Genomic DNA, 53,910 nt, shown 5'->3' on the forward strand with positions numbered 1-53,910 from the left:
TGCAAATTTCAATTACACGTTTAAATTGTATTATTGTAAATACTGAAGTTTATTGGTTGTATTTTTGACAAGTGTACGACAGGGAGGCTGTGCGCGGTCTAGCAACAAACTGTGTGTTCTTATTCTCTGTTTTCAGATCGAATGATTAAGGTGAGGATGAGCTTAGTGATTGAATTTCAATCAATTATTATAGATTAGAGAGCGGGGAAGGAGGCTGGTACAAAAGTGCAGACGAAAGTGAGCAAGAGCGGTTTAACGTGCGCGACTACCCAAATCGGGGTGGCGAGTTACCACAGAGATATTACAACCATCATTATCCTGCGAGAGCACGCCCGCAATTTAAAATGGTATTCTTCTGTGGAGACGGATGAGAAATCTAGTTTCCCAGCCGGAACTGTTTTCATTGTTCCGGCTTTTACAACTTTATCAATTAACTGGTCTGATCCCGTCGAAATCATAATCATGCAGCCTGATCAGCAATTTTTTCAGGATAGTTTTTTTCAGAATTCTCTATTCAAGGAAAACAACGGCCCCAAGAACGTTACGAGTTTCTCATGCAAAGATTGCATGCCGCTATCTCATTTGATCTGGGATGAAATTTGCCAGCGAGGCGGACAGGATGAAGCTTACCTGAATGCTCTAGGGTTGGTTCTAATGCGTACGATCGCACGCGTCTTGTTGAATGAGCGCGCTTCAACTGACAGTAAGATCGGACTCAGCAAAGCAGCGCGTCATCAGATAGAAGCCTATCTCAACCAAAACTTTCACAAGCCTCTTTCGGTTCCGGACATGGCAGCATTGTTGGGAATTTCAGCAGGGCATTTTTCGACATGCTTTCGAAAGAGTTTTGGGCAGACGCCTCACCAGTACCTGATGGAACTGAGACTTGACGAAGCTGAGCGGTGCCTCAGAAAAACATCGATGCCAATAAATGAGATCGCACGCCATTTGAATTTTTCCAGCCAGAGCCACCTTACAACGGCTTTGCGAAAACATCGACAGACCACGCCAGGCGAATTACGCAAGTAGAGCTATCGGGGCGCTCTTGGCAATAATGGCCCATTCTTGTGTCGTCCTCATAGAGCAATGGGTCTGGGCGATGGTAACATCAGGCACGAAATAGTTGATCAACTTTACGCGTCGGTCGGCCTTCGTTTCAGCCATTTGCGCCAGATGTGGATTTCACTTCTGCGGCGCAAGCGGCGGACACGATGAGAATCGTGAGAAAGCACGATAAGCCCAAGTGGAAGCATCCAGAAACCGAGAATCGGGAGAAACCCCAACGAGCCGCCGACAACGAGTGTGCCGCCAAGCATGCGCCGCATCATGACTGATTGCGGCATTGGGATTCGCCGACCAAGAATCACGATGGCTTTTTTCCGGGGTGTTTCGGCGTATTCGTCACTCACAGGCGCATCTCTTAGGCTGATATGTTACAATTCACAGGAGGAAAACGTCCCAGAGAATATAGGGTTTTTGTCCCATAATGCAAAAAGATGAAAAAAAATGGATTTAGCCCTTTGCAAACGCGAAATCCTTTTGCTATACGCCACCTCGCTGACACGACGAGCACCTGTTCCCCGGTAGCTCAGCGGTAGAGCAACCGGCTGTTAACCGGTTGGTCGCTGGTTCGAATCCGGCCCGGGGAGCCACTTCATTTCATGAGGTTGCTCAATTTTCCACTGCATTCAAAACGAAGTTTCTGGCGTAGTGCACTTTGGTGCGTGACCGAACTACTTGGACACTCTATTGATTGCGGTGTAAGGGCACGCTAACGATTTAGCGAGTTTGTCGGGACGACGTAGCTAAGCGCTTGAGAGCGCAGGCATTGTACGGTTGGCCATTACCTTCGCGAACGATCAGAATCCCTCCATGTGAGCTCGCCGGTATCATCTCAATTCAAAGCGGATAGATAGCGATGAATCTATAATGCGCCCTTTAACGGGTGACGATATTCATTCTTGCTGAAGCATTTTGAACCAAATCGTTCTTCGCGCGTTGATTAGCTGTCTGTTAACCATGATTGGAGAGTGGCAATGCCTTGGTATTTTCGTCTCGAATCCGGCTTCGCCGCAGTCTTTGTAATCGCGGTCTGCGCCCACATGTTTGTTCAGTTGATCCGATAACAATTCGGCCTGTTACAAACATTAGGTAACATCGATGGTCAGTAATGGCAGGTCAATTGAATGGCCAGTCACTCGTGTAGGGGAGCGTTGGTTCACGATCTCTTCGAGAGGTCACTGAAGGTTGGGTGATCTGTCGAGAAGACCAACTTGATATGATCAAGTTTGGTGAGTATGCCGTATGAAATCATCGTAACTCTTAGTTTCAGCTGTCGTTGATTCCAGGAAAAGTTCTTGTAACGCCTCACTATTGTGGGAGGCGCCGTAAAGGCGCGGGACGGATAACTTCTCCGATTCAATTGAGCTCTTCCGCACTAAAACGAACGAAATTTACACTACACTGGACTTGCCGTACGAGATAAAAGTCGAATTTTGAGGGGTAATCTAAGCACCTGCTGGCAACCTCGTACTTGTGACCTACCTTTGGTTCCATATCGTCCGCTTTTGCTGAATCTAGGAGAGATGCTCTGGCGTTAGTGTCAACGATGGCTTCCGCAGTGGCATTCATGCTGCACTGATAGACGTTGGTCCGCACACCAAGGTGGTCAAGTCCGATGCCGTGGCGGATAAGATTGTTGCTGTTGACTTGAACAGGATATCTCGTTTGCTGAGTTGCGGTTCTGTGTACCCAGGCGGAAGACGGTCGGACGCTGAATAATATGGCCTCGGTCAAGCGAAGCAAACTGTGGCCACGATTATCCCGCAGAGCCAATCTTTGTACCGACAGTTCTGACCGGACGCTTCTTTGGGCGCTTCGTACGAGTTGATCCGGGTTTCGATGCCGACGGAAGCAACGGGTTGAAGTCGCCTTGAGCCTTATTGTGCCGGCGTATCGTTTTCTTGCGGCTGAGAAGCTTCAGCAGGCGCGGGAGCAGGCTGTTGAGGTACTGGTGCAGGTTCTTCTGCAAGGACCTCATTTGTCTTGGTTTTTATGTCTTCTGCTGTCTGTTGGCTGATCAGTCCTTGCGACGCGGCAAAGCCGACAACAACTGCGATGACTGCACCCACAAGGGCAGCTTTAAGCTTCGGTGACATAGCTGGCTCTCCTGCCAAGTATAGTTTATGTCCCGCCCGATGCATCAAATCAGTCATACAATACATGCGTCATTTTTTTCAATGGTTTCTCAATTTTTTCTCGCGGTGCTTGGTGCTCTTACACATCGGTAAATAGCTGATCTCGTTCTAAACTAAAGTGACGGGTGACAAATTTTTACCGTATGATAAAAATATACAAAAATAGTGGGAGGGGATAATGTTTGATAAGAAAGGCATAGAAGCGCCTCGTATACGAGCGATTGAATGGATCGAGCAACTTTCGATACCGAGGTTCTTGGTGCTTGTTGCGCTCTGTAGTGCCGGTACGGGCGTGATTCTTAGTCAGCTGATATGAATAGTGGCCGCAAAGTCTTGTTTTTGCGCCGTTGGAGTTCAGAAGTGTTTGAAATATTTCTCATCTGGCAATAGCGGGATTGCGCTTGCCAATTCTGTCGAAATTACAAAGCGTCCAAATTACGTATTTATTGCGCGTTACACGAACACAAATACCACCAAACATGTCTGCAATTTCTTTAGACTTCACCTGCCGAAGCTTTTGTTTTGTTCACGACAACAAACAGAGCCAAGTATGTTCCGCTCGATGTCACACGGGTTCGCCCAATTTTTGCGTAACCATTTGTAATTTATAGGCATTAACTTCCAACATGATGCAACAAGGCTTGCCATGTCGAATTCGACGCTGATCTCAATAGTCTATTGATTTTATATATGGAAATATTGGAGGCCTCGCCCGGAATCGAACCGGGGTGCAAGGATTTGCAGTCCTCTGCGTAACCACTCCGCCACGAGGCCTTCCGTAAGGCAGTTGCCAAATCAGTTGGTAGCGCCTTGGCCCGTTCCAATATTGATACAGATCGGTCTCGTCAAGCCGTTAGAGCCAAATGTAGAAGATTTCTACAAAGGTTTCTTCGCGCTTTGTAATTTCAATGCTGGTCGTCTCGATCTGGCGGCATTTGCGGGCGCGCCAGATTGCCCTTGGAGAAGGTATAGCCGGTTTCGACAACACTCAATCCAAATTTGTTTCGCAACTTGTCGATGGCATTTTCGGCGACGGCGCGTTTGGTGGCCTGAGTGTCTACTAGATCGGGCGGATCGGCGCGATCACTTGAAGAAAGCTCGCTAACCCCAATCCCTAGCAATCTAAATCGTGTACCATCGAGTTCTTTTTCGAGAAGCTGCAATCCGTGGCGGAAGATTCTATCCGCGAGCTGGGTCGGATCGGAAAGCTGCCGATTGCGCGTACGCGATTTGAAGTCGTGTGTTTTCAGCTTCAAAACGACAGTACGCCCGGCTATTTCACTTGCTTTCAGTCGCCGCGAGACCTTTTCGGCGAGCGCCCGAAGAACAGGAACGAGATCGTTGGCATCCGACAAGTCATTGTTGAAGGTTGTCTCTGCCGAAACGCTTTTCATATCATGGTCCGGCTCGACCTTGCGGCTGTCCTGTCCTCGTGACAAACGGTAAAGACGCTGCCCCATAGTGCCATACGCCTTCATAAGTGCACCTTCTTCCATCGTCTGGAGTTGGCCGATCGACCTGATTCCATCACTTTCCAGTTTGGCTGCGAAAGCCTTGCCTACTCCCCAGATCGTGCTGACGGATCGGTCTCGCAGAAACGTCAGGGCTTCTGCTTCACCGATAACGGAAAAACCGCGCGGCTTTTCGATATCTGATGCAACCTTGGCCAGAAACTTGCAATAGGATAGTCCGATCGAGGCGGAAATGCCTATCTCATCCTCTACGCGTTTGGCGAAACTTGCGAGAACGATTGCGGGTGGAGCCTTATGCAAGCGTTCCGTGCCGCTCAGATCCAGAAAAGCCTCATCGATGGAAAGAGGTTCAACGAGGGGCGTCAGGTCACGCATCATTTGCCGCACTTCACGACCGACGCGAACATACTTTTCCATGTTTGGCTTAACGACGACGGCGTCGGGACAGGCTTCCAGTGCCTTGAACATGGGCATGGCAGACCGCACGCCATGAATGCGGGCGAGATAGCAGGCCGTCGATACCACGCCGCGTTTTCCGCCGCCGATAATGAGCGGTTTGTCCCGAAGTTCCGGATTGTCCCGCTTTTCAACTGATGCGTAAAAAGCGTCGCAATCAATGTGTGCCAGAGAGAGCTTATAAAGCTCGCTATGACGGAGAAGGCGAGGGCTGCCGCATGCATGGCATCGTCTGCCTGTGTTCGATTTTTGCGGCGTAAGGCAGTCGCGGCATACACCTTTTTCCGAACTGTTAGGTGCAATGGTGTCAGCCATGAGGACGAACCGTCTGATGAACATAAAAGGAACATCCTTTTATAGCATCGAAAGGCTGAAGTGCCATGGGGATATATCATCCCGGTTGGTCTTACACTTGACATTGCCGGGAATATCACCAAGTTTAGCAATATGAACAACCGTTTTGCATCCATACTTCATCGGGTTTATCCGATCACGGGATAGCTACCCTCGAGTTCTGCCTAGCGCAGGGGAACTCCGGGGGACGGTACGCCGCTTGTCCAAAAGCGGATTTCAAATAAGCGCTTTCATTAAAATCAATCTGAACGGCTTCGTGCAGAAACAGCACGGAGACTTATTACCTTTCAACAGCAGTGAGCACTCGCCATGAGCGGAAAGAATCGCAAGAAGCCCAATATCGTTGTTAGCGAAATCGACTATGAACGTCTGATGGGGCTGGCCACAAACGTTTCGGAACGTCTCGAGGAGATCGCCGAGGAGTTGATGGTTGAACTTGACCGCGCGAAAGTCGTTCCTGCGAAGCGTTTGCCGCAGAATGTGATTCACATGGGCTCTACTGTGGAGTTTCGCTCCAATGACGGGCAGGAGCGTCGGGTGACTCTGGTATATCCGGGCGAAGCGGATATCGCGCAGGGCAAAATTTCGATTCTCACGCCTATCGGCACTGCGCTGATTGGTCTTGCGCCCGGCCAGTCGATTTCCTGGACGGCACGCGATGGCAAGCAGCACGAGTTGAACGTATTGTCGGTTTCGAATGAAGCCCAGGTTTCAGCAGCAAATCCCGCTGCTGAATAGTTACCAAAAAGCCCGGCAGTGTCGGGCTTTTAATTTGCGGATCGAAGTCTTTGCTAAAGGTGCTGGTTCAGCCCGCCGGGCAGATATGACAAGGCTTTATCAATTGTTGCCGGATCACGGCCAGCCTCTTCGCAGTAGCGCAGCAGTGTCGGCTCATGTGTCAGAAAAAATTGTAATACCCCCGCCAGAAAGCCAGGTTCACGTGCTGCCTGCCGGATCGACGCAGCTTCAATGCCTGTCAGGGCGAGGAAGCGAGGCAGCAGGTCCTTGTCCTGAGCCAACCACGCCAACGCTTCAATGGCGATCGCTTCCGCATCCGCCTGGCTCATCAGCGTTTTCATGTGGTTTCTCCGCTTTTTCTGTTGCTCTGCCGAATGTGTAACGGTCGCTCAGTCGAGGAACAATGGAATTATTTGCCTTTCATCAATGAAATGAGGTTAAACTACCCGCAGTCTAAGAAGTGGGGACTCTCTGGCGGATAAGAAAATCGAGCAAATGCCGGGTTGCTGCAGGGAATAAGACCAAGGAATTTTCGATGCCGAAAAGCGTGATGATTGTCGAAGACAACGAACTCAATATGAAGTTGTTTCGCGATCTTATCGAAGCCAGCGGATATGAGACCATCCGGACGAGAAACGGGCTTGAGGCGCTCGATCTTGCGCGTGAACATCGACCTGATCTGATTCTCATGGACATACAGCTTCCCGAGGTGTCGGGACTGGAAGTCACAAAATGGCTGAAAGACGATGACGAGTTGCGGCACATTCCGGTTATTGCCGTGACAGCTTTTGCAATGAAGGGCGACGAGGAGCGTATTCGGCAGGGCGGCTGTGAAGCCTATATATCCAAGCCGATATCGGTGCCGCGCTTCATAGAGACAATCAAATCCTATTTGGGCGACGCTTAGCGGAAATCAGGGCGAGGGGCATCATGACTGCACGAATTCTCGTCGTTGACGATGTGGATTCCAATGTAAAGCTCCTCGAGGCAAGGCTCCTCTCCGAATATTATGAGGTTATTACGGCTTATAGCGGTCCTGAAGCCATTGAGCTTTGTCTGGGCGGCCAGATTGATGTCGTTCTTCTAGATATATTGATGCCGGAGATGGACGGTTTTGAAGTATGTCGTCGATTGAAAGATGATCCACGTACGTCCAATATTCCTGTTGTGATGGTGACGTCGCTCGATGGTGTCGATGACAAGATTCGCGGCCTTGAAGCTGGCGCCGACGACTTTCTGTCAAAGCCCGTCAGCGATCTTCAGTTATTGTCGCGTGTGAAGAGCCTGGCGCGGCTGAAACTGGTCTCTGATGAGCTTTTCCAGCGAACGGGCACGGTTGCGGACGCGGAAGTGGAAACGCTGCTGGCAAGCAAGATGGGCGGGAATTATGCCGATAAGGATGAGGTCGCCCGCATTCTCATAGTTGATGAGGACGAACTGGCGGCTGCACGCCTTCGTCTCATTCTTGGAGAGGCCTATCGTGTCGATGTGGCCAGCGATGCCAACACGGCTTTGATCCGGGCGATAGATACGGATTACGACAGTATCGTTGTTTCAGCCAACTTCACTTATTACGATCCGCTGCGCCTTTGTTCGCAGTTGCGAACCATTGAACGCACAAGGCTGGTGCCGATCATTCTCGTTGTTCGGGAAGATGAGGGCGCGCTCGTGGTGCGTGCGCTGGAGCTTGGCGTAAATGACTATCTGATGCGTCCGCTTGAGAAGCTGGAACTGTTTGCGCGCTTGCGAACCCAGATCAAACGGAAGTGCTATAACGATTTACTGCGGCAGAGCCTGAACCGTACGATCACCATGGCGGTGACGGATAGTCTCACAGGGCTGCACAACCGCCGCTATCTCGATACACATATGCCTGTCCTGCTGACCCGCGCCATGGGGCGCGAGCGGCCATTGTCAGTCATCATGCTCGACTTCGATCACTTCAAACGGATCAACGACCAGTACGGGCATGATGCTGGTGACGATGTTCTTCGCGAATTTGCGACGCGCCTGCGCAAGAATATTCGTGGGATGGATCTCATGTGTCGCTACGGCGGGGAGGAGTTTGTCGTCGTTCTGCCGGATAGCGATGTGGAGGCTGCGAAGGCTGTTGCCGAGCGAATCCGGATTGCTGTGTCAGACACGCCCTTTGCGGTTGCCAACGGCAAACACAAGGTCAACTTGACCATCAGTATGGGTGTTGCAGGGCTGAGGCTGATGGGGGATAGCGCTGACGCTCTTTTCTCGAGGACAGATGCTGCGCTCTATCAGGCAAAGAAAGGTGGTCGCAACCGCATTGTCTCTTCGGCAGCCTGAAGAATCCACGAAGCTGGAAACAAAAAAGCCGTCTCGAAAGAGACGGCTTTTTATTTCAATCATCTTGTCGATGACGACCGAAAACGAATTACTTGATCTTCGTTTCCTTGAACTCGACGTGCTTGCGCGCAATCGGGTCGTACTTGGTCTTTGTCATCTTTTCCGTCATCGTGCGGCTGTTCTTCTTCGTTACGTAGAAGAAGCCGGTGTCAGCGGTCGACAAAAGCTTGATCTTGATCGTCGTAGCCTTGGCCATATCGAATTACCTGCTCTGTATCTTTGCCGGAGCATGATCTTGCCGAAAATCGGTTCCCAATTCTCGGGATCATGCTCAATGGATGGAAACCTCCAGCGATTCCGGTAATCTCATCCGGCAGCGGAAATTTGGCGCGACACTACGTATTGGCGGCGAAAAGTCAAGCCCGCTTCTTCCTCAAAAGCAGCCTTCCTGCTGCAAAGAGTGCATATGCGGCAAAAAACACACCGAGAGTCATGGGGAATCCTTTTGGTCCCAGCATATCCATACCGACACCAACGGCTTGCGGTCCTGCAAGCATGCCGATGGCATAACAGAACACGAAAGCGGCATTGGCGGATGCCAGCTCACGTCCCGTCAGCTCGGAGCCGAGATGCGCGAGGCCGATCGTATAGAGACCAGCCACTACACCACCCCACAGGAACAGAATGGCTGCCATGAGATACCAGTGCTGCATGAGATAGGGCAGGGCGATCATACCGATCAGGCCCGTCGTGGCGCAGAAGAGCAGAAGTTTGCGGCGATCCGAAATGCGATCGCTGACAAGGCCTAATGGAATCTGCATCAACACATTGCCGAGGCCGATCATCGTAAGCAGAAGTGCTGCGTCTGCTTCCGGATAACCGATACGCGCTCCGAAGACTGGAAAGAGGGCAAAGCCGCCCGTTTCCACAGCGCCGAAAACAAAGACAGCCATGGTTGCAGTCGGAACGGCAAAGATGAAGGGCAGGAACGGTACGTGTTCGCCTTCTTCGAAATCGGGACTGTCGCGCCATGCGAACGCAACCGGTATGAGGGCGATCAGAATGATGACGAAGCCGACATAGAAAGGCAGTCCGCCCGTGCTCCCGATTTTCGAGAACAACCACGGTCCGAGCGCAAAGCCCAGCGAAAGTGATGTTGAATAGATTCCAAGCACGAGCCCGCGCTTTTCAGGTGGTGCGGAGGCGTTGATCCAGTACTCGGACAAAACGAAAAGCACGGTCAACGCGAAATGCAGGACGATGCGCAGCGCAAACCACGCCCAGAGCGGTTGAAAGAAGTGGAAGCCGAGAAAGGCTCCGCTTCCGATGATGAGCATAAGGAAGATCGCCTTGACCACACCCAGTCGTGCGGCGATGGGGGCGGCAAGGGGAGCCGCAACGATGGATGCCAGTCCTGCCACGGCAGTGTTAGCGCCTATCAGACTGGCGGAATGACCGCGGCTTTCCAGAAGAACGCTCAACAGCGGAATGCCCAGCCCAATTGCTGCACCAACTGCACTGATCGTGGCAATGGCTGCTGCAAGCGAACGCCAGTGCATCTGGCCCTCAGCCGGCCTGCCGCCAGGTTCTTGCGGGACAAGATCGGCGGGTTGGATTTCTTTATTCATCGGGTTCAGATCACTTCGCGAATGAAGCGGCCATGCCGCTTCCAATATTGTACCACCGGCAAGGTGGCTGGCAGTTCAAATTCGGTATCCGTTAGAAGCACGCGCGCTTCTTTCAAGATCGCCTGAGTAATATGAGCGACGTCGAGTGTATCGATTTGATCAATGGAAACCCAATCGAGGTCTTCCAGTTCGCCACTGGGAACGAGTGGCTGCTGATCGAGCTCCGGTATATGATCGCGAAATGCGATAAAAAAACGGGTGTCGAAACGGCGAACATAGTCCGGGGGCGTTACCGCGCGAGCAAAATAGCGCAGGCTGTCCAAAGCCGGCATCATGCCTTTATCGAGGAAGGCCGACCAGTCGTGATGTGTGGGCAAAGCAACCGGTGCTGAGATCGCTTGCCCGATGCGAAGGCCAGTCTCTTCAAAGGTTTCGCGAATGGCACATAGGCCGAGTGCACGGGCGCGACGCATCGATGCACGAGCCCCCATGCCTGCGAGCAGCTTGGCAACATCATTACTATTCAGTTCAGCCGCGACAGCGATAGCGCCGTCTACAGGATCGGCACGACCACCCGGAAAAACAAACTTTCCGGGCATAAAGGCGAGGCTGGCGTGGCGTCTGCCCATGAGAATTCGCGGCTTGCTGCCCGACCGGTCGACAAGCAAAAGGGATGCGGCATCACGCGGTCGCAAAGCTTTCACGGCTTTAGTTAAAGTGGACGGGGGCTGAACCATGGCAGTCATGGTGACCTTCAGGTCACGTCGCCATATTCACCTTCGCCCTTACCTCCGAAACCATGCATGTAGAGCGCCCATTGCAGGCCGATGGTCGCTCCCTTCATAGGTTGAAGCAGCAGCAGCGACATGATCACAGTCAACGGTCCCCAGATCGCCATATGAGCCCAGAGTGGCAGATTGGTGGTTGCTTCCACACCCATGAAAGCGCCTACAACCACGTGCCCCACGATCAGAATGGTGAGGTATGCAGGAAGGTCGTCGGCACGTTGTTCCGTGTAGTCTTCGCCACACACGGAACACTGCGCCACTGGCTTCACAAACGACCGGAAAAGCTTTCCTTCACCACAATGCGGGCAACGTCCGCGAAAGCCGCGCCACATAGCTTCACCCAAAGGGCGTTTCGGGTGAGCGGCCTTGGGGCTTTCGCCACCGAAAACCTGAACATTTTGCGCGGAATTGGCCTCTAGCGTGCTCATCAGCGACCTCTTCTCTTCTGACGCGGAATACCCGCGGGTTTACCCCTTCGCCCACGCATCGTCCGGCTTGCCTTATGATGCGAGCGGGTCGCCATCGGCAGGGGATGCGGTTCCGAAACCATCTCAAAGCGAAGCGCGCCCGCAACGGGGAGCGCTTCTACAAGCCGAACCGTCACTGTATCACCAAGCCGGAAGCCTTTACCGCTCCGTTCACCGGCAATCGCATGGTTCGCTTCGTCATATAAATAGTATTCATGACCTAAAGTTGAAATGGGTACCAGCCCATCCGCGCCATATGTCGCAAGGTTCACGAAAAGACCGGCCCGCGTTACGCCCGTCACGCGCCCTTCATATTCGTCTCCAAGATGTGCGGCGAGAAAATGTGCAATGAGACGGTCAACAGTTTCACGCTCGGCCAGCATGGCGCGACGTTCGGTCGAGGAGATGAGCGCGGAGATTTCTTCGAGATGCGCTTCCTCCTCTGTCGTTAGTCCGTCACTTCCAAGGTTCAGGGCCTTGATCAGAGCGCGGTGAACGATGAGATCGGCATAACGGCGGATCGGCGAGGTGAAATGCGCATAGCGGCTCAAATGCAGGCCGAAATGTCCGATATTATCAGGGTTATATTCCGCTTGGCTTTGTGTGCGCAGCACGACCTGATTGACCAGTTCTTGATGATCCGAGCCTTCAACGGCTTCAAGAATCCGGTTGAACTGCGCGGGTTGCAGCTCCGCGCCTTTGGCAAGACTCAGATCAAGCGTACGCAGGAATTCACGTAGGGTTTCCTGTTTGGCAAGAGCCGGAGCATCATGAATGCGGAAAATCAACGGCTGACGGTGCGCTTCCAATGTTTCTGCAGCAGCGACATTCGCCTGAATCATGAACTCTTCGATAAGCTTGTGTGCATCGAGCCGTTCAGGAACGATAACCTTATCTACCTTGCCATCGGGCGTGAGCAGGATTTTCTTTTCCGGTAAATCGAGTTCCAGCGGTTCGCGAGCATCGCGCCCACGCTTCAGCACAGCATAGGCGCCCCACAGCGGTTTTAGTATGCTGTCGAGAATAGGCGCGGTCTTGTCATCCGGCGCGCCGTCAATGGCAGCCTGGGCTTGTGAATAGGCAAGCTTAGCCGCCGATTTCATCATGATGCGATGGAATTTGTGCGACTTCTTGCGCCCGTCAGAAGCAAAAATCATACGGACGGCAAGAGCGGGGCGATCTTCAAGCTCACGAAGCGAACAGAGGTTGTTTGAAATCCGTTCGGGAAGCATCGGCACGACCCTGTCCGGGAAATAGACCGAGTTACCGCGCTTCTGTGCTTCACGATCAAGCGCGGAATCTGGACGGACATAGGCGGCGACGTCAGCAATCGCTACTATAACAATCTGGCCACCCGGATTTTCCGGGTCTTTATCCGGCTCGGCGTAAACGGCGTCGTCATGATCTTTGGCGTCAGCCGGATCAATGGTGAGAAGCGGAATGTTGCGCCAGTCTTCCCGACCGTCCATCGTCGCAGGCTGGGCGGCTTCTGCTTCGCTCAGCGCTTCAGCCGGGAAAACATGCGGAATTTCATGCTCATGGATGGCAATCATCGACAGGGCTTTTTCGCTATCGATAGACCCAACCACCTGTCGAACTTTGCCGCGCGGCAATCCCTGACGACGCGAGGAAATCAGGTCCACTTCAACAAGATCACCGGCTTCAGCATTTTCCAGCTGTGCCGGATCGAGCTGCACCTCAGGCTGTTTTCTGTTTACCGGGTCCAACCGCCATTCACCGTTGCCGAGCTCGCGAACAATACCCAGCACCGCGTTCGTGCGGTGCTCGAGACGCTTCATGACGCGGGCGGTATAATCCGGTCCGTCGCGATCTTCACTGCGGAATATTTTCGCCAGAACGCGATCCCCGACGCCCACTGCGGGACCGCCTTCCGAAGCTTTATTCAATCGGGTGCGGCGGATCAGGACAATAGGTGGTTTGCCGTAACTGGCTTCGTCCCATTCCGACGGCCGTGCGAGCAAACCGCCATCTTCGTCGCGCCCGGTAATATCCAGCACGGTGACGGCAGGCAATGCGCCGGGGCGAGACAGTTTGCGGGCGCGTTTTTCAACCAACCCCTCATCAGAAAGTTCGCGTAGAAGATCTTTCAGATAAACCCGCGCATCGCCCTTGATGTTGAATGCTTTTGCCAGTTCGCGCTTGCCTGCCCGGTCAGGATTCTCTTCAATATATTTGAGAACCTCTTCGCGGGTTGGCAGAAACGCATTGGGATCGCTGTTCCCATCGGCAGATTTTGCTGTGGCTGCACGCCGTTCGGTCCGTGCGGATCGACCGGTATCGGATTTGGAAAAACGGCGTGCCAATTGCTACTCCTCTACCGTCTCGGCCTTGGATTTGGCTTTCGGCTTGGCTGTCGACTTGGCTTTTGCTGGTGCCTTCTTGGCCGCGGGCTTTTTTGCAGCAGCTTTCTTTTCAGTGCTGGCTGAAGCCTTGCGGGCAGGGGTTTTTTTACTCTTGGAAGACCCGGCCTTTTCCGTAATCAGAGCCAACGCTTCTTCCAGCGTGACACTTGCCGGGTCCTTGCCCTTCGGCAAAGTGGCGTTGACTTTGCCCCAGTTGACATAAGGCCCATAGCGACCGTCGCGAACAGTGATCGAACCACCGTCAGGATGGTCGCCAAGTGTCGCCAATGCAGCCGGCGTGGAGCGGCCACGACCGCCACCCTTCGACTGTTTGTCGGCCAGAACCGACACGGCGCGATTGAGGCCGACGGAGAAGACCTCTTCGGCATTCTCCAGGTTGGCGAACGTGCCGTCATGGCTGACGTAAGGCCCGTAGCGACCGATGCCAGCGGAGATCATCTTGCCGGTTTCTGGATGCTGCCCGATGTCGCGCGGCAGTGACAGAAGCGCAACGGCTTTCTCATGGTCGAGCGTATCTACGGTCCAGCCTTTCGGAAGGCTGGCGCGCTTTGCTTCCTTGCCCTCGCCACGTTGGACATAGGGGCCGAAACGACCGGTCCGTGCAGTAATTTCCTCACCGGTGAATGGGTCCTTGCCAAGTGACTTCGGTTCGTCTGCAGCAGCAGATTCGCCGTTGGCGTCGCCGCCGAGCTGGCGAGTATACTTGCATTCCGGATAGTTGGAACAGCCGACGAATGCACCGTATTTTCCAAGCTTCAACGACAGCATTCCTGTGCCGCAGGTCGGGCACGAACGCGGATCGCTACCGTCTTCTCGTGCCGGGAACACCAGCGGCGCCAGTTCTTCGTTCAGTGCGTCGAGAACATTGGTGACGCGCAATTCCTTGATGTCATCGACATTACCCGAGAAGTCGCGCCAGAAATCGCGCAAAACGTCTTTCCAGGAAAGCTTGCCGTCCGAAATAAGATCGAGCTTTTCCTCAAGGTCTGCCGTGAAATCATATTCCACATAGCGCTCGAAAAAACTTTCGAGGAAGGCGGTGACCAGACGACCCTTGGGTTCCGGAATGAGCTTGCGCTTGTCGATGGTGATGTATTCGCGATCACGCAGCGTGGCTAAAGTCGCGGCATAGGTCGAAGGACGACCGATACCGAGTTCTTCCATCTTCTTGATGAGCGAAGCTTCCGAATAGCGCGGCGGCGGTTCGGTCGAATGCTGGGTCGCATCGATCTTCTCGCGCGCCAGAGCTTCACCGGAACGAATTTCCGGCAGCTTTGCGCTATCCTCGTCGTCGTCCTCTTCTTCGCGATGATCCATATAGGCTGCGAGGAAGCCATCGAACTTAGTGACAGACCCATTGGCGCGCAGCATGGCCGAGCGCGAACTGTTGACCGCCTCAATGTCGACGGTTGTACGCTCAATGTCGGCAGCCTGCATCTGGCTGGCGATGGCGCGCTTCCAGATGAGCTCATAGAGCCGCGCCTGATCGTCATCGAGATAGCGACGCACATCCTTCGGGTGACGCGAGAAATCCGTTGGCCGGATGGCTTCGTGCGCTTCCTGTGCGTTCTTTGCCTTGCTGGAATAATAGCGCGGCTTTTCCGGCACATATTTTGCGCCGAAGCTTTTGCCGATGGCGTCACGGGCCGCATTGATGGCTTCTGGAGCTATCTGCACGCCATCGGTACGCATATAGGTGATCAGGCCGGCAGTCTCGCCGCCAATATCGACACCTTCGTAAAGTCGCTGCGCCACCTGCATGGTGCGCGAGGCAGAAAATCCGAGCTGGCCGGATGCGGCCTGCTGCAAGGTTGACGTGGTGAATGGCGGCCCCGGATTGCGCTTGGTTGGCTTTGCCTCGACAGAAAGAGCCTTGAAGCTTGCGCCTTCCAGCATGGTGCGAATGGCCGTTGCCTGTTCACCATTCTTGATATCGAGTTTGCCGAGCTTCTTGCCGTCAACGGCAGTGAGACGGGCGGTGAAACCGTCATTGCGCGGCGTTTTCAACAACGCCGCGATATTCCAGTATTCCTCACGGATGAAGCGTTCGATCTCGGATTCGCGATCTGCAACGAGACGCAGCGCCACTGACTGAACGCGGCCAGCCGAGCGCGCGCCCGGCAGTTTGCGCCACAGAACTGGCGAAAGCGTGAAGCCGACAAGATAATCCAGTGCACGGCGTGCAAGATATGCATCGACCAGAGGTTCATCGATGTCGCGCGGATTGGCGATGGCATCCAGAACAGCCTTCTTGGTGATGGCATTGAAAGCCACACGTTTGACTGTCTTGCCCTTGAGCGCCTTTTTCTGGTTGAGCACTTCAAGCACATGCCAGGAAATGGCTTCACCTTCGCGATCCGGATCGGTTGCGAGAATGATGCCATCGCTGTCTTTCAGCGCTTTGACAATATCGGCAAGGCGTTTGGAGGAATTGCTATCCACCTCCCACGACATTGCAAAGTCTTCGTCGGGACGAACCGAGCCATCCTTGGCTGGCAAGTCCCGCACATGACCGAACGAGGCCAGAACCTTATAGTTCGAGCCCAGATATTTATTGATGGTTTTAGCCTTGGCAGGCGATTCGACAACGACGACGTTCATTTAAAGCAGCCCAGATTCGCGCCCCATGGAGATAAAATACCTCCTCTCCGCGTGAAATTCGTTGCCTTCACATGAACAGCGGGCAGCGTTTGGTCAAGAGCAGGACAACAAAAATCACGAAATACAACTTAAGATTGCTGTTAAGTTGAATGAAACCAATAGTAGCATAGGGTATGAAGAAATCGAGTTTATCTCTCGAGGAGATAGGTATGGATGATACGGCGAGTTTTCCAGAGATGGAAGACGGTGAGGATATGGAAACCGCGACTCGCTCCGAGACGGTAGCATATATAGAGCAGATGCTTGAACAGCTCAGTTTGATGGCGAAAAGTACGAATTATGTGTTGCTGGCTTATATGATCGAAATAGCTCTCATTGAGGCTCGGGAAGCGCTTCACAATGAGGCCGGGTCGTAACAGTCGTCACTCCATCGGAACCAATGCCACCTGATTGCCGGCATATCGATGGAGCCGCCCTGCCAAGTCCAGTTCCAGCAGAATGAGCTGAACAGCTCCAGTATCCATACCCGTGTGACGAACGAGGGTGTCAATGTCGGTCGGTACAGGACCGAGCGCATCGATAACGATGTCTCTTTGCTCTTCCGTTGCGAACGGTTGGAGCGATTCCGGTTCTTCCAACGCTGGAGATAAAAGATCGGGCTGTGCTGGTATATTCGCCTGATAGGCGTTTGGACCGGCCAGCGGCCGGAGTGCTTCAATGACATCGTTTGCTTCGGTAACCAGTGTCGCACCTTGTTTCAGAAGCAGATTTGTGCCGCGCGCACGAGGATCAAGCGGAGAGCCAGGAACAGCGAACACGGTGCGTCCCATGTCCCCGGCCATACGCGCGCTGATAAGCGAGCCGGAACGCTCTGCTGCTTCGACGACGATCAAACCCAGCGACAAGCCTGCAATAATCCGATTGCGGCGTGGAAAATCACGCGAGCGTGGCTCTGCGCCCATTGGCATTTCGCTTATGAGCGCGCCACCTTGTTCTGGTATGGCGTGATAGAGTGGAAGGTTTTCCGGCGGATAGGGGCAGTCAAGTCCACCTGCAAGTACTGCTACGGTACCGGTTTTCATGCTTGCGCGGTGCGCAGCGGCATCAATGCCGCGGGCAAGTCCGGAAATCACAGCAAATCCTGCCTCGCCAAGATCATGTGCCAGACGCTCGGTAAAACGTGCGCCAATCACCGAAGCATTACGTGAACCGACAATAGCGATGGGTGGCTTGCTGAAAATGGCTGCATTCCCCTTGATCGTAACCAAAGGGGGCGGAGCCTCACAATTCTTGAGTTGCTGTGGATAATCCGGTTCGCCCATGCCGACAAGACGGGCACCGGCGCGTTCAATAGCTTCAAGCTCGCGCTTAGCGTCGTCCATGGACGCAACGCGGATCGGACGGGCACTGCCGCCTCTGATATTGAGATCAGGTAGCATTTCTATCGCGCTTGATGCTGAGCCACAAAACAGAATCAGATCGCGAAAGGTGACAGGGCCGATATTGTCGGTTCGGATGAGGCGTAGCCAGTTAAGCCGCTGGCGATCAGAGAGGCGAATTCCAGTTTTCGAATTCGCGCTTTCCTTCATCCCTTGGCTCCGATCTTGCTCTCGGTGCCGTTTAAGAGGCGCGTAATGTTGGCCTTATGCTTGAAGATAACGATGACCGTCATGATCGCAAAGAGCACTGCGATTGCTGGATACCCCCGCGAATAGAGCGCAATGGGAACAACGATGCTGGCGATAAGTGCCGCAAGGGAGGAATAGCGCGTCAAAAGCGCCGTCACGATCCAGACGGCAGCGAAGACCAATGCTCCGGGCCATGCAAGCCCGATGAGGACGCCCAGATAGGTGGCGACGCCTTTGCCACCCTTGAAGCCGATCCATACTGGAAAGAGATGCCCGATAAAGGCACCGAAGCCTGCGCCAATAGCGGCGTCCGGGCCGTAGCGTGAAGCGACGAGAACGGCGACCGTACCTTTCAGCATGTCAAAAATCAGCGTCGCAGCGGCAAGCTTCTTGTTACCGGTACGCAGCACGTTCGTCGCGCCGATATTGCCCGAGCCGATGGACCGGACGTCGCCCAATCCCGCAAGCCGGGTCAGGATCAAACCAAATGGAATGGAGCCAAGAAAATAGCCGAAGACGAGCGCCCCTATGAGCGTCAAGCTAAGGAATCCCGGTTCGGCCATGAACGTCCCCTTGTTTCTTGATTCCGCCTACCCGGAATTTTCGAATGATTGTTCCGGGTTATGCGGTGTTTTTCAAGCCGAGTAAACGGTCTTGCCAGCCACTAAGGTGTGGACGACGCGACCTTGAAAGCGAGCACTTTCAAAGCAACTGTTCTTGGATAGCGAGTGCAGATCTTCTTCACGTACGATCCAAGGCTCATCCAGATCGACAATGGCAAGATCTGCCTTGGCGCCTGGCTTTAGCGTACCAGCATCAAGGCCGAAAATACGTGCTGGAGCTGTTGATAGCACTTCAACCAGCCGCAGCAGCGGAATGCTGTCATTGTGATAGAGACGAAGTGCGGCCCCCAGCAATGTTTCAAGGCCGATGGCACCGGCTTCGGCATCAGCAAAGGGCAGGCGTTTGGTATCGACATCCTGCGGATCATGAGCCGAAACGACAATATCGATGGTGCCGTTCTTCACGGCTTCGACCATAGCAAGGCGATCCTGTTCTCCGCGCAAAGGTGGCGAAAGTCGGAAAAACGTGCGGAATTCACCAATGTCGTTTTCATTGAGCGACAAATGGTTGATCGATACGCCTGCCGTTACTTTCGCGCCGAGATCCTTGGCGCGGCGCACGGCTTCCGCCGACATTGCGCAGGAAAGCTGTGCGGCATGATAGTTGCTGTTGGTTAGCGCTGCTAGACGCAGGTCGCGTTCCAGCGGAATCACCTCCGCTTCACGCGGACTCCCGGAAAGACCGAGCCAGCTTGCAAATAGGCCTTCGTTCATCACGCCATTCGCACCAAGGAACGGATCGCGCGTTTCGCAGGCAATCACGGCATTGAAATCGCGGGCGTAGGTCAGAGCGCGCCGCATGAGCTGGGTATTGGCGATTGTCTGCCTGCCTTCCGTGAAGGCAACAGCACCGGCATCGCGCAGCAGACCGATTTCGGTCATTTCCTCGCCGCGCAGACCTTTGGTGATCGCCGCAGCCGGGTGCACATTGACAACAGCCGTGTCACGCGCCGTGCGTTTGACAAATTCCACCAGAGCCACGTCATCGATCACCGGATCGGTGTCGGGCATCATGATGATTGAGGTTACACCACCAGCGGCTGCCGCGCGGCTTGCCGAGGCGATGGTTTCGCGATGTTCAGCGCCGGGCTCACCGACGAAGACGCGGGCATCCACGAGGCCAGGCAATACTGCCTTGCCATTCAGGTCGATGATTTCTGCACCTTCCGGTGCGCCCTGATTGCGGGCATCCGCTCCGGCGGCAACAATCTTGCCATCGCGGATCAGAACGCTGCCGGTTTCATCGAGACCGCGCGACGGATCGATGATGCGCGCGTTTTCAAACAGGATCGCGCTCATGCTGCTTCTCCGTTACTGGGATTACGGCGCGGATCGAGCAGGGCTTCCATCACGGCCATACGCACGGCGACGCCCATTTCTACCTGTTGCTGGATCACGCTCTGCGGTCCGTCGGCAACGTCGGATGCGATCTCGACGCCGCGATTCATCGGACCGGGATGCATGACGAGCGCGTCAGGTTTGGCAACTTTGAGCTTCTCTTTATCCAGACCGTAGAAGCGGAAATATTCGCGTACCGAAGGCACGAAGGAGCCGGCCATGCGCTCACGCTGAAGGCGCAGCATCATGACCACATCGGCATCTTTCAAGCCTTCTTCCATCGAATTGAAGACTTCGACGCTCATATCGGCCATGCCGGAAGGCAGAAGCGTGGACGGCGCGACGACACGCACCCTTGCGCCAAGCGCGTTGAGAAGGAGAATGTTGGAGCGTGCGACGCGGGAATGCAGCACATCGCCGCAAATGGCGACAATCAGGTTTTCGATTCCGCCCTTGGCGCGACGAATGGTCAGCGCATCGAGAAGTGCTTGGGTGGGGTGTTCGTGCGCGCCGTCACCGGCGTTGACCACCGAACAGCCGACTTTCTGCGCGAGCAGGGCAGCCGCGCCCGCCGAAGCGTGACGGATAACCAATATGTCCGGCTGCATGGCGTTCAGCGTCATCGCTGTATCGATGAGCGTTTCGCCTTTCTTGACCGACGAGTTGCCGACAGACATATTCATGACGTCGGCACCGAGCCGTTTTCCGGCCAGCTCAAACGACGATTGCGTTCGTGTCGATGCTTCGAAGAAGAGATTGATTTGCGTGCGACCGCGAAGCACGGACTTTTTCTTCTCTGGCTGTCTGGAGACAGCGATTTCCTGATCGGCGAGATCAAGAAGGCAGAGAATGTCCAGGGGCGAAAGCCCCTTGATGCCCAGCAGGTGGCGGTGAGGGAAAAGCGGAGGGACCGTTTGATTTGTCATGGCAAGTCACCCGTATAGGACCATGAGGCAGGTCCCGCAACCGTCCTTATAATGGCTTCAGGCGATTCACCAAGAAAAACCTGTGCTGTTCTGACGACAAATTGTGTTCGGGATGGCAAAATTTTAGCAAATGCAATGCAAGAAACCTAAATTAAATTGAATCGCACAATACGGAACGAGCTTTTGAAAACGCACGACGTTACCAACCAGACGCCACCCATGACGGGCAACAATGCCTATCTGGGCGATCCGCTCTTGATGCAGATTGCGGCGGGATTCCCGAAGGAACTGCATGCCGATCTGGAACAGACGGGCCGTTTTGTGTCGTCGGCTGAAGCGCAGGACCTTGCGCGTCTCGCCAATACCGAACTGCCAAAATTGCGCACGCATGACAGGCAGGGCAACCGTATCGACCTTGTTGAGTATCATCCTGCCTATCATGCGCTGATGCGCCGTTCCATCGCGGCAGGCCTGCATTGCTCGATCTGGGAAGGCAATCCGCTCGAAAGCGGCCGCCGTCATCAGGCGCGTGCATCGCGCTTTTTCCTGACCGCACAGCTCGAGGCGGGACATCTCTGCCCGCTTACCATGACCAGCGCGTCGCTCGCAGCACTTATGGCATCGCCGGAAATCTATAAGGAATGGTCGCCGGTCATCCTGTCGCGCAGATACGATTTTTCGCAGAAACCTGCTTTTGCCAAGCAGGGCATTACGCTTGGCATGGGCATGACCGAAAAGCAGGGCGGAACCGATGTGCGCGCCAATACGACGCGCGCGACACGCGATGACGATGGCACCTATGCCATAACCGGCCACAAGTGGTTCATGTCCGCACCAATGTCGGATGCTTTTCTGACGCTCGCGCAGGCGGAAGAAGGCCTTTCCTGTTTTCTGCTCCCGCGCCTGACTTCAGAGGGAAGCGGAAATGGGTTCTTTTTCCAGCGACTGAAAGACAAGCTCGGCAATAAGTCCAACGCTTCGTCGGAGGTTGAATTCGATGGTGCCATCGGTCATCTGATCGGTAATCCCGGTGAAGGCGTCAAAACGATCATGGATATGGTCACGCTGACACGGCTCGATTGCGCTATCGCGTCGGCCGGACTGATGCGTTCAGGCCTCGCCGAAGCCGTGCACCATAGCCGTTATCGTCAGGTATTCGGCAAGGCTCTTGTCGAGCAGCCATTGATGCAGCGCGTTCTTGCCGACATGGCGCTCGATGTTGCCGGTGCGACTGCACTTTCCATGCGGCTGGCACGCGCTTTCGATATGGCTGCCAGTGATCGTGCCGAGGCGGCTTTTGCCCGTTGCATGACGCCAGTGGTGAAATACTGGGTTTGCAAGATCGCACCTGCATTACTCTATGAAGCAATGGAGTGTCTTGGCGGCAACGGTTACATCGAAGAAGGCAATCTCGCACGCGCCTATCGCGAAGCGCCGGTCAATGCGATCTGGGAGGGTTCCGGCAATGTCATGGCACTGGACGTGGCACGTGTGCTGTCGCGCGCACCGGGGCTTTTCGATGAAGTGCTGGAGTGGATCGGCGGGCAGCTTGGTCCGCGTGGACAGGGGACACTTGATGTGCTGCGTGCTGCATTGCAGCTGACCGAAACCGATCCGGGTGTCGCACGCCTTCTAACCGAGCAACTGGCCTATGCTGCTGCAGCAGCAGAATTGCGTCAGATTGGGGCCGACAATGTGGCTGATGCGTTCATCGAGACCCGTCTTGGCGGCCAGTGGCGTTCGACCTATGGCATGCTGGATGCGCGCCACAATGCGGAACGGATTCTGGATCAGCTTTATCCGGCGTCGTAATCGTCGGATGCCGACCGCCTGATACTGTGCAGGCGGTCGAGTGCGCCTTGAAGAATGAAGGATGCCGCAGCCGAATCGATCCGATCGGCCCGCTTGCCGCGTGAGACGTCCATACCGATCAGTGCCCGTTCGGCAGCGACCGTCGACAGGCGCTCGTCCCAGAATACGAAGGGCAGGTCGGTCAACGGCTGCATGGTGCGCACAAATGCCCGTGTGGCCTGAACGCGGGGACCGGATGTTCCGTCCATATTCATAGGCAAACCGATGACGATAACGCCGACCTTGTCGGCGTCGAGTGCCTTCAAAAGCACCTGTGCGTCGATGGAAAATTTCACCCGTTTGATGACGGGACGTGGATGCGCGAAGGAAAGACCGAGATCAGACACCGCAAGGCCGATGGTCTTGGTTCCCAGATCCAGTCCGGCAATGGTCTGCCCGGACTGAAGCAGCGCCGGAATTTCCTCGATTTCAACGACAGCCATTGGTCCTCATCGGATTTTGAAGTGGTTTCATATTGCCTTCAACTTTATCGGCGTCATATCTGTTCGCAAACCGGAAATCGAGCCGGAAACAGAGATTGAGGAGAGACTTTATGAAACTAACATGGCTTGGCCACGCCGCTTTCCGCATTGAAACGGCAAAGGCTGTTATTCTCATCGATCCGTTTCTGAACGGAAATCCCGGTGCAAAGGGCATCGACTTCAAGGAGGCGACCAAGGGCGTAACCCATATAGCGCTGACCCATGGTCATGGCGACCATGTGGGCGATACGGTTGCCATCGCCAGGGAGCATGGCGCGATTGTGATTGCCAATGCCGATCTTGCAAGCTGGCTTGGCAGTCAGGGTGTGGAAAAGCTCGATCCTGGCAATACGGGTGGCACGGTGACGCATGACGGTTTCACCATTACCTTCGTCAATGCACTTCATTCCTCGGCAATGCTGACGGAAAACGGTGTCTCGCAGGCGCTGGGCAATCCGAATGGTCTGGTATTCCATTTCGAAGATGCACCGACGCTCTATCATATGGGTGACACGGATATCTTCTCGGATATGGGGCTTATCAATGAGCTTCATCAGCCTGAGATCGGCATCGTTCCCATTGGTGACCGCTTCACGATGGGTGGCGCGGTCGCAGCTCTCGCCTGCCAGCGCTATTTCAACTTCAAAACCGTGCTGCCATGCCATTACGCCTCATTTCCGATCATCGACCAGACGGCGGACAAGTTCTTGGCCGGAATGGCAGATCATCGGGAAACGAAGGTTATTGCTGATCCAGCTGGCACCGTTCATTCGTTCTGACTTTGGATTTGAAGCGCAAGAAATGTTGCGCTTCAACAATCGCGCCGTTATAGCCGGTAGGAAAACTTTTCAGGGTGGCGGTTCGCCGCCCAATCTAGCATTTGCGGAGAACAGGATGTCCGTCGATATTTCTACCGTCAAGCGCGTCGCGCATCTGGCGCGCATTGCCGTCAATGACGACGATGCCGAACGCATGACTGGCGAACTCAATGCTATTCTGGGCTTTGTCGAGCAACTGAACGAAGTCAATGTCGATGGTATCGAGCCTATGACTTCTGTTACGCCGATGGACATGCGCATGCGCCAGGACAAGGTAACGGATGGCGGTATTGCTGCTGCAGTGGTGGCCAACGCACCGGTTACGGAAGACAATTTCTTCGTCGTACCAAAGGTCGTGGAGTAGGTTATGGCCATACGGGTTTCAGTCGAGACCCCTTTGCAGGATGATGTGTGCGCACTGGTCGAGGGCCTGAATGCGCATCTTCTGCCGCTGTCACCGCTGGAATTCCAGTTCAAGATGACAGTTGAGCAGATGGCGGGGCCAGATACGACGGTTTTTGTGGCGCGCGATGAAGACGGCAAGGCAGTCGGCTGCGGTGCCTTGAAGATGCACGAAGATGGCGTCGGTGAGGTGAAGCGTATGTTCACACTTCCGGAAGTGCGCGGAAAGCGCGTTGGTTCGGTTCTGGTGGATGCGATTGTCGATCAGGCGAGGGCCAAGGGCATTTCCCGCCTTGTACTCGAAACGGGCACGGGCCCCGGTTTTGCCGGTGCATGGCGGCTTTATGAGAATTCAGGTTTTACGCGCTGCGGTGTGGTTCTGGACTATCCGGATTCCGAATACAGCGCCTTTTTTGAAAAGCGTCTCGTTGAGGCGCACTGACAGGATTTGACGATGAGCGAACTGACCGCACTGACCATTGCTGAGGCGCGCGACAAGCTGAAGGCCAAAGCCATCACCGCGACCGAACTCACCGACGCCTATCTTTCCGCTATCGATTCCGCGAATGAAACCATCAACGCCTACGTGAAAGTGACTCACGATCAGGCGCGCTCGATGGCCAAGGCTTCGGATGAGCGTATTGCCAAGGGTGAAGCGGGTGCATTGGAAGGCATTCCGCTCGGCGTGAAGGACCTGTTTGCCACCAAGGGCGTACATACGCAGGCCTGCTCCCACATTCTTGACGGTTTTAAGCCGGAATATGAATCGACCGTCACAGCCAATCTGTGGGCTGATGGTGCGGTTATGCTCGGCAAACTCAACATGGATGAGTTCGCCATGGGCTCGTCCAACGAAACCTCCTATTACGGTTCGGTCAAAAATCCGTGGCGCGCCAATGGCTCCAATGCCGACTTGGTGCCGGGCGGTTCGTCGGGCGGTTCGGCTGCCGCTGTCGCCGCACAGCTTTGTGCTGGCGCGACCGCAACCGATACGGGCGGCTCGATCCGTCAGCCCGCAGCTTTCACGGGCACGGTTGGAATCAAGCCGACCTATGGCCGCGTTTCGCGCTGGGGCACGGTTGCCTTCGCTTCGTCACTCGATCAGGCAGGACCGATTGCTCGTGACGTGCGTGATGCCGCTATCCTGTTGAAATCCATGGCTTCGCTTGATCTCAAGGATACAACATCGGTCGATCTGCCTATTCCGGATTATGAGGCTGCTATCGGCAAGTCACTCAAGGGCATGAAGATTGGTATTCCGAAGGAATATCGCGTTGACGGCATGCCGGACGAGATTGAGGAACTTTGGCAGAAGGGTATCCAGTATCTGAAGGACGCCGGTGCTGAGATCATCGATATTTCGCTGCCACACACGAAATATGCGCTGCCCGCTTATTACATCGTGGCACCGGCGGAAGCCTCTTCGAACCTCGCCCGTTATGACGGCGTGCGTTACGGTTTGCGTGTACCCGGCAAGGACATTGCCGATATGTACGAACAGACCCGCGCGGCTGGCTTCGGCAAGGAAGTAAAGCGCCGTATCATGATCGGCACTTATGTTCTGTCGGCTGGCTACTACGATGCATATTATCTGCGTGCGCAGAAGGTGCGTACGTTGATCAAGAAGGATTTTGAAGACGTATTCGCCAAGGGCGTACATGCGATCCTGACGCCAGCGACGCCATCGGCTGCCTTTGGTCTTGCCGATGAGGATCTCGCCAATGATCCGGTCAAGATGTATCTCAATGACATCTTCACGGTAACAGTCAACATGGCCGGTCTGCCGGGCATTGCCGTGCCGGCCGGTATCAATGACAAAGGCTTGCCGCTTGGCCTTCAGCTGATCGGGCGTCCGTTCGAGGAAGAGACTTTGTTCCAGGCAGCGCATGCCATTGAGCAGGCTGCCGGACGGTTTACTCCGGCAAAGTGGTGGTAAAAACCGAACTTCTTATTCGCCGGGGTTTCCCCGGCGAATTTGTTTCTATGGCTGCATTAGCGGTCAGGGCCTGGCGGATAGCAGCGCGCGATATTGAACTGACCACTGAGCGGCAGGAAGTGCTGGAAGCCAGGTTCCAGCGCGATCTCCAAGAAATTGCGGACGGTGTTCTGACTGCCGAAAAGGCAGGAATACTAGCAGGCTGGGGTGCCAGGGTGCCCCAAAGCAATTACATTTCCGATTTATGGGTCGATCCGCCGCATCACGGGCAGGGGATTGGCAGACAGATTCTTGATGCCCTGATGGCGCAAATTCTGCTTGATGGTTTTGACGAAGCACTGATCGGCACCCATGCGGATAATCTTCCCGCGATCAATCTTTACAAAAAGGCTGGTTTCCGGATCGACAGGCAAGGAGATGAGTGGTCGGAAAGTTTCGGAAAAACCGTCGAGAAAGTCAGGATGCGCGCTGATCTTTGAAGGCCTGCTTACCGCAACCGTTGCCGAATGCTCTATCGCGCCTATCCTTCCTTGGAGTGGACAACATCAGGAGGAGGGCAAGCGATGTGGATCATGTTGACGGAAGTGAACGGCGAAAAGCTCGCGGTGAATTTCAATCATGTTCTTTCTTATAACGCTTATGGAACCGGCACGCGCATTGTGACACTGAGTACGGATCAGACCTTCTTTGTCAAAGAATCGATTGAGGAGATTGAAGCCAAGCTCGGCATTGATGTGAAAGCCTGAAGCTTTCTTTTATCAGTAGCTTAACCAGCTTTATTGAAAAAGAAAATGAACGGCGTCGCGCTTGCGAACTGCCGTTCATCTGGTCTGCATTTTCAGACACATTTCGTGGTTCGCTGAAAATGCTCCATCTTCGTGTGTTAACGCGCATCTCGTGCCGAAAACTGGTCCTACTTTTCAGGATGCGCTTTAGATATCCAGTTCTTCGACAAAAGCCGCACGATCCTGAATGAAGCGGAAACGGGCTTCCGGTTTGGTGCCCATCAGTTCATCGACAGTGTTGCGGGTTTCATCGATATATTCTTCATCCACCTGCACGCGCAGCAGAGTACGCTTCTTGGGGTCCATGGTGGTTTCCTTGAGCTGTTCGGCGCGCATTTCGCCGAGGCCTTTGAAGCGACCGATTTCCACTTTACCACGCCCGGTAAACACGGTGCGTAGAAGCTCGTCCTTATGTGCTTCATCACGCGCATAAGCGACCTTTCCGCCCTGGCTCAGGCGGAAAAGCGGAGGAACTGCCAGATAGAGATGGCCGTTGCGGATCAGGTCGGGCATTTCCTGATAGAAGAATGTGATGAGCAGCGATGCGATATGTGCGCCATCGACGTCGGCATCGGTCATGACGATGACGCGATCATAGCGCAGATCGTCTTCTCGATAATTCTTGCGCGTACCACTGCCGAGTGCCTGCACAAGATCACTTATCTGCTGGTTTGCCGTTAGTTTTTCGCGTCCCGCGCTGGCAACGTTCAAAATCTTGCCGCGCAATGGCAGGATAGCCTGATTGGCGCGATTGCGCGCCTGCTTGGCTGAACCACCTGCCGAGTCACCTTCGACGATGAACAGTTCCGCTCCGGCTGCGGCATTCTGCGTGCAATCGGCAAGCTTGCCGGGCAAGCGCAGCTTGCGCGTTGCGCTTTTGCGAACTGTTTCTTTTTCCTGACGGCGACGCAAGCGCTCGTCGGCGCGGTCGATCACCCATTCCAGCAGGCGAGATGCTTCCTGCGGGGAGGCGGCAAGCCAATGGTCAAACGGATCACGGATCGCATTCTCCACGATGCGCTGTGCCTCGACCGTGGCAAGCTTGTCTTTGGTCTGTCCGACGAATTCCGGCTCGCGAATGAAAACCGACAGCATCCCTGCAGCCGACACCATCACGTCATCGGTGGTTATGATCGAAGCGCGCTTGTTGTTGGTCAGTTCCGCATAGGCTTTCAGCCCTCGCGTCAAGGCAATACGCAAACCTGCTTCATGTGTGCCACCATCGCCGGTCGGGATAGTGTTACAATAGGAGTGGACGAAACCATCCCCACCAAACCACGAAACGGCCCATTCGACGGCGCCGTGGCCACCTTGTTTCTCGGTCTTGCCCGCGAAAATCTCGCGCGTGACCTGATGTTCCTTACCAAGCGATGCCTCAAGATAGTCCTTCAGGCCACCAGGGAAGTGGAACACGGCCTTTTCAGGTGTTTCCTTCTTTGGGTCGAGCAGGGAAGGATCGCAGTTCCAGCGGATTTCAACCCCGCCAAACAGATAAGCTTTCGACCGCGCCATGCGATAAAGACGATGCGGATCGAACTGGGCTGTCTTGCCGAAAATATCAGGGTCTGGATGGAAACGGACGCGAGTACCGCGACGATTATGCACTTCGCCGAGCTCTTCCAGCCCGCCTTGCGGAATACCCCGCGAGAAACGCTGGCGATAAAGACGGCGATTGCGCGCGACTTCCACTTCCAGCATGTCAGAAAGGGCATTCACCACAGAAACACCGACGCCGTGCAGACCGCCTGACGTCTCATAGGCCTTGCCGTCGAACTTGCCGCCCGCGTGCAGTTTGGTCATGATGACTTCGAGCGTGGACCTCCCGGGAACCTGGGGATGTTCATCCACAGGAATGCCGCGTCCGTTGTCCGACACCGTAACAAACCCGTCGGCATCGAAGCTCACTTCGATGAAATTGGCATGTCCCGCGACAGCTTCGTCCATCGAGTTGTCGATGACTTCGGCAAAGAGATGATGGAGCGCCTTTTCGTCCGTGCCGCCAATATACATGCCGGGACGCAGGCGCACCGGCTCCAGACCTTCCAGAACGCGGATGGATGATGCGTTATAGTCGTCGCCTGCCGATGAAGCAGGCGGCGCCTTGGCCGTTACCGGCTTTGGAACAGAGAGCGAGGGCGCTGCCACTGGCTGCGCCACAGGTTTTTCGCTGGGTTTCTCCCCTTGGCGCCCCTGTTCTTGTTCCCGTTCTCGGGCCCGGGCATTGTTGACCACTCTCGAGAAGAGATCGTTGCTATCGTCCATCTGTTCCGAAAAGCTCTCTATCTGAATTTCAGGAGGTCTTTGCCGAGCCTGCTCGCCATCGACCGGAAAATACTGTTCGCGAATCAACTGAATGATGCCATGCGCGCTCACGAAAGGCGACTAAAGTTCGCCTTACGTTCCGTTTTCGCACGGCTTTTTCAAAGGGTTTTGTTCAGAACGGAACTGATTTGCACCAGAAAGAAGGCGAAAGTCAAACAAGCAGGACATTTCCGATCAAATTGGATGGAAACGCTGCAGTAGTTGGCATAGAGCGATAGCGGGGAATATTCAGAATACCGAGAGTTTGAAATGCAAAACAGCGCGACAAGCGGCATGGAAGCGCACGTAAAGGGCATGGCGATCATGGTGCTCTCGGTGCTTTTGCTGCCGCTGATGGATGCCATCGGCAAATGGCTCGCCATGGTGGATAATATGCCTCCTGCCACTGTCACCTTCATGCGTTTTTTCATTCAATGCTGGCTGATGTTCTTTATCCTGCTCATCGTTGGTGGTTTCGCCGCGCTGCGAACACAATATCTGGCAGGCAACCTCATTCGCGGCGCGTTGATGGGGTTTGGTGGGCTCTGCTTCTTCACGGCGGTCAAATATATGCCGCTGGCTGATGCTATGGCCGTCTTCTTCGCCGAGCCGCTTATTCTGACGCTCTTTTCGGCAATTTTCCTGAAAGAAAAAGTGGGCTGGAGAAGGTTCAGCGCGGTCGGCATCGGTCTCATCGGCACGATGATCGTGATCCAGCCGAGTTTCGAGATATTCGGTGCTGTCTCACTTCTGCCGTTGGCGACAGCTGTAACCTTTGCCATCTACCTGATCCTGAACCGAAAATACGGTGCGAAGGAAAGCCCGCTGGTCATGCAGTTCTATGCGGGTGTAGGCGGGTGGGTGCTCGCTGGCGTTGCCATGATTTTCGGAACTGCGGCAGGGCTTGGTGATCTGAGTTTCGGTCTGCCGCAAGGCATTCAGCCTTGGCTGCTTTTACTGCTTTTGGGGACGATCGGAACCGTCAGCCATTTGATGGTCGTGCAGGCGTTCAAGCTGGCACCGGCATCCATGCTGGCACCGTTCCAATATCTGGAAATAGTCAATGCGGTTCTGGTCGGCCTGATCGTGTTCGGCGATTTCCCGACACCGTCGAAATGGTGCGGCATCGCGATCATCGTCGGATCGGGCTTCTATGTTTTCATGCGCGAGCGCCGTGTGAAAGTCGACGCCGTGGCCTGAGGCAGAGCTAGAGCGGTTCCAGTTAAAACGGAATCGTGGGACCGCTCTATCTCTTTATTTTATGCTTTATCCAACGCAAAACCGCTTCGCACTTTTGCGGGAAATGCTCTATTTCAGCTGACGGGCTCCGAAGACCGTCTCAAACGCTCTTCCCAAAGCGACGTCCATGTCGCCCATTGTTACCGGCAATCCAAGGTCTACAAGGCTGGTAACGCCATGTTCCGAGATTCCGCAAGGAACGATGCCGGAATAATGGCTGAGATCGGGTTCGACATTGATGGCTATGCCGTGAAAGCTCACCCAGCGACGGAGGCGGATGCCGATAGCAGCAATCTTGTCTTCACACATGCCGCCATTGGCAAGGCGCGGCTTTTCAGGCCGTGTAACCCATACGCCGACACGATCCTCACGACGCTCGCCTTTGACGTTGAACTCGGCAAGGCTCTCGATGATCCACTGCTCAAGAGCTGTCACGAAGGCGCGCACGTCCTCGCGGCGGCGTTTCAGGTCGAGCATCACATAGGCAACGCGCTGGCCAGGTCCGTGATAGGTATATTCTCCGCCGCGTCCCGTGTTGAAGACAGGTAGACTGTTCGGGGTCAGGAGATCGTCTGCATTGGCGCTCGTCCCCGCCGTATAAAGCGAGGGATGCTCGACCAGCCACACGAGTTCATTGGCAGTGCCGTCCCGGATGGCCTGGACACGTGTTTCCATGAAAGCGAGTGCTTTTTCATAATCCGTCAGCCCTTCGGCAACGATCCAATCGACTGGCGGCGCATCCGCCGGAACCGGCAGGAAATGTGCCTCCAGCGCATCGCGTTCACGCGGCTTTTGTGAAGCTGTCTCGAAAATGGGGAAGGCGGAATTATTCGTCATGATGGCAGCATATGGCGGTTTTGCAGCGCAACCGCCAGATGGCAAAATGCCTCCCCGATCAATGAATCGCGAGCGGCACTTCCTTTTCACAGCGATTGCGTCCTGCCTGCTTGGCCCGATAAAGCGCGCGGTCAGCGGCATTGACGAGATGGCTATAATCGGGATGACCGTTGAATGCTGCAACCCCGATGGACAGCGTTACAGACTGGCGTGCGCCATCGGGAAGGTTCAACGGTTGTTGTGCTATCTGTTTGCGAAGCTCTTCGGCGATTGTAAAAGCTTTGTTCTCGTCGGCTTCTACGAGAGCGACGAGAAACTCTTCGCCACCATAGCGGAACACGAAGTCGCTCGGGCGGCAAAGCGACAGGATCGCTTCGGCCACCTGCTGAAGGACTGCATCGCCACTGCTGTGTCCGTATGTGTCGTTAATGTTCTTGAAGTGATCGATATCGATCATCAAAACGCTCAGATCCATGGCCTTTTGCGAGGCCATGCGCACTTCACGAGTGAGGATCGAAGGCATGAAACGCCGGTTTAGAGCACGTGTCAGTGGGTCACGACCTGTTTCCATCGCGGCGGCCGCCTGAAACAATTCGGACAGCAGGAATTTCACTTCACCGATCTTGGTTTGAAACAGTGCCAACGAAGCCGCAAGGCCGGCGGGGTTGTCTTTGCGTGCGCTGTTGATGGCTGGCAGGAGAACATTGTCGATATGTTCTACATTCCGGCGGATGTTTTCCAACGTGCCGGAGTTGGAGAACATCAGATCAGCCTTGTGTTGCAACCACAATCCGAAATCCGAGCTTGCAAGGGAGTGAAGCGGACTATCGGAATTGCCGTAGAGGTTGAAGAGGAGCGACTGGCTCCACTCCATAAGCGCTGCACGTTGCGATTCGCGTTCAAGCGGAAAATCGTGACTTAGCGTGAAAGCCCGGTAGGCTTCGTCGGTCTGGGCACTTTCGCGCGCGTCCTTGACGAAGGCTTGGCTCATGATTTCGATAGCGATGTCGATGGCATTGCTGACATGCACGATCAGGCGCGCCAGAACCTCTCTTGAGGCAGTTTCCAGTTTCAGTTGACGGACGATTTCGTTTTTCAGCAGGCGCGCGCCTTGCATGACGACGTGGATAGGCACATCGATGCGGGCGTGAACCTCGCCAACCTTGCGCTGTTCACGAATGAATGCCTCAACATCGTCGGCTGTTCTCTGGAACATTTTCAACAGCCAGTCGCTCAGTGAATTGTGCAAACGTTCCTGCACCATTTTCTGGGACAGGAATGTCGCTGCATCACGATTGTTCATAAGGCGATTATAGAAAACACCGACAAACTGCTCGCGGTGACGGTCAATCAGATCACGGAGAAAGAGAGCATGTTCTTCGGGCAGGCCGCTGACCAGCTCGACCCATTCGGTCTGGGTTGCGCCCAGTCCAGTTTTCGATCCCCATGTCGTGTCGATTTCAGAGGTCGAATAGTCCATGTTCCTGCTCCTTGCGATGGCCGCAAAGCTTCGCCCGCTACCGGTTTTGGACCGGTGCCGGATCGGCCTCGCGGATTGGAGATTCTGCGGCTTTCCCTTTGCTTGGAAAGGGCTGTGTGCGAATTCAACAGGCACCTAATATCCCGACTTTCTTAAAAAGTCTCTCCGCAAAATGGCGGGTTAGTAATTGGTTTAATTGGCAGCGCTTTTTGTAGAGTGCGGTCGAGATTGATAGAGCGTCGTAAGATTAAGTGACTTTACCAAATGGTTGTTTGGCCTACCTATCTGCGGGCAAGATTCCAATTCTGGCCATCTCTGGAAAGGACTCCGGAATGAGATTTACGTTAATTTCTGCGGCTCTCGCGCTCTTCGCGATTACCGCTGTTGCTGAAGCAGGTACACCGGTTGCTCCGGCTCCGATTTCGGCTGTAGCCGCCAATAGCACTGGTTCGGCCATTCAGGTCGACTATCGTTGCCGTCGCGGCATGGTTCGCACGCCGAGCGGTCGCTGTGTTACGGATCGCCGCTGGCGGGATGATCGTCGCGGATGGGATCGTCACTCACCACGTTATTATCGCGAACGGGATCGTGATCGCCGCTGGCGCCATGATCGTGATCGTCATCTCGACAGAATCTATATCGAGCCACGTCGTCGCGGCCCGCACAACTAACAAAGAAAAAGAGCAGCGATTTCGCTGCTTTTTTTATACTGGCTCGGCTTGTGTGTCGGAAAGACTGTCAAGTTGCGGAAATACATCCGCTGTCATAGGGGCCAAGACGTCAATCACCAGTCCATCTGGCGCGAAGTTGATGTCGCATTTGGCCCTGAGTTCGCCCGTGAGAACGGAATAGAGCAGCCGCTGGCCGAAGCCACGACGGGTAGGGCGTTCGACTGCAGGTCCTCCGTCTTCAACCCAGCGCATATGAAATTTTCGCTCGCCCTGCCTTTCGAGCACATCCCAGCTGAATTGGACCGTGCCGTTTTCATTGGAGAGCGCGCCGTATTTCACGGCATTGGTCGCGAGTTCGTACAAACCAAGCGAAAGCGAAACCGTTACACGGTCGCTTACCACGAGTTCTGGACCACTGGTTCGGATTCGATGACCGAACGTGCTGTTGAAAGGGGCGAGGGCAGTTTCGCAGATCTGGCTGATCGTTGTGCCCGTCCAGTCCTCCCGAAGCAGCATGTCATGAGCCTGACTAAGCGCTCGCAGCCGCTCACTGAATAGTTCGTTCGCGGTTTGCGGATCGGTGGCATTGCGCAAGGTCTGGTTGGCGATCGATTGCACCATTGCCATTGAGTTCTTGAAACGGTGCGAAATTTCGCGGGTCACAAGTGCCTTGTCAGCCTCGGCTTTTTTGCGTTCGGTGACGTCGATGACGATACCCAGAAGCGCAGGTGATTTGCCGAGGAGAGCTTTGGCTCGTGTTTCCACCCAGCGCACCTGTCCCAGCCTGTTGGTAATGCGATATTCAACCCGGAAAGATTTGCCTGTGGCAAAAGATTCCTGCGAACGCTGGATAAGCGTTATCCGGTCTTCAAGCACCACCATGTCGATGATCTTGTCGTAGTTGACTGGTTCGTCCGGCGTCAGTCCGAAAATGCGACGATATTCGGCCGAGCAGCTAATCTCCCCGGTCGTGTAATCCCGCGTCCAGAAACCGACATTCGCCACTTCAACGATATACTGGAGTTGATCGCTGCTACGCTGCTTTTCAATTGAGAGCGTTTCGCGTTCTTTTTCGAGCTCAACCAGTTTGCCGAGTTCCAGCGTCACATCAAGCTGCGACGAAACGAAGTGATGAAGTTCGCCATTCTCGGTTTTGACCGGGGAGATATGAAGTCGATTCCAGAACGGCTCGCCAGATTTCTTATAATTGAGAATATCGATCTCAACGGACTGTTCGGCTTCCAATGCCGAATGGATGATCTCGACATGTTTCGGGTCTGTGCCAGGGCCTTGAAGAAAGCGGCAGTTCTTCCCGATGATTTCGTCGGCCTCGTAACCAGTGAGGTTCTGGAAGGCCTCGTTTGCAAAGATGATCGGATTGTCCGGCAGACGCGGATTTGTGATGAGCATTGGCATGGGCGTCAGTTCAACCGCTGCCGTGAAGGGATTCGCTTCCTGGGAGAAAGATGCTCCCAAAACTTTCACGGACGGCTGTACTCTTGTTGCCAATGCAAACCCCACTCGCTGAAAACGCTTACAAGCTGTCCTAATTCACGCAAGTTATCTCATTGTCGCTTAATTTGCGAACAAAAATAATGGAGTAGCTCGAACGAAAATATTGGCTCTTTCGTTAAATCATTGATGGAATGGCCATGCATTGCGACGTGAAAATAAGGCATGCACATAATTTACCGACAATATTCAGCGTGCATTCATAAACGGAAAGCAATGATGGCATCATTGAAATGGAGAAGCACAGGATGAACACCTTCAAAAAGATGATGGTTGGCCTCGTCGGTGCAAGCTTTCTGATCGGCGCAATGGTGCCGGTCTCGGCTGCACCTGTGATGCCAACTGCGCCTGCGGCAAGTAATGAGAATGTTCAGCAGGTCCGCGATGACCGCTGGCGCCGCGGGCCAGGACATGGAAACTGGGGTGGACACCGACCTGGGTATCGTCCGGGCTGGCATGGTCGTCCTCATCGTCCGGGACCTGGCTATTGGAATGGACACCGCGGTTATCGGCACTACCGTCATGGCTATCGTCGCAGCAATGATGGGTGGTGGTATCCGCTCGCAGCTTTCGGCGCTGGCGCAATCATTGGTGGTGCAATTGCAGCTCCGCCGCCCCCACCGGTCTATCGCGCGCCTGCTTACGGTTACAGCAACTCGCATGTCCAGTGGTGTTATAATCGTTATCGGTCCTATCGGGCTTCCGACAACACTTTCCAGCCGTATAACGGTCCTCGTCAGCAGTGTTATTCGCCATACTGACAGTGGAAATTTGTTAAACTCAATGAAGCCGCCCTTCATGGGCGGCTTTGTTTTTGTGGACTAAGTCTATCAACTGTATCCGTGAGTAATTGTCATCCATATCAGTGCATTCTAAAAGGCGGCGGGATAAGATTCCGGGGTGCATTTGTTGAATCGCTTTCGGTCTCCCCATTTCATAACGAAGCGCTAAAGGAGACGGGATGCGCCAGATTTTACCCAAGGCTTTGGCCGGTATAGTTATACTCGGCGTACTGAGCGTAGTACTTGGTTCCTGGTACACGATTGACGAAGGTGAGCGCGGCGTTGTTTTGCGCTATGGGGCGGTTTCCGGCGTTGCACAACCGGGGCTGGGCTTCAAAATTCCGGTGATCGATTCGATTGTGCGAATATCGGTGCAATCCAAGGCTGCGATCTATAACAGCATGGAAGCCTATAGCCGCGATCAGCAACCAGCTACGATGAACCTGTCGGTCAATTATCGCATTCCGCCAGACCGTGTGGAGGAAGTCTACGCGACCTACGGCGGTGAAGACGGCCTCTTGTCCCGCCTTGTCGAGCGACGCGTTTTTGAGGAAAGCAAGACTGTTTTCGGCAAATTCAATGCTGTGGAAGCCATTCAGGAGCGTAGCCGTCTCAATCAGGAAATTGCGGAGGCAATTCAGAGCAGTGTACGCGGTCCGGTTATTATCGACACGGTGCAGATCGAGAATATCGATTTTTCGGACTCCTATGAGCAGTCCATCGAACAGCGTATGTTGGCCGAAGTTGAAGTGCAACGTCTCCGCCAGAATGCAGAGCGCGAAAAGGTACAGGCTGAAATCACCGTGACGCAGGCAAAGGCTCAAGCAGACGCACGCCGTGCCGAAGCCCAGGCTCAGGCCGATGCGGTTCGTCTGCAGGCTGAAGCCGACGCAGAAGCGATACGGGTAAAGGGCGAGGCGGAAGCAACCGCGATCAAGGCGCGTGGCGATGCACTGCGTGACAATCCAGGTCTTGTCGCACTGACGCAAGCAGAACGATGGGACGGCCAGCTGCCAAGCACGATGCTACCGAATGGAGCAATACCCATGCTGAACCTGAGCAATTCCCAGACGCAGCAGAAATCACCTGACTATTGATATAGTTGCAGAGAGACCAGCTGGGTCGTGACTGTCACGTTTGACGCACATCCCGAAAAGCGTTTCATCCTTTTCGGGATGTGTTCTACCCCCCGCGCTGGTCATAACCTTCGACGTTTTCTCCATCCATTTTCTGGCGCAGGTGCTGCTTTAGCCTCATGATCTTGTCTGCGTCCCATCCGGTCACGTCGGTGACTTCCAGCCACGCATTGACATAGTGTTCCGGAGCATAGACATGCCCGTGTCCTATCGGCGTGGCGGTCCCAAAAGCCATATCTAGTGCCAATTGCAGCATGGTCACGACAGGATACCACCGCAGTTCCGGTGAAACATCCGGTCCGCGCGGTGCTTGCATCCAGTCAGGTTGACGATAGAACGATAGACTGTCGAAGAATGTCACCGGATCGCTGGCATATTGCAGATACACCACCCGCAACGGCCCCCAGCGGGTTCCATTTCCCGGCGCTTCACCATGCTGATTCATGAAGCGGGCAAAGGAGCCGTCTCGGAACACTGGTAGCCATTCTGGAGTTCCAGGGTTTCTTCGTCTGGTCATGGCTTTCCAGTCCCTGCTCGGGAAAGGTGGCCCGCTCCACAAGGCACCGTTGATTGGATCGTCAAGCATTTCGAAAAGCTCGGCTGAGACTTCAGAATTCATCGCCCCAAGGCTCAAGCCATAGAGATACAGACGTGGGCGCTGATCGTGCGGAAGTTCTTTCCAGTAATTATAGACGGTTATGAACAGAGCTCGGGACGCTTCTGCTCCGTATTCGGGTTGGAACAACAACGACAAGGGACTGGAAAGATAGGAATATTGCATGGCAACGCTGGCCACATCGCCATTGTGCAGAAACTCCAGTCCGTCCATGGCTGCTGGATCTACCCACCCTGTACCGGTTGGAGTGATGACGACCAGCACAGAACGTTCAAAACCGTTCTGACGCTTCAGTTCCTCAAGTGCTAGTTCGGCTCGTTGTTCAGGCGTATCGGCTACTTGCAGACCTGCATAGACCCGTATCGGGTCTATAGCCTTTTCGCCAGTCAAGGCAGCAATATCGGCAGCTCCGGGACCCGAGGAAACGAACTCACGTCCAGCCCGCCCAAGCTCGTTCCAGTGTAAAAGCGAAGCGGCGCTGCCAGTCTCGTTCGGTGATGTCGGTTGTGGGCGATCCGGTTCGATCAGAGCGTCAAACTCGCGAAACGAACGATCCAGAACCTTGAAAGTGGACTGGATGAGCAGGCCGTTGGCGATGGTCCAGATGAGCACAACAGTGATCGTAATGCCCAGGACATTGGCTAACCGGCGAGGCATAACGAGTTGTACTTTGGCGGAGACGAATTTCCCTAGTAGAATGAGAAGGCGAACCAGAATTAGCAGAACCAGAAATGTCAGCACAGCTAACGCGGAGACACTCATTGGATAGGCGCTGGGCACCGGCTCCATATCCATGACTGCACGAACTGAGTTCTGCCAGCCCGCGGCAAAATAGAGTGCTACGACGGCCACGGCGAGACAAACCAAACCCACCACAAGATTGGCCCGACTGCGCAGCCGATTCCGGGGTTCAGGCAATTCCAGATAATGCCATAGCCAGCGCCACAATACGCCGATGCCATAACCGGCTCCGAAGGCGACACCTCCGAGAATTCCCTGCATGACGTAGGTTCGCGGGATAAGGCTGGGGGTGAGGGCTGCGGCGAAAAACAGTGTTCCGAGCGCGATACCCACGCCGGACAAGGAACGTCGGAAATGAGAAAATGCCTTGGTGGCCAGAGACATGAAGCACCACGCAGATTAAGTCATTGGAATGAAACTAGCTGTAGCAAGAGCGGGCGGCAAGGCCCGGCACGGAGAAGCAGGAGCTGAATAGTCCTGGTTAGGCACCTCGCGGTTCAGAATCGCCCCTCTGCTCAGGGTGTTAAGTATCCAAACGAGCATGAAAAGCGCCTGTTTACCGGCATATGGAAGAGGCGGTCTGGCATGGAGTATCCCAAACCTGTGATTTTTTTGAATTTATGTTGAAGAAACCTGATTTTATGGTGTTGACCAATCCGTAAGCCGCCCTTATGTTTCGCCGCACTTCCGGGGGCGATTTGCTCCTACAGGGAGCGCGTAGCTCAGCCGGTAGAGCAACTGACTTTTAATCAGTAGGTCTTGGGTTCGAACCCCAACGCGCTCACCAAAATCTCCAACAAAATCAAACATTTACGGTAACTCCTCTACTGATTTGTTCGGGCGTTTGTGTCGTGGGTACCGTATGGGTACTCTTTTGCAATGCTGGGTACTGGCGTTCTGATCTCAGGTGCAATCAGTTCAGCGAACCATCTTGCTGCCCTGAGAACCCATCGCGCACTGATAATTCTCACGAAGGCCATTGGACGGCCCTCCGGCGGCGGACAAGCCTAGCAAGATCATTTCTCGCCTGCCGGTAGCCACTACCGTCAAAGCTGAGGGAGCGAGGCCCGCCATAATCGGCGTGGCTGTCGTCGGTATCATAGTTTGCCGAGAATGGTTCCGGCATTTCTATGCCGCGCTGTGTGACCTGTTCAGGCCAGCCAAGCGTCAGTTCATCGTCGCCGCTGTCGCTATGATCATGCGGCTCATCTGTCACTTCGCCGCCGTGCTCATTCTCGTCCTCGATTTCGTCATCCTCTAAATCAGGATCGCCATCCATCCGGTCGAGATACCAGATCATTTCTTCAATCCACTGCTCCAGCATCAAGCGGCGAAGACGTTTCACTGCGGGGCCTGTTACTCGCATGTGACCGCTCCATAATTCTGAATGCCTGCGAGGTAGCCCATAGCGGCCCGTATCATGCGTTCGGCAGCTTCCGAGCCATAAACGCCGTTGCTGTCGGCCATTGCGATCTGCAAGGCTTTCAACGCGCCCTGACGGGTCCATGCTGGCTGTGTCCAGTTACAGAGAACTTCGAGCGGTGGACCATAAGACACCTCGGCATATGCCTGCGCCTCTTCATTGCCCTGGGGGGCGTTCTTGTTGAAGTCATCCAGGCCAGCCAGATAAGCGTCGATCGCTTCAAGCAGTGGATCATGTGATGGCTGTGTATTCGTTGCCTGCAAGCCCACCATGGCGCGGTGAGTGCTAATTGGACCAAAGAGTACCGGGCAACCAGTTGAGCGATTGCGTGGCGTGACTGCTGCCATCATTGTACCGTCAGCATATTCGTCCAGAGCGTCGGAAAGCTCGTAGGCGAGGCGGGTTGCTCGGTCGATGGGACGTTCGTTTTTCGGCATACCTTCGGCGGTTGCCTGACTTGGTTGTGTCGGCATCTTTCAATCTCCACTTGTTAATTTATCAAGTAAGATTGAATTAATCATAATTGCAATCATCGTCAAGCCCACTTGATAAAAAAACAATCGCGGTGTAGAAAATAAACATGATTACACCAGAACAGATACGCGGAGCGCGAGCGATGCTGGGAATGACCCAAGCCGAACTCGCAAAATTGGCTGGCCTGTCAACGACGGGCTTGAATAATATCGAGCGCGGCAGTGCTGATCCGAAGGCGTCCACGCTTTCGGCTATTCAGTTGGCGCTAGAGGGTAGGGGGATTGTGTTTCTCGCCAACGGGGATAATCGCGATGGCGGTCCCGGCGTACGGCTGAAAGCCTAAGCAACCTTTCGCTCAAATCGAATGGTTGAAAGCGACGGTATTTGTCGTTTTGAAAAGCGACACGGTGTCGGGTTTGCGTATCCGCCAATTTGGCGCTTACGTTGGCCCATACCGAACATCTGGCAAATTTGCCGAATGTCCCAAAATGTAGGGCCGCTACCGTCCGTAGTTTCCAGAACTCTGGAAACTCTCACCTTTTGATGAATGTATGCGAAATTTGCACAGAATGTTTCCCCAGTTGGGGAAACTTTCAGCCGGCCCAAATCTGGGCGCGTTAGGTCTGCCCAAATCTGGGCATACCCCTTGACCGCCCGTCGCGCCTCTGCCAGCTTGCGGCAAACAGGGGGAGTAGGCTGAATGGATTGGCTGGGGACACTTAAAGCAAAGGGCGACTTCGCAAAAAGGATCGCTGCGCAAACGGTTGAAGCGCTCAAGCATCCGAACCTTACCATCGATCAGGGGAATAGGCTTTATAAGCTGGTGGTTAAGGGTAGCGAAGAATTTGACCAGTTTGTCGAGAAATTAGATGCGGCAGATTTGGACGAAGATGTCTATGACGGCCTGATCGAAGTTGCTGAGACGATTGAAGACATATGGTCTGATCTGATTATAGGCGTTGCGGAACAATTGCGAGGCAAAGGCATCAAACTTGATCACGCCACACCTGATCACGACCGAGACGAGAAGCACAACGAACTTGCAGCATTAGCAGCAAAGAATGGCCTGGAGCTTTTAGCATCTGATGTTCTGGTAATGGGAACCGGCACGAGAGCTGATAATGTGGCTGATTTTGGCCGCGCCATCGTTAAATCACAAAAATCCGACGATGAACTTGATGATATTGGCATCCAGCTTATTCGTGAACCTGAGAATGAGGTCGATGAATATGCAATCAAGATTTATGGATGTTGGAAGGAGATAGGCCGTTCGGTTAATCGTCACATTGGATATGTGCCTAAAAAGCTTGCCTATAAGATCGGCATGAATAATTCGGACGATACTTTGGTTGGCTTGCTTTCATCAATGAACAACAATGATGATGACGGCTTCGATATTAAAATACATATTCTGGCGAGGGGGTAGCGGCCTAAGCCGCCTGCGCCAGTCTCATAGCTTTCAGCGCAGTCTTGTATGACAGCCCGGTCTTATCCCGTACCCACGGCCCAAATTCACCGTATGGCAGCGATTGCTTATTCTGGATGAGAAATCGCCCTATCTCGATCAACTGCGCGTCTGTGTGGCGCGTATAGGGCTGGAACATCGGCCCTTCGTCTGAATTGGCTACTGGTTCCTGCGAGGTTGCCCGGTGAAGCGATTTCTCTTCGTCGTAGGCTTTCATAAGGGCTTTGTAATTCGGCGCTTTGTTGGCCCGTTTTGCGCTTCTATGCATGGAAAGCATCAGATAGAGCATCCCAGCAAGTCCCGCACGATGAGGAACGGTGCCTGATAGCTGGTTACATTCCCACATAGCAAAGCCCATAGGCATCTGATCCCAGGCCTCATACCAGCTTGATAGATCGGTCTCGATCCAGTCAGAGCAGGCCCGGACAAGATCGCTCACGGCCCATAGGCTGTACTTGTCAATCAGTCCCTGCTTTCCCGCTGCTTCTGCCAGGGTGGACAGAACGATGCGGGCGTGACCTTCACCATACTTTTCAATCAGTCGGTTGATCGTGGCAACGGCGCGTGTCTGGCCGGGTAGCGGGTATTGGGTACCGGGAATGATCTCGATATCGAACTCTGCGCAAAGCTCATGTGCTGTCGTCATGTGAACGGCCTGCTTGCTGAATTGGAGACTGCGCAGAATATATCACATCTTGTGAACAATGCGCTATAATTGATCGCATATATTGAACAGTTGTGGATTGCCCATGTCGAAGCTCAACAAGCCTATCCGCTCCATGCTCATCAACCGATACGATGGTGCGCGGGTGCTGCACATAAGCGATATCGCTTTCAAGGAACTGGTCACAGAAGGCTATATCAAGCCAGATAGGCGCAAGGGCTTCTATCGGCTGGGGAGCATCATCGACGGCCACGCTGAAGCTGTGCGGATGAATAGGATCGTCGCACCGCATGAGAGGACAATCAATCCCGCGATATTGGCTTGCGGACTGACGGAATAGGCGGCGGGGGGAGGTTTAAACTGTCACCGATCGGTATCCGAGACCCGTGCGCCAGGACAGCGCACGTATCCGCAATTCAATAAAAGGGGGGGGCGTATCGGGCAGTCAGGCAGGCACGTGTCTGCGTACCCGACGCCCAGACTATTTTCCATAAACCGCGACAATTTTCATTTTTCTTACGTTTTATGATTGCTGTCTTGTCGGGCGGGTCTGGGATCGGATGCCGATTATTCCGAGAATGCCCGCCCCCTTTTTCTCAATTGCAGATGGATGCATGAACTGGGCTGACGGGTCTCCAGATGGAGAGGTGGCGGGGATCAGAGGACCCCGCCCTCGATCCTCTTGAAGAACTGTGTGTTTTCCGACGTATAACCACGCTTCTCAAGAATGCGTTCAAAGCCCTTGCGGGGCGCAGGCATTTTAATCTGCTTGGCTCCCTTGTTGCGCGCCCATGTCTCGTAGAACGAAAGGAAGCCGTCGAATGCGTGACCGTCCCGATACTCAGGCTCGACATACGCGGCGATCTCTTCCGCTTCCCGATCCGTGCTGAATAGGCCATTACCGACACGCGCACAGAAGAAGCCGACCGTCTCTAAACCGTCATCGGTGTATGTCTTTGCAGACAGAACCAAAAAATCAGGATCGGAAAGAGCCTTGTCGGCTGTCGCCTCGATAACTGATGGATCGCCCGGAAACGGCGACACCTCCTCAGTGGCTTTCGCCGCCATCTCCAGCAGTCTCGGCTTGTCATCGGTGGTAGCAACGCGGATTTCTACTGTCATCTGGTGTCCTATTCCGACTGTTCAACGAATGCGACAAAGTTGATGATGCCGTGACTGGTCAGCCCGTCAGGATCACGCATTGTCATGGTCTGCCGGTGGTTGATCGATACGAGCCGATTGTCAGGGAGTTCGATTGTGGCACCGAGAACGGCGCGCCTGACCAGATCGCCAACCTGACGACATTCCGGAAAGCCTACGGATCGCGACCAGACATCAAGCTGGATGCTGATCTCGAAGCCGGTGATGCACTGCGCGTCATCGCTCAATTCATCGAACGGTCCGAACGAGACATACGGGAATGCCGCGCCTTCAGGCACGATGTCGTAGACACGGCCACCAATAATCTCGGACAACGCCGGGTCGGCCTTGAGACGGTCGTATAGGGCCCTTTGTAGCTCAAGGGACGGTGATGTCATGCCGCCACCTCGCTAACTGCCTTGGCCTGCTCGTAGCGCTCTTTCAGCCATTCCGGGTAGCGTTCCGGCCCGTTCGGGTCGATCTGCTTGCCGATCTGATCTTCGGGCCACCTATGAGCGATCCACGATTGCGTATGTCCCTGCTGAATGGCGGACATCTGAATAAAACCGCCAGCCATGTAATGACGATTATCGCCCTCGCGTTCTTCCTCACCTTTGACAAACGCGCTATCGGCGCGGCAAGCACATACCAGCCGCAACAGAATATCGCCCGTATCTTCGTTGGGCAGCGGCGGCACGAGATTGAATTCGTGCATCGTATCTGGCAGATGATTGCACCATGTTGCAGCGGGCAGAGGATACCGGACGAAGGGTTCTAGGGTGAGAGACCCGCCGTCGCTCATATTCACACTCGGCTTTTCATAGCTAACCACTCGGTACGCCTCATACGCTTGCCTTGCGTCGGACCATCCACCGATGACGCAAGAGACTTCGCTAATCGGGCCTCGGTACCATTCGCCCCAGACGTCGGTGAAAAGCTTGCGATGAACAGTTTCGCAGAAGCTTGCTATTCCCTCCACCAGATCGTCAAAGCTGTTGATCTGCTGGTTGACTTCCCACCGCAGGGCAACGGCGAATGCGCCCGCGCCGGTTGAGCCGATGAAGCAATCAAATTCCGGTAACAAGATGACCTTGGAGACGAAGCCGGAGACCTCGCCTGTCTCGTAGGTGTAGCAAACCCCATCCGATGCAACGAGAATGCCGTCTGTTCCAACTGATATAGCTAACGCGCTCATGCCCGGCCTCCTATCGCCAGCACACATTCGGCCCCAGCTTCACCGCCAGGCACGTATCCGCCGGTCGCGAAGTGGTCCAAAGACATGCCGTTATTGATTGCTTCCAGAATGCCCCGGTTTTGTTTCGTCGCCTTGGCGTTCACAACGAACTCGCCATTGGAGAGCTTTGCAAAGATGCTGTCAGATGTCGCGGAACCGGGACCGCGCACGTGACCGCCGCCTGCCAGCCGTAAACCGGACCATGGGTCGGAACTGCCACCGCCGAATATGCTGCTGAAGATACTACCGATCCCGCCACTGCCACCGCCTCCGAATAGAGCATCCAGACCCGAATTCAGGAAACGGTCAGCCAGTCGGCCCAGAGCATCGGACAGGACATCAGAAGCCTTTGCACCACTGAGAAGGCCAGACACGAGCGTACCGGCGAACTCACGGCCAGCATCGTTGACTTCCTGAATAGCTGCCTGCTGCCTGTCGTATGCTTCGGTCGCCTTGTAGTTTGCCTCCACAAGCTGCTCGATTTGGGCCTTCTCTGCCGCCGTGGCCGCTGCGCCAGCATGGCGAAGAGCAGTCATCTTCTCCTTTTCCAGCGCCGATTTGCCCACCAGAGACGCTTCGAACTGAAGGTCAGCGATTAAATCCTGTACCGCTTTTCGCTCGCGCTCTGCGGCCTTGGCTGCCCTGTCACGCGCTTTTTCCTCATCCGACTTGCCCTTCTTCGTGGTTTCAGGCGGGATATATGGCTTTACCGGCGGCTCAATTGTGATGGTGTCGAGCTTGACCGCGGTTAGTTCGTCCTTGCGATCCTGGAGGCGCGCCATCTGTTCGTCTACGGCTTTTAGCTCTGTAGCTGCATCCTTACCAATGACGCCGAGAACGCTATCTTCCCATCCACCTTTTTGAGCAAGAAGCTGTTCCCTGCGCTTCGAAAGCGTGTCCAGTTCGGCATTGATGCCAGACAGGGTTTTGTCTTCAAGGCTCTTCCACGATGACAGGAAACCTTGCAGCGCGGTTGCTGCTTCAACGATAGCTCCTTTGACCGCCGTACCCATCGTGGTCGCCAGCCGGTTAAAAGCCTTGTCGATTTCATCGGCTTTCTTGATGAATTCAGCATCGAAGACAGCGCCCATCTTCTCGGCTTCGTTGAGCGTGGCGGTGATGCCCTCGCGGCCTTGCTCAATAAGCCTGACAAACTGTTCGCCACCCTGACCGCCTAGAAGTTCATCGAATATGCGGACGCCTGCCGCTGTGTCCTTCAGACGGCGGGTACGGTCGATCAGTTCAAGCATGAACTTCGAGGGGTCTTTGATGCGCTCCTTCACCTCTGCCGGTGACATACCGAGACGCTGGAAGCTCTCTGCTGCCGACCCCTTGCCGGTCTGGATATATTCATCAGCCCGGAGGCTCAATTCCTTGAAACCGTCAATCAGGGCGTCAATGCCAATACGGTTCTGATCGGCCACATAACGCCACTTCTGGAAATCCTCGACCTTAATACCGGCGGTCTGAGCTTCGCGACCAAGATCAGCGAATGACTTTGTAACAGCCTGGACACTCGTGGCGAGACCAACCACGCCACCGGCAGCGATGCCCGCAAACAGGCCCTTCCCAAATTCGGAAACGATGCCCTTCATCTTGGAGAAGCCGCGACTAAGCGAGCTTTCCATATTCTTCGCGGCGCGGTTGGTGCGGCTCTCCATGCCGCCCATCTGGCTGTCCAGCTTCTGCGCAAACTTCGCCATCTGCTTTTCGGCCTGGCTAACACGCATTTCCATGCGCGCATACAGTGCGGGTTCATTGGCCATTGTTGAAATCCTTGATTGCTTTGTTCATGGCACGGCTACGGCGGCTCGCGAACTTCTTCTTGAACAGGCGATAAGCGGGCCAGAAGAAGGGATTAGCCGCCATCTCCTGGGTGCCGAACTCTTGCGCCAGCGCGTAATCGTATGTCGCGCTCTGGCCGTCCTTGACGGGGCGCGTAGTGGCTTCACCGCCAGCCCGCACAACCTGACCGCCGGTCTCGGTCTCGTAATGGCGGATGCTCGGTTTCAGATGGATGCCGTCCTTCGGATCGACCGGGGCCATGCTGCGGGACACACGCACCCATTCGTCGGCGTTCTGCTCTATGGCCCGATTAGTGTCCTTGCGGACCTTTTCAGGCAACCGAAGCATACGCCGCTTAAATTCACCGCTCAGATACCAGCCTTTAGCCATGGGCTTCTCCCTGCGCTTCCGCGTCATCGAAATGCGCATCCTCTGGCGGTAGTCCGTATAGCGCCGCATAGAGGACCATGGAGGCGAGAACAGCATATGTGCCTGCGCCGTTCGCCTTGACCGCATCGTCAATGATGGTGGGCTGCTTGTCCTGCCGCTTCAGCAACCCAGTTTTGTTGAATAGCTGCCACTGCATCGCGTCCATGCCCTCGGTGGGCTGCTTTCGGACGGCGAAATTCAGAACGTTGGTGACATCATCCACGCTCCAGCCATTGTGCATCAGTCGCTGAAGCGTCGGAAAGGCCGCGCCGTGGTCCAGTTCGAAGTATGGCAGCGCATGACGCTGGATACCGATATTGACCTGCTTGCCGTTGATCTTTGCGTTAACTGTTAACGCCTTCGCGGTTTCGGTGTTCATGTTAACTCTCCGAATAAAAATGGGGTGCCGCCGCCATTGTGGCGCGGTCAGAAGCCCGGATTTTCAGGATCAAGCGTGGGGATGGTTTTTCGGTCATTCCGCCGTTTCGCTTAACAATTTCGGTCCGAGGGAAAAAATTATGCGGATGCCTTGGGCGTGGGTACGCGCTGAAGGCCCGATTTAGGATCAGAACGGCCCCCCCGGTCATCGATAGGCCCTCATCTGATGGTCGAGGCGCTGCTTTTCGCCGTCGTGGCAAGTCTTGCAGAGACATTGCAGGTTCGTCTCATCCCAGAACTTGGTCTCACAGCCGCCATGTGGTTCGCGGTGATCGCAAACCAGCTTGGAGGTGTCAGGCTCAAGCCGTCCACACATCTGACAGGTGAACAGGTCGCGGGTAAATATCTTCATGCGAAGCTTCTGCCACCGGGCGATGCGATACCACCGACGCCACGGCTCTACCTTCACGCGGTGTGCGTCACGGCTCTTCTGGCTACCAGGTGCGGGACCAAGGCGAGGCTGCATGGTCGAGACCAGCGGCTTCATCATCTTCAGCTTAGGTCTAGCCATCAGAATGTCATCCCATCCGTGCGGCGTTTCACGGCGGTGAAGATTGCCTTCTGCTCTGCCTTGGTAGGCTCGCGCCCCATGAACTCGGTGGCACAGGCATAGCCTCGCAGGAATAGCTCGACCTCGTACCTGGCGCGGATACCGAACTCTTCTTCCACTCTCTGGAGCTTATCCAAAGCGTCCATGCCGAATAGGTCTTCAATCGGCTTATCGAATGAGGCGTCCTTCTCTTCCTTATTTAGGGTCATGGTGCAGGATCTCCGGCCTTTTCCTCTACCGCCGCGATGCGTTCCGCCAGGTGGCTCAGTTCCTTTTGGATTTCGTCAAACGACCGATCGATGTAGCCCTTCATGGCTTCGAAGCCCTGATCAAATGCTTCCTGAAGAGAAACGGGTTTATCGCTCCCATTATCGGAACCCGCCTTTTGAAGCGCTCTCTCAATCGCTGAGACCATTCGCTTTTCAAATTCATCATCCGTCATCACGCATCACGTCCTTTCTTCACCATGAGCATCCAGCCGTCGCATGTGCTGGGTTCTTCGGTTTCCTTGAGAGAGCGGAGAGCGATCCATGCACTGCCGTTGTAGGTGACGACATCGCCCTTCGAGTATGGCTGTGCTCGCTGATAGACGCCCCGATATCTGATGCCGCCTTCTTCCAGGGCATCCAGCCGCTTCTTGACCGCATTGAATGCGTCCATGACTTCGGCCATCGCCTCATAGAAAACGCCCGTTTGGACGGACGATTTCAAAAGCTCCGGTGAGGCGTTCTTGATTAAGTCTCGCAGGCTCATGTCCGGTCCTCCGCGATTTCGTGTATGACGCCGTTCTGAAGGCACCATTCGATTGATGAAGGTTCTTCGTCGGACGCGATGTTCTGGATCGTGGAAACGTCCAGATTGGTGCGCTGCGCGATCAGGGCGAACATGTCCGCGTCAATCGCCCGGAACTGATCTGCCTGACGCTGGAAATCACCGGCCTTCCAAGATGTGACCGAGTATTCCCCACATCGTGACTGATGGATGAGGAATGAGGATGTCCGGCTGGCGATCCGCCGATCTGCCGCCAGTGCGATCAACAGGCCACCGCTTTCGCAGCTACCGACGATATGAGCAGTCTTGCGTCCGGCGGGATGGTCGCGAAGCTGCTTGTGTAGCAACATTGCCGGGAAGCACTCGCCTCCGGGGCAATCGATAATCAGATCGATCGAATGGGCTGCCGGTGCCGAAGCGAGCTTTTCAACGACATCACAGAATAGCTCTTCGGTGATCGATCCCTTGATGTCGATCTCGATATGACGGACATAATCGCCCTTGGCGCGGTGACGCTCGGCAAGCTTGAGATTGCGCTGCCTCACGGCTTCGGTCGGCTCCAGGCTGATGCCATCATCTGAGAACATGCTGAAGATCATCGGCACCAACTCCGGGCAAGTTTCAGGGAGTTGTCGACAAGGCCGCGCTGGCCCTTGCTGCCGCAAATTGCTGGATGATCTGGAGACACACCGGCCCGAACGGCATCACGGTGGAAATCTTCACCAACTTTCAGGAGGATATCGAGGCGCTCCACAGCTTCGAGCACGGCGACGGCATAATCCTGATAGACTGGCTGGAGTGCCTGATTTGCGGTCTGTACGTATTCACGATTGAGAGCGTTGAAGGTGCCGCTTGTCTCGGTATCCTGATTGACAAGCTCGGCCAGATTGTCGGCTGCATCATCAATCTGGGCCTGGGTAGGGATCGACTGAACGGTTACGCCTAGCTCGGCATTGCTGCGGGTCATCCGCATATCGGAAAGCTCACGCGCTGCTAGCGATCTGGCGTTCCGGGTTGCTTCATAAGCCTGACCAGCATCGACAAGCTGGCGGGGTTTCTCTGGAAGGCGAAGAGCGCGGGTGAAGTATTCCGCGCCCTTCTGATCTTTGTTGTTTCGGGTCATGTTGGGTGCCTTGTTTGCCATTGCTGACAAACATATCACCCCGCATCGTCACGACCCGTCACGCGTGACACGCTCCCGAATGTGGACTTCAAGAGCTTCCCTTACCCGTTCAAAGTCGTCTTCGTCCCATTCCTTGAGATAGCCGTTTTCGACTAGGTAGTCCCGGATCGCTTCATCTGGAAGCACAAGCGGGAATAGTCCGTCGCCACGGCGCTGACGTGCGCGGCGATCACGCTGACGCTCTGCTGCCGTCCTGACACGTCTGTTGCGGTTCCTCCTGGTCAATTCGACCTCGCACGGATTAATCGCGCCTCGGTAGCTGCCTGCCCAGCTTCCAATGCAGTCAGATTGAACAGCTTCATAAGCTCCGGGATAACCGGCCTCGGCTTATGGTGCTCTGGAATGGTCGCCAGCCAACGGGCCGCTTCGAGTACGCGGGGATTTTGATTGGTCATGGTTTCACCCCTCTGATGGCTTCTCGCAACAGGGACCGGACAACTTTCCAGATACCGTTGGACTGGATTAGCAAAAGCCGATCTTCTGCGCGGTAGATTTCAAGTCGCCAGATGGTCATGCTGCACCTCCATTATTCTGTAGGGCGACAAGCAAAGCTCCCTCCCACGGTGCTGTAGGATCGGTCCTGAAGGCATCGCGCATCATGTCGGTGAGGTTACTCGGCAAGGGAACCGTAGATGCGTATTCGCGCCCCAGTTGCTCCAGCTTGCGGATTTCATCATGAATATGCTGCACGGCAATAATCTGCCGTGCGCGCTGTTCGATGGTCTCCGGCGATGGGATGATCTTCTGAACACCGTGCGCCTGCAATCCACGCTCGATCCATTCGATGAACTGATCGGACGGCATTGCATTCAGTTCAACGCGCCTGCCTGACGTGATGAACTTCAATTCAGATGCGGTTGCGCCATAGGATTTCAGCCCTTCAATGATCCGGTCATGGTCGCCTTTGATTTCCTGCCGTTCGTCCTGAAGGCTCATTTCAACGGCTTGCTCAAGGGTCAGGCCTAATCTGCGGATGTCAGGCTGATGCTTGAACTGGTAACGGTTGCTATCGGCTCCCAGAGTGCCGAAAATCCGAATACCGGCCATATCGAGATCGTGCGCCACCAGAATTTTGATACCGGAAGCCGAAAGGTGATCAACCAGAGCACGGGCCGCGATAACGGACATGCCCTTGGTGGACATCACAGCAAGGTCGTAACGCTCCGCAATTCGGGATGCCCTCAATAGCGGCTCGAAGCCTTCCTTCTCGATAAACAGAACCGTGCCGTATCTGTCACCGGGTCCGGCAGTCGGGTGAAGCCCTGACACATTTGCAGATACAAGCGACCCGATGTCATGGCGAGGACGAAGGCGCATGTACTCACGAACGCGCAACGTACCCAATGGCAAGCTGTGCTCCGTGTGTGGCTCGACCAGATGGCCACGCGCATCGTAAACGACATCCCACTCAGCGGTCAGTTCTGGATTTTCCTCCATGAAGGACGGCAGCAGCGTTTGCGTGAAATACGCATCGGCTAGCTTGTCCTGTCCGGTCACTTCCAGAATATACGGGCGGGCCGCATACATAATCTGACGAGCATTGGCGGGCAGCGTTCCCGATGCGCTGGCCTTGCGATACGCGACATCCATAATTTCGTAGGCTGCATCCTTGATGGATATGCCTCGCCGCTTCGGTCTGTGAGCGCGTCGAAGAGCCTGACCGACTGCAGATTTCAATCCCTCCTTGAATGGCGACAGATCGGGCGTCTTGCCGTCACTGATTAGCGCAACGGCTGGCGTCGTGACTGCAATGATGATGCCGTAATCGCCTTTGGGAACCGTGCCGATGTGTTCCCACTGCAAGCCGCATCCGCTGATAAATGCGTCACCGCCAACTTGCACAGACATGTCTGCCACGGCTGGCGTCCGGTTCACTATCAATGCGATCCTAGTGTTACCCGTTTGAGACGTAGCCCATACCTGGATAACCGCCGGGACAAACGCCCCTGCAACGTTGGCTTGGATGCTTTCGACCTTGTAGGAGCCAGAGAATGCGGTTTCTGAAATCGGCACCAGTACCGGAGCCTTCGGAGCAAGCGCCTTCAACTTTTCCAGCGTCAGAGACTGGATGTCACGCGGCTGGCCGGTGGATTGACCTTGCACAATCTGGCCGCTGTCAGCGTGACCAATGTCACGGTCATGCTCGGCAAATTCATCTTGCTCAATAAGACCATCCTCGGCGTGACATAGGTCCACCCCGAATAGGTCAGCAAGGTCTTGAGCTGATCCGCGAGCCGCGCCAACAAGTTCAGCAAATGACGCCTCGGAATACCAATCTGGATGTGTCAGCATTGGCTTGGCTGAATTGCCCGCAAGCCGAATAGCCGTGTCGCCCCATGCAGTCGCATATTCGTCACGCGGCAGTGCTGCGCCAAACCGGATCGTGATCCGTGTGCCTTGCGTGACTTCGCTGTCCGTGCGGTCGATGACGACGGTTTCACCTGACTGGAGATCAAATGAAAGATCCTGCTTCACGCCACGGCTTTCAACCGTCAGCCCGCCACCGCTTGCGAAGGCGGCACCGGCAACGACACGATTACCGTTTCCCACCATGCCACGTGTAGGACGCCGAATGAGCTTCGTGGACATCATAGGACGCGTGACGGAAAACATCGTTGGCACTTTCGCCGGGTCGATCCCGTCGCCGTTATCCTGAATAACGAAGGTGTCAGCGTCCACCGTTGTCAGAATAGCCGTAGGCGAGGCATCGAGCGCGTTGTCTACGATCTCCTTGATAGCCATGCGGCGAAGCAGATGCTTCGGTGCGCCTGCTTTCTGGCTCAGGCGATCCGGGTGCAAGAATAGGCTGGCGTCCGTTCTGATGAACTCCAGTTGCTTCACCTGCTTTTCACGGGCGCGCTGACGGCGCTTGCGTTCGCGAGCCAATTCTTTCGGGTCGCTCATGCTGCACCTCCAATGATCTTGCTGGCGATCCATTCGGATTTCTTCTCCGCCGGATTAATCGGATCGCCTGTTATACGGTCCAAGGCGCGCCATGCGTCCGAGTTCGTTTCGAAAGGGCCTGCGACGACAGAAGCGCCGTTCATGACACAGTAACCGCCGTCTGGATGCTTACTCACAATCATGCGCGTTTCCTTTCTCCTGTCTGATAAATCGTGGTCCGAAAATCCATGATTGTTGCTTGCTGCGGCTGGATAGGAATATTCCGCTCTTCCCACATTCTTTTGGCGAGGTGCGGTATCCAGTTGATGACTTGTGCGGTTCGGCGCGTGGAAGCCCATTCAAATAGGTCAAGCTGCTTCATGCTGCATGCCTTTCCGCGAAGGCCCGTTGCTGAGTGATGATCTCCGGCGTTAGCTCACCGGCCAGAAGCATTCGCCTCAAATACGATGTGACCGCAGGAGATATTGAGACGCCGGAGCAAATTTCCGTCATCATGTGTTCAAGTTCTTCCTGCGAGGCCGGAACAGGTAAAGGCTGACACTGATTGTCCTCCTCTCCATAGGCAGAAAGGAATTCCTTTTCTTCTATGCTAGCCTTTCCACGGTAGTGCTCTACGATATTGGGGTCATTCGTTGACCCCCTGTGGGGACAATTAATAACCCCCTCGTCATTTTCCGTGGGGTCATTCGTTGACCCCCTGTGAAGCTTGAGGGCCTTCTTCCTCCGATATTCCTCGCGAGCCGCTGCCGCATCTTCCTTGAGCTTTTCAGCTTTCGCTTGCATGTGCATTTTCACACGTTCGACGTGGGGGTTACAGACCTGATAGAGTTCGCAGCCGCTTGCTGTCGTACCTTTCCTGACCAGATACCCCTGCTCTTCGAGAAGCTTTCGCGCCTTTCTCGCTGATAGCTTCGTCTTGATATTGGTCTTCGCCATGATTGTAAT

At 54.6% G+C, this 53,910-nt stretch carries 61 protein-coding genes and 3 tRNA genes (1 of these 64 only partly in view); 21 read left to right on the top strand and 43 right to left on the bottom strand.

Annotated features, from left to right (window positions below; all coding sequences use genetic code 11):
- Window positions 1-225: 225 nt before the first annotated feature.
- Window positions 226-1,029 (top strand): helix-turn-helix domain-containing protein, encoded by an 804-nt coding sequence (locus tag CES86_RS25305; RefSeq protein WP_040128296.1) that lies wholly within the window; start codon window positions 226-228, stop codon window positions 1,027-1,029.
- Between the two features lie 104 nt (window positions 1,030-1,133).
- Here CES86_RS25305 and CES86_RS25310 read toward each other — a convergent pair whose 3' ends face one another.
- On the bottom strand, window positions 1,134-1,343 hold the full coding sequence (locus CES86_RS25310) for a hypothetical protein (RefSeq protein WP_010658883.1): 210 nt from the start codon (window positions 1,341-1,343) through the stop codon (window positions 1,134-1,136).
- 234 nt (window positions 1,344-1,577) lie between these two features.
- Here CES86_RS25310 and CES86_RS25315 point away from each other — a divergent pair.
- Window positions 1,578-1,652, top strand: a tRNA-Asn gene (locus CES86_RS25315).
- Between the two features lie 1,287 nt (window positions 1,653-2,939).
- Here CES86_RS25315 and CES86_RS25325 read toward each other — a convergent pair.
- The 3 genes from CES86_RS25325 to CES86_RS25335 all read right to left on the bottom strand — a co-directional run bounded on the left by CES86_RS25325 (window position 2,940) and on the right by CES86_RS25335 (window position 5,440).
- Window positions 2,940-3,158 carry a hypothetical protein gene (locus CES86_RS25325; RefSeq protein WP_094515713.1) on the bottom strand — a complete coding sequence of 73 codons (219 nt, stop codon included), beginning with the start codon at window positions 3,156-3,158 and terminating at the stop codon, window positions 2,940-2,942.
- A 739-nt stretch (window positions 3,159-3,897) separates the two neighbouring features.
- Window positions 3,898-3,971: transfer RNA gene (locus tag CES86_RS25330), tRNA-Cys, on the bottom strand.
- A 131-nt stretch (window positions 3,972-4,102) separates the two neighbouring features.
- Complete coding sequence (locus CES86_RS25335) at window positions 4,103-5,440, bottom strand: DNA polymerase IV (protein ID WP_094515832.1); 1,338 nt, start codon at window positions 5,438-5,440, stop codon at window positions 4,103-4,105.
- 348 nt (window positions 5,441-5,788) lie between these two features.
- Between CES86_RS25335 and rnk the strand changes: the two genes are divergently transcribed.
- Window positions 5,789-6,217 (top strand): nucleoside diphosphate kinase regulator, encoded by a 429-nt coding sequence (gene rnk, locus CES86_RS25340; RefSeq protein ID WP_012093058.1) that lies wholly within the window; start codon window positions 5,789-5,791, stop codon window positions 6,215-6,217.
- A 53-nt stretch (window positions 6,218-6,270) separates the two neighbouring features.
- On the opposite strand, the gene CES86_RS25345 is transcribed toward rnk, so the two are convergent.
- Entirely contained in the window at window positions 6,271-6,558 is a 288-nt protein-coding gene (locus tag CES86_RS25345; protein WP_094515714.1) for a DUF3572 domain-containing protein, read from the bottom strand.
- Between the two features lie 194 nt (window positions 6,559-6,752).
- On the opposite strand from CES86_RS25345, the gene CES86_RS25350 reads away from it, so the two are divergent.
- Window positions 6,753-7,124 carry a response regulator gene (locus CES86_RS25350; RefSeq protein WP_010658876.1) on the top strand — a complete coding sequence of 124 codons (372 nt, stop codon included), beginning with the start codon at window positions 6,753-6,755 and terminating at the stop codon, window positions 7,122-7,124.
- 23 nt (window positions 7,125-7,147) lie between these two features.
- Window positions 7,148-8,533, top strand: coding sequence for a PleD family two-component system response regulator (locus CES86_RS25355; RefSeq protein ID WP_094515715.1), 1,386 nt, complete (start codon window positions 7,148-7,150; stop codon window positions 8,531-8,533).
- A gap of 88 nt (window positions 8,534-8,621) precedes the next feature.
- Here the strand turns inward: CES86_RS25355 and rpmG are convergent, their stop codons facing one another.
- From rpmG to topA, 6 genes are all read right to left on the bottom strand, one after another.
- Window positions 8,622-8,789 (bottom strand): 50S ribosomal protein L33, encoded by a 168-nt coding sequence (gene rpmG, locus CES86_RS25360; protein ID WP_002966024.1) that lies wholly within the window; start codon window positions 8,787-8,789, stop codon window positions 8,622-8,624.
- Window positions 8,790-8,949: 160 nt separating this feature from the next.
- Window positions 8,950-10,092 (bottom strand): MFS transporter, encoded by a 1,143-nt coding sequence (locus CES86_RS25365; RefSeq protein ID WP_010658874.1) that lies wholly within the window; start codon window positions 10,090-10,092, stop codon window positions 8,950-8,952.
- Between the two features lie 74 nt (window positions 10,093-10,166).
- A complete protein-coding gene (locus CES86_RS25370) occupies window positions 10,167-10,907 on the bottom strand; it encodes an NUDIX hydrolase (RefSeq protein ID WP_094515716.1) in 741 nt (246 codons plus the stop codon).
- Between the two features lie 8 nt (window positions 10,908-10,915).
- Complete coding sequence (locus tag CES86_RS25375; protein WP_010658872.1) at window positions 10,916-11,377, bottom strand: DUF983 domain-containing protein; 462 nt, start codon at window positions 11,375-11,377, stop codon at window positions 10,916-10,918.
- Entirely contained in the window at window positions 11,377-13,740 is a 2,364-nt protein-coding gene (rnr, locus tag CES86_RS25380; RefSeq protein WP_094515717.1) for a ribonuclease R, read from the bottom strand. The genes CES86_RS25375 and rnr overlap by 1 nt, the downstream gene beginning before the upstream one ends.
- Before the next feature lie 3 nt (window positions 13,741-13,743).
- Entirely contained in the window at window positions 13,744-16,401 is a 2,658-nt protein-coding gene (gene topA / locus CES86_RS25385) for a type I DNA topoisomerase (RefSeq protein WP_012093053.1), read from the bottom strand.
- A 209-nt stretch (window positions 16,402-16,610) separates the two neighbouring features.
- Between topA and CES86_RS25390 the strand changes: the two genes are divergently transcribed.
- Complete coding sequence (locus CES86_RS25390; protein WP_040128683.1) at window positions 16,611-16,817, top strand: hypothetical protein; 207 nt, start codon at window positions 16,611-16,613, stop codon at window positions 16,815-16,817.
- Between the two features lie 6 nt (window positions 16,818-16,823).
- Here CES86_RS25390 and dprA read toward each other — a convergent pair whose 3' ends face one another.
- The 4 genes from dprA to CES86_RS25410 all read right to left on the bottom strand — a co-directional run bounded on the left by dprA (window position 16,824) and on the right by CES86_RS25410 (window position 20,916).
- Window positions 16,824-17,990: a DNA-processing protein DprA gene (gene dprA, locus CES86_RS25395; protein ID WP_094515718.1), complete on the bottom strand. Its 1,167-nt coding sequence runs from the start codon at window positions 17,988-17,990 to the stop codon at window positions 16,824-16,826.
- Entirely contained in the window at window positions 17,987-18,592 is a 606-nt protein-coding gene (gene plsY / locus CES86_RS25400; protein WP_010658867.1) for a glycerol-3-phosphate 1-O-acyltransferase PlsY, read from the bottom strand. The genes dprA and plsY overlap by 4 nt, the downstream gene beginning before the upstream one ends.
- 72 nt (window positions 18,593-18,664) lie before the next feature.
- Entirely contained in the window at window positions 18,665-19,951 is a 1,287-nt protein-coding gene (locus CES86_RS25405; RefSeq protein ID WP_012093050.1) for a dihydroorotase, read from the bottom strand.
- Window positions 19,948-20,916 (bottom strand): aspartate carbamoyltransferase catalytic subunit, encoded by a 969-nt coding sequence (locus CES86_RS25410; protein WP_012093049.1) that lies wholly within the window; start codon window positions 20,914-20,916, stop codon window positions 19,948-19,950. Before CES86_RS25410 ends, CES86_RS25405 begins: the two co-directional genes overlap by 4 nt.
- Before the next feature lie 183 nt (window positions 20,917-21,099).
- Here CES86_RS25410 and CES86_RS25415 point away from each other — a divergent pair, with 183 nt between their 5' ends.
- Window positions 21,100-22,728 (top strand): acyl-CoA dehydrogenase family protein, encoded by a 1,629-nt coding sequence (locus tag CES86_RS25415; protein WP_094515719.1) that lies wholly within the window; start codon window positions 21,100-21,102, stop codon window positions 22,726-22,728.
- Here the strand turns inward: CES86_RS25415 and ruvX are convergent.
- The gene (ruvX, locus tag CES86_RS25420) at window positions 22,713-23,210 is read right to left on the bottom strand and encodes a Holliday junction resolvase RuvX (protein ID WP_012093047.1); all 498 of its coding nucleotides are present in this window, start codon (window positions 23,208-23,210) and stop codon (window positions 22,713-22,715) included. The genes CES86_RS25415 and ruvX overlap by 16 nt on opposite strands.
- A 110-nt stretch (window positions 23,211-23,320) precedes the next feature.
- On the opposite strand from ruvX, the gene CES86_RS25425 reads away from it, so the two are divergent.
- The 6 genes from CES86_RS25425 (at window position 23,321) to CES86_RS25450 (ending at window position 27,151) form a co-directional block, all read left to right on the top strand.
- The gene (locus tag CES86_RS25425; protein WP_012093046.1) at window positions 23,321-24,028 is read left to right on the top strand and encodes a metal-dependent hydrolase; all 708 of its coding nucleotides are present in this window, start codon (window positions 23,321-23,323) and stop codon (window positions 24,026-24,028) included.
- Window positions 24,029-24,143: 115 nt separating this feature from the next.
- The gene (gene gatC, locus CES86_RS25430; protein ID WP_010658861.1) at window positions 24,144-24,431 is read left to right on the top strand and encodes an Asp-tRNA(Asn)/Glu-tRNA(Gln) amidotransferase subunit GatC; all 288 of its coding nucleotides are present in this window, start codon (window positions 24,144-24,146) and stop codon (window positions 24,429-24,431) included.
- A 3-nt stretch (window positions 24,432-24,434) separates the two neighbouring features.
- Window positions 24,435-24,911, top strand: a complete 477-nt coding sequence (locus CES86_RS25435; protein WP_012093045.1) for a GNAT family N-acetyltransferase — start codon at window positions 24,435-24,437, stop codon at window positions 24,909-24,911.
- Window positions 24,912-24,923: 12 nt separating this feature from the next.
- Window positions 24,924-26,405, top strand: a complete 1,482-nt coding sequence (gatA, locus tag CES86_RS25440; protein WP_010658859.1) for an Asp-tRNA(Asn)/Glu-tRNA(Gln) amidotransferase subunit GatA — start codon at window positions 24,924-24,926, stop codon at window positions 26,403-26,405.
- A gap of 47 nt (window positions 26,406-26,452) precedes the next feature.
- Window positions 26,453-26,884, top strand: coding sequence for a GNAT family N-acetyltransferase (locus tag CES86_RS25445; protein ID WP_181834067.1), 432 nt, complete (start codon window positions 26,453-26,455; stop codon window positions 26,882-26,884).
- Window positions 26,885-26,968: 84 nt separating this feature from the next.
- Complete coding sequence (locus CES86_RS25450; protein WP_010658857.1) at window positions 26,969-27,151, top strand: flagellar FlbD family protein; 183 nt, start codon at window positions 26,969-26,971, stop codon at window positions 27,149-27,151.
- Between the two features lie 186 nt (window positions 27,152-27,337).
- On the opposite strand, the gene parE is transcribed toward CES86_RS25450, so the two are convergent.
- Window positions 27,338-29,452 carry a DNA topoisomerase IV subunit B gene (gene parE / locus CES86_RS25455; RefSeq protein WP_094515833.1) on the bottom strand — a complete coding sequence of 705 codons (2,115 nt, stop codon included), beginning with the start codon at window positions 29,450-29,452 and terminating at the stop codon, window positions 27,338-27,340.
- A 309-nt stretch (window positions 29,453-29,761) separates the two neighbouring features.
- Here parE and CES86_RS25460 point away from each other — a divergent pair, with 309 nt between their 5' ends.
- Window positions 29,762-30,691: a DMT family transporter gene (locus CES86_RS25460; RefSeq protein WP_029927321.1), complete on the top strand. Its 930-nt coding sequence runs from the start codon at window positions 29,762-29,764 to the stop codon at window positions 30,689-30,691.
- 108 nt (window positions 30,692-30,799) lie between these two features.
- Here the strand turns inward: CES86_RS25460 and lipB are convergent, their stop codons facing one another.
- On the bottom strand, window positions 30,800-31,567 hold the full coding sequence (gene lipB, locus CES86_RS25465) for a lipoyl(octanoyl) transferase LipB (protein WP_181834066.1): 768 nt from the start codon (window positions 31,565-31,567) through the stop codon (window positions 30,800-30,802).
- 58 nt (window positions 31,568-31,625) lie between these two features.
- Window positions 31,626-33,047 carry a GGDEF domain-containing protein gene (locus tag CES86_RS25470; RefSeq protein ID WP_012093038.1) on the bottom strand — a complete coding sequence of 474 codons (1,422 nt, stop codon included), beginning with the start codon at window positions 33,045-33,047 and terminating at the stop codon, window positions 31,626-31,628.
- 332 nt (window positions 33,048-33,379) lie between these two features.
- Between CES86_RS25470 and CES86_RS25475 the strand changes: the two genes are divergently transcribed.
- Window positions 33,380-33,718, top strand: a complete 339-nt coding sequence (locus tag CES86_RS25475; RefSeq protein WP_094515722.1) for a hypothetical protein — start codon at window positions 33,380-33,382, stop codon at window positions 33,716-33,718.
- Between the two features lie 33 nt (window positions 33,719-33,751).
- Here the strand turns inward: CES86_RS25475 and CES86_RS25480 are convergent, their stop codons facing one another.
- Window positions 33,752-35,194 (bottom strand): HWE histidine kinase domain-containing protein, encoded by a 1,443-nt coding sequence (locus CES86_RS25480; protein ID WP_255411955.1) that lies wholly within the window; start codon window positions 35,192-35,194, stop codon window positions 33,752-33,754.
- 284 nt (window positions 35,195-35,478) lie between these two features.
- Here CES86_RS25480 and CES86_RS25490 point away from each other — a divergent pair, with 284 nt between their 5' ends.
- Both CES86_RS25490 and CES86_RS25495 read left to right on the top strand, forming a co-directional pair.
- On the top strand, window positions 35,479-35,991 hold the full coding sequence (locus CES86_RS25490) for a BA14K family protein (protein ID WP_010658849.1): 513 nt from the start codon (window positions 35,479-35,481) through the stop codon (window positions 35,989-35,991).
- Window positions 35,992-36,191: 200 nt separating this feature from the next.
- Window positions 36,192-37,109, top strand: a complete 918-nt coding sequence (locus tag CES86_RS25495) for a prohibitin family protein (RefSeq protein ID WP_094515723.1) — start codon at window positions 36,192-36,194, stop codon at window positions 37,107-37,109.
- Between the two features lie 85 nt (window positions 37,110-37,194).
- On the opposite strand, the gene CES86_RS25500 is transcribed toward CES86_RS25495, so the two are convergent.
- Window positions 37,195-38,889 (bottom strand): alpha/beta hydrolase, encoded by a 1,695-nt coding sequence (locus CES86_RS25500; protein ID WP_012093034.1) that lies wholly within the window; start codon window positions 38,887-38,889, stop codon window positions 37,195-37,197.
- A 327-nt stretch (window positions 38,890-39,216) separates the two neighbouring features.
- On the opposite strand from CES86_RS25500, the gene CES86_RS25505 reads away from it, so the two are divergent.
- A tRNA-Lys gene (locus CES86_RS25505) sits at window positions 39,217-39,292 on the top strand.
- A gap of 180 nt (window positions 39,293-39,472) precedes the next feature.
- On the opposite strand, the gene CES86_RS25510 is transcribed toward CES86_RS25505, so the two are convergent.
- Together CES86_RS25510 and CES86_RS25515 are read right to left on the bottom strand one after the other, a co-directional pair.
- Window positions 39,473-39,871: a hypothetical protein gene (locus CES86_RS25510; RefSeq protein WP_094515724.1), complete on the bottom strand. Its 399-nt coding sequence runs from the start codon at window positions 39,869-39,871 to the stop codon at window positions 39,473-39,475.
- Window positions 39,862-40,401: a hypothetical protein gene (locus CES86_RS25515; protein WP_094515725.1), complete on the bottom strand. Its 540-nt coding sequence runs from the start codon at window positions 40,399-40,401 to the stop codon at window positions 39,862-39,864. The genes CES86_RS25510 and CES86_RS25515 overlap by 10 nt, the downstream gene beginning before the upstream one ends.
- A gap of 107 nt (window positions 40,402-40,508) precedes the next feature.
- Here CES86_RS25515 and CES86_RS25520 point away from each other — a divergent pair, with 107 nt between their 5' ends.
- Window positions 40,509-40,745 carry a helix-turn-helix domain-containing protein gene (locus tag CES86_RS25520; protein ID WP_094515726.1) on the top strand — a complete coding sequence of 79 codons (237 nt, stop codon included), beginning with the start codon at window positions 40,509-40,511 and terminating at the stop codon, window positions 40,743-40,745.
- Between the two features lie 357 nt (window positions 40,746-41,102).
- Window positions 41,103-41,828 (top strand): HIRAN domain-containing protein, encoded by a 726-nt coding sequence (locus CES86_RS25525; RefSeq protein WP_094515727.1) that lies wholly within the window; start codon window positions 41,103-41,105, stop codon window positions 41,826-41,828.
- Between the two features lie 4 nt (window positions 41,829-41,832).
- Here the strand turns inward: CES86_RS25525 and CES86_RS25530 are convergent, their stop codons facing one another.
- Window positions 41,833-42,513, bottom strand: a complete 681-nt coding sequence (locus tag CES86_RS25530) for a DUF3102 domain-containing protein (RefSeq protein ID WP_094515728.1) — start codon at window positions 42,511-42,513, stop codon at window positions 41,833-41,835.
- Window positions 42,514-42,616: 103 nt separating this feature from the next.
- Here CES86_RS25530 and CES86_RS25535 point away from each other — a divergent pair, with 103 nt between their 5' ends.
- Window positions 42,617-42,871: a hypothetical protein gene (locus CES86_RS25535; protein WP_094515729.1), complete on the top strand. Its 255-nt coding sequence runs from the start codon at window positions 42,617-42,619 to the stop codon at window positions 42,869-42,871.
- 317 nt (window positions 42,872-43,188) lie between these two features.
- Here CES86_RS25535 and CES86_RS25540 read toward each other — a convergent pair whose 3' ends face one another.
- The 19 genes from CES86_RS25540 to CES86_RS25610 form a co-directional block, all read right to left on the bottom strand.
- Window positions 43,189-43,653 carry a GNAT family N-acetyltransferase gene (locus CES86_RS25540; RefSeq protein WP_094515730.1) on the bottom strand — a complete coding sequence of 155 codons (465 nt, stop codon included), beginning with the start codon at window positions 43,651-43,653 and terminating at the stop codon, window positions 43,189-43,191.
- Between the two features lie 8 nt (window positions 43,654-43,661).
- Entirely contained in the window at window positions 43,662-44,069 is a 408-nt protein-coding gene (locus tag CES86_RS25545) for a DUF3168 domain-containing protein (RefSeq protein WP_094515731.1), read from the bottom strand.
- Window positions 44,066-44,866 (bottom strand): hypothetical protein, encoded by an 801-nt coding sequence (locus tag CES86_RS25550; RefSeq protein WP_094515732.1) that lies wholly within the window; start codon window positions 44,864-44,866, stop codon window positions 44,066-44,068. The genes CES86_RS25545 and CES86_RS25550 overlap by 4 nt, the downstream gene beginning before the upstream one ends.
- A complete protein-coding gene (locus CES86_RS25555) occupies window positions 44,863-46,671 on the bottom strand; it encodes a hypothetical protein (RefSeq protein ID WP_094515733.1) in 1,809 nt (602 codons plus the stop codon). Before CES86_RS25555 ends, CES86_RS25550 begins: the two co-directional genes overlap by 4 nt.
- Window positions 46,661-47,080 carry an HK97-gp10 family putative phage morphogenesis protein gene (locus CES86_RS25560; protein WP_167387155.1) on the bottom strand — a complete coding sequence of 140 codons (420 nt, stop codon included), beginning with the start codon at window positions 47,078-47,080 and terminating at the stop codon, window positions 46,661-46,663. The genes CES86_RS25555 and CES86_RS25560 overlap by 11 nt, the downstream gene beginning before the upstream one ends.
- Window positions 47,073-47,498 (bottom strand): hypothetical protein, encoded by a 426-nt coding sequence (locus CES86_RS27645; protein ID WP_167387156.1) that lies wholly within the window; start codon window positions 47,496-47,498, stop codon window positions 47,073-47,075. Before CES86_RS27645 ends, CES86_RS25560 begins: the two co-directional genes overlap by 8 nt.
- 204 nt (window positions 47,499-47,702) lie before the next feature.
- Window positions 47,703-48,068 carry an HNH endonuclease gene (locus CES86_RS25565; protein WP_094515735.1) on the bottom strand — a complete coding sequence of 122 codons (366 nt, stop codon included), beginning with the start codon at window positions 48,066-48,068 and terminating at the stop codon, window positions 47,703-47,705.
- Entirely contained in the window at window positions 48,068-48,316 is a 249-nt protein-coding gene (locus CES86_RS25570; RefSeq protein ID WP_094515736.1) for a hypothetical protein, read from the bottom strand. Before CES86_RS25570 ends, CES86_RS25565 begins: the two co-directional genes overlap by 1 nt.
- The gene (locus CES86_RS25575; RefSeq protein ID WP_094515737.1) at window positions 48,313-48,549 is read right to left on the bottom strand and encodes a hypothetical protein; all 237 of its coding nucleotides are present in this window, start codon (window positions 48,547-48,549) and stop codon (window positions 48,313-48,315) included. The genes CES86_RS25570 and CES86_RS25575 overlap by 4 nt, the downstream gene beginning before the upstream one ends.
- Window positions 48,549-48,860, bottom strand: coding sequence for a hypothetical protein (locus CES86_RS25580; RefSeq protein ID WP_094515738.1), 312 nt, complete (start codon window positions 48,858-48,860; stop codon window positions 48,549-48,551). The genes CES86_RS25575 and CES86_RS25580 overlap by 1 nt, the downstream gene beginning before the upstream one ends.
- Window positions 48,857-49,477, bottom strand: coding sequence for an ATP-dependent Clp protease proteolytic subunit (locus CES86_RS25585; protein ID WP_094515739.1), 621 nt, complete (start codon window positions 49,475-49,477; stop codon window positions 48,857-48,859). The genes CES86_RS25580 and CES86_RS25585 overlap by 4 nt, the downstream gene beginning before the upstream one ends.
- The gene (locus CES86_RS25590) at window positions 49,474-50,001 is read right to left on the bottom strand and encodes a hypothetical protein (RefSeq protein ID WP_143851109.1); all 528 of its coding nucleotides are present in this window, start codon (window positions 49,999-50,001) and stop codon (window positions 49,474-49,476) included. The genes CES86_RS25585 and CES86_RS25590 overlap by 4 nt, the downstream gene beginning before the upstream one ends.
- Before the next feature lie 48 nt (window positions 50,002-50,049).
- Window positions 50,050-50,286 (bottom strand): hypothetical protein, encoded by a 237-nt coding sequence (locus CES86_RS27340; protein WP_143851110.1) that lies wholly within the window; start codon window positions 50,284-50,286, stop codon window positions 50,050-50,052.
- Window positions 50,283-50,456: a hypothetical protein gene (locus CES86_RS27650; RefSeq protein ID WP_167387157.1), complete on the bottom strand. Its 174-nt coding sequence runs from the start codon at window positions 50,454-50,456 to the stop codon at window positions 50,283-50,285. Before CES86_RS27650 ends, CES86_RS27340 begins: the two co-directional genes overlap by 4 nt.
- Window positions 50,453-50,575: a hypothetical protein gene (locus CES86_RS28155; protein ID WP_268876094.1), complete on the bottom strand. Its 123-nt coding sequence runs from the start codon at window positions 50,573-50,575 to the stop codon at window positions 50,453-50,455. Before CES86_RS28155 ends, CES86_RS27650 begins: the two co-directional genes overlap by 4 nt.
- On the bottom strand, window positions 50,572-52,965 hold the full coding sequence (locus CES86_RS25595; protein WP_167387158.1) for an ATP-binding protein: 2,394 nt from the start codon (window positions 52,963-52,965) through the stop codon (window positions 50,572-50,574). Before CES86_RS25595 ends, CES86_RS28155 begins: the two co-directional genes overlap by 4 nt.
- Window positions 52,962-53,147: a hypothetical protein gene (locus CES86_RS25600; RefSeq protein WP_094515742.1), complete on the bottom strand. Its 186-nt coding sequence runs from the start codon at window positions 53,145-53,147 to the stop codon at window positions 52,962-52,964. Before CES86_RS25600 ends, CES86_RS25595 begins: the two co-directional genes overlap by 4 nt.
- Window positions 53,144-53,326: a hypothetical protein gene (locus tag CES86_RS25605; protein WP_094515743.1), complete on the bottom strand. Its 183-nt coding sequence runs from the start codon at window positions 53,324-53,326 to the stop codon at window positions 53,144-53,146. Before CES86_RS25605 ends, CES86_RS25600 begins: the two co-directional genes overlap by 4 nt.
- Window positions 53,323-53,910, bottom strand: the 3' portion of a protein-coding gene (locus CES86_RS25610) for a hypothetical protein (protein WP_094515744.1). The gene runs 222 nt beyond the window's last position; only the last 588 of its 810 coding nucleotides appear in the window; its start codon lies beyond the right edge, outside the window; its stop codon occupies window positions 53,323-53,325. Before CES86_RS25610 ends, CES86_RS25605 begins: the two co-directional genes overlap by 4 nt.

The sequence above is a fragment of the Brucella lupini genome (assembly GCF_002252535.1).
Classification (GTDB): domain Bacteria; phylum Pseudomonadota; class Alphaproteobacteria; order Rhizobiales; family Rhizobiaceae; genus Brucella; species Brucella anthropi.

What these genes read in the sequence shown, in the direction of transcription:
- CES86_RS25310 (WP_010658883.1), bottom strand. Translation starts at nt 1,343, where the DNA reads ATGCCGCAATCAGTCATGATGCGGCGCATGCTTGGCGGCACACTCGTT.
- CES86_RS25325 (WP_094515713.1), bottom strand. Translation starts at nt 3,158, where the DNA reads ATGTCACCGAAGCTTAAAGCTGCCCTTGTGGGTGCAGTCATCGCAGTT.
- CES86_RS25335 (WP_094515832.1), bottom strand. Translation starts at nt 5,440, where the DNA reads ATGGCTGACACCATTGCACCTAACAGTTCGGAAAAAGGTGTATGCCGC.
- rnk (WP_012093058.1), top strand. Translation starts at nt 5,789, where the DNA reads ATGAGCGGAAAGAATCGCAAGAAGCCCAATATCGTTGTTAGCGAAATC.
- CES86_RS25345 (WP_094515714.1), bottom strand. Translation starts at nt 6,558, where the DNA reads ATGAAAACGCTGATGAGCCAGGCGGATGCGGAAGCGATCGCCATTGAA.
- CES86_RS25350 (WP_010658876.1), top strand. Translation starts at nt 6,753, where the DNA reads ATGCCGAAAAGCGTGATGATTGTCGAAGACAACGAACTCAATATGAAG.
- CES86_RS25355 (WP_094515715.1), top strand. Translation starts at nt 7,148, where the DNA reads ATGACTGCACGAATTCTCGTCGTTGACGATGTGGATTCCAATGTAAAG.
- rpmG (WP_002966024.1), bottom strand. Translation starts at nt 8,789, where the DNA reads ATGGCCAAGGCTACGACGATCAAGATCAAGCTTTTGTCGACCGCTGAC.
- CES86_RS25365 (WP_010658874.1), bottom strand. Translation starts at nt 10,092, where the DNA reads ATGCACTGGCGTTCGCTTGCAGCAGCCATTGCCACGATCAGTGCAGTT.
- CES86_RS25370 (WP_094515716.1), bottom strand. Translation starts at nt 10,907, where the DNA reads ATGACTGCCATGGTTCAGCCCCCGTCCACTTTAACTAAAGCCGTGAAA.
- CES86_RS25375 (WP_010658872.1), bottom strand. Translation starts at nt 11,377, where the DNA reads ATGAGCACGCTAGAGGCCAATTCCGCGCAAAATGTTCAGGTTTTCGGT.
- topA (WP_012093053.1), bottom strand. Translation starts at nt 16,401, where the DNA reads ATGAACGTCGTCGTTGTCGAATCGCCTGCCAAGGCTAAAACCATCAAT.
- CES86_RS25390 (WP_040128683.1), top strand. Translation starts at nt 16,611, where the DNA reads ATGGATGATACGGCGAGTTTTCCAGAGATGGAAGACGGTGAGGATATG.
- dprA (WP_094515718.1), bottom strand. Translation starts at nt 17,990, where the DNA reads ATGAAGGAAAGCGCGAATTCGAAAACTGGAATTCGCCTCTCTGATCGC.
- plsY (WP_010658867.1), bottom strand. Translation starts at nt 18,592, where the DNA reads ATGGCCGAACCGGGATTCCTTAGCTTGACGCTCATAGGGGCGCTCGTC.
- CES86_RS25405 (WP_012093050.1), bottom strand. Translation starts at nt 19,951, where the DNA reads ATGAGCGCGATCCTGTTTGAAAACGCGCGCATCATCGATCCGTCGCGC.
- CES86_RS25410 (WP_012093049.1), bottom strand. Translation starts at nt 20,916, where the DNA reads ATGACAAATCAAACGGTCCCTCCGCTTTTCCCTCACCGCCACCTGCTG.
- ruvX (WP_012093047.1), bottom strand. Translation starts at nt 23,210, where the DNA reads ATGGCTGTCGTTGAAATCGAGGAAATTCCGGCGCTGCTTCAGTCCGGG.
- CES86_RS25425 (WP_012093046.1), top strand. Translation starts at nt 23,321, where the DNA reads ATGAAACTAACATGGCTTGGCCACGCCGCTTTCCGCATTGAAACGGCA.
- gatC (WP_010658861.1), top strand. Translation starts at nt 24,144, where the DNA reads ATGTCCGTCGATATTTCTACCGTCAAGCGCGTCGCGCATCTGGCGCGC.
- CES86_RS25435 (WP_012093045.1), top strand. Translation starts at nt 24,435, where the DNA reads ATGGCCATACGGGTTTCAGTCGAGACCCCTTTGCAGGATGATGTGTGC.
- gatA (WP_010658859.1), top strand. Translation starts at nt 24,924, where the DNA reads ATGAGCGAACTGACCGCACTGACCATTGCTGAGGCGCGCGACAAGCTG.
- CES86_RS25445 (WP_181834067.1), top strand. Translation starts at nt 26,453, where the DNA reads ATGGCTGCATTAGCGGTCAGGGCCTGGCGGATAGCAGCGCGCGATATT.
- CES86_RS25450 (WP_010658857.1), top strand. Translation starts at nt 26,969, where the DNA reads ATGTGGATCATGTTGACGGAAGTGAACGGCGAAAAGCTCGCGGTGAAT.
- parE (WP_094515833.1), bottom strand. Translation starts at nt 29,452, where the DNA reads ATGGACGATAGCAACGATCTCTTCTCGAGAGTGGTCAACAATGCCCGG.
- CES86_RS25460 (WP_029927321.1), top strand. Translation starts at nt 29,762, where the DNA reads ATGCAAAACAGCGCGACAAGCGGCATGGAAGCGCACGTAAAGGGCATG.
- lipB (WP_181834066.1), bottom strand. Translation starts at nt 31,567, where the DNA reads ATGACGAATAATTCCGCCTTCCCCATTTTCGAGACAGCTTCACAAAAG.
- CES86_RS25470 (WP_012093038.1), bottom strand. Translation starts at nt 33,047, where the DNA reads ATGGACTATTCGACCTCTGAAATCGACACGACATGGGGATCGAAAACT.
- CES86_RS25475 (WP_094515722.1), top strand. Translation starts at nt 33,380, where the DNA reads ATGAGATTTACGTTAATTTCTGCGGCTCTCGCGCTCTTCGCGATTACC.
- CES86_RS25490 (WP_010658849.1), top strand. Translation starts at nt 35,479, where the DNA reads ATGAACACCTTCAAAAAGATGATGGTTGGCCTCGTCGGTGCAAGCTTT.
- CES86_RS25495 (WP_094515723.1), top strand. Translation starts at nt 36,192, where the DNA reads ATGCGCCAGATTTTACCCAAGGCTTTGGCCGGTATAGTTATACTCGGC.
- CES86_RS25500 (WP_012093034.1), bottom strand. Translation starts at nt 38,889, where the DNA reads ATGTCTCTGGCCACCAAGGCATTTTCTCATTTCCGACGTTCCTTGTCC.
- CES86_RS25510 (WP_094515724.1), bottom strand. Translation starts at nt 39,871, where the DNA reads ATGCGAGTAACAGGCCCCGCAGTGAAACGTCTTCGCCGCTTGATGCTG.
- CES86_RS25515 (WP_094515725.1), bottom strand. Translation starts at nt 40,401, where the DNA reads ATGCCGACACAACCAAGTCAGGCAACCGCCGAAGGTATGCCGAAAAAC.
- CES86_RS25520 (WP_094515726.1), top strand. Translation starts at nt 40,509, where the DNA reads ATGATTACACCAGAACAGATACGCGGAGCGCGAGCGATGCTGGGAATG.
- CES86_RS25525 (WP_094515727.1), top strand. Translation starts at nt 41,103, where the DNA reads ATGGATTGGCTGGGGACACTTAAAGCAAAGGGCGACTTCGCAAAAAGG.
- CES86_RS25530 (WP_094515728.1), bottom strand. Translation starts at nt 42,513, where the DNA reads ATGACGACAGCACATGAGCTTTGCGCAGAGTTCGATATCGAGATCATT.
- CES86_RS25535 (WP_094515729.1), top strand. Translation starts at nt 42,617, where the DNA reads ATGTCGAAGCTCAACAAGCCTATCCGCTCCATGCTCATCAACCGATAC.
- CES86_RS25540 (WP_094515730.1), bottom strand. Translation starts at nt 43,653, where the DNA reads ATGACAGTAGAAATCCGCGTTGCTACCACCGATGACAAGCCGAGACTG.
- CES86_RS25545 (WP_094515731.1), bottom strand. Translation starts at nt 44,069, where the DNA reads ATGACATCACCGTCCCTTGAGCTACAAAGGGCCCTATACGACCGTCTC.
- CES86_RS25550 (WP_094515732.1), bottom strand. Translation starts at nt 44,866, where the DNA reads ATGAGCGCGTTAGCTATATCAGTTGGAACAGACGGCATTCTCGTTGCA.
- CES86_RS25555 (WP_094515733.1), bottom strand. Translation starts at nt 46,671, where the DNA reads ATGGCCAATGAACCCGCACTGTATGCGCGCATGGAAATGCGTGTTAGC.
- CES86_RS25560 (WP_167387155.1), bottom strand. Translation starts at nt 47,080, where the DNA reads ATGGCTAAAGGCTGGTATCTGAGCGGTGAATTTAAGCGGCGTATGCTT.
- CES86_RS27645 (WP_167387156.1), bottom strand. Translation starts at nt 47,498, where the DNA reads ATGAACACCGAAACCGCGAAGGCGTTAACAGTTAACGCAAAGATCAAC.
- CES86_RS25565 (WP_094515735.1), bottom strand. Translation starts at nt 48,068, where the DNA reads ATGGCTAGACCTAAGCTGAAGATGATGAAGCCGCTGGTCTCGACCATG.
- CES86_RS25570 (WP_094515736.1), bottom strand. Translation starts at nt 48,316, where the DNA reads ATGACCCTAAATAAGGAAGAGAAGGACGCCTCATTCGATAAGCCGATT.
- CES86_RS25575 (WP_094515737.1), bottom strand. Translation starts at nt 48,549, where the DNA reads ATGACGGATGATGAATTTGAAAAGCGAATGGTCTCAGCGATTGAGAGA.
- CES86_RS25580 (WP_094515738.1), bottom strand. Translation starts at nt 48,860, where the DNA reads ATGAGCCTGCGAGACTTAATCAAGAACGCCTCACCGGAGCTTTTGAAA.
- CES86_RS25585 (WP_094515739.1), bottom strand. Translation starts at nt 49,477, where the DNA reads ATGATCTTCAGCATGTTCTCAGATGATGGCATCAGCCTGGAGCCGACC.
- CES86_RS25590 (WP_143851109.1), bottom strand. Translation starts at nt 50,001, where the DNA reads ATGACCCGAAACAACAAAGATCAGAAGGGCGCGGAATACTTCACCCGC.
- CES86_RS27650 (WP_167387157.1), bottom strand. Translation starts at nt 50,456, where the DNA reads ATGACCAATCAAAATCCCCGCGTACTCGAAGCGGCCCGTTGGCTGGCG.
- CES86_RS28155 (WP_268876094.1), bottom strand. Translation starts at nt 50,575, where the DNA reads ATGACCATCTGGCGACTTGAAATCTACCGCGCAGAAGATCGGCTTTTG.
- CES86_RS25595 (WP_167387158.1), bottom strand. Translation starts at nt 52,965, where the DNA reads ATGAGCGACCCGAAAGAATTGGCTCGCGAACGCAAGCGCCGTCAGCGC.
- CES86_RS25600 (WP_094515742.1), bottom strand. Translation starts at nt 53,147, where the DNA reads ATGATTGTGAGTAAGCATCCAGACGGCGGTTACTGTGTCATGAACGGC.
- CES86_RS25605 (WP_094515743.1), bottom strand. Translation starts at nt 53,326, where the DNA reads ATGAAGCAGCTTGACCTATTTGAATGGGCTTCCACGCGCCGAACCGCA.